We start from the raw sequence: 56,414 nt of genomic DNA, 5'->3' as shown, positions 1-56,414 counted from the left end.
CGCTGGTGACGGTGACCGGAATCAATATCGGCCGCTTGCTCGGCGGCACGCTGATCGTGGAATCGATCTTTGCGCTGCCTGGCATCGGCCGGCTGCTGGTCGGCGCGATCTATACCCGCGATCTTGTCATCCTCCAGGGTGTGGTGCTGCTGGTCGCCTGCGGCTTCGTGCTCGTGAACTTCATCGTCGATATGCTTTACGCCGTGCTCGACCCCAGGATCCGCCATGGCCACGCTTGAGCTCTCGATGCAGGACGATGCGACGTCCGCGCCCGTTCGCGGCAGGCATAAGCTCGGCCTGCTGTTTTGGCTCGCGAGCGGCTGGCTCGCGATCGTTGTTGCGCTCGCGATCCTCGCGCCGGTGCTGCCGCTGCAGAACCCTGTAGACATGGACATGCTGGAGCGCCGCGCGGCGTTCTCCGGAGAGCACTGGCTCGGCACCGACGGGCTCGGCCGCGACGAGTTCGCTCGCCTGATCTTTGGCGCGCGGGTGTCGCTGACAGTCGGGCTGATCGCGCCGATGATCAGTCTCGTTTTCGGCGGCGCGCTCGGCCTGCTCGCCGGCTATTTCCGCGGCCGGTTCGAGACGCTGGTGGTCGGCAGCATGGACGTGCTGCTGGCCTTTCCGCCGCTGATCTTCGCGCTGGCCGTGACTGCCTATCTCGGCCAATCCGTCCCCAATCTCACCTTGATCCTCGGCGTGCTCGGCATTCCCGCCTTCATGCGGGTGGCACGCGCGGCGACGCTGACGCTGGCGCGGCGCGAATTCGTGATTGCAGCAGAGGCGCTCGGCGCCAGCCATGCCCGCATCATCTTGCGCGAGCTGCTGCCGAACGTGATCCTGCCGCTGCTCGCCTTCTTCCTGCTCGGTGTCGCCGTCACCATCGTGGTCGAGGGCGCGCTGTCCTTCCTCGGTCTCGGCGTGCCGCCGCCGATGGCGAGCTGGGGCAGCATGATCGGCGAAGGACGCGACAGTCTCGACGTCGCGCCGCGGCTCGCCTTCTTGCCGGCGGCGGCGCTGTTCCTGACCGTCCTGGCCTTCAACCTCGTCGGCGATACCTTGCGGGCGCTGACCGACCCGCGTCAGGGGGCATTGTGAGCGTGCCGCTCCTGAGCATCGAGCACGTCGCGGTCGAGCTGCCGACACCGCGCGGCAATCTGCGTGCTGTGGATCACGTCGACCTGTCGCTGGCGGCCGGCCGCACGCTCGGCATCGTCGGTGAGTCTGGCTGCGGCAAGACCATGCTGTCGCGCGCGGTGCTGCAGCTGCTGCCGAAGAAGGCGAAGCTCACCGGCCGGGTGATGTTCGACCGTGAGGATCTGGTGCGGCTCGATGCGGAACGGCTGCGGCGCTTGCGTGGGCGCGATCTCGCGGTCGTGTTCCAGGATCCGATGACCTCGCTCAATCCGGTGCTCACCATTGGCACCCAGCTGATGGAGACGATCCAGGAGCATCTCGAGCTGGATGCCCCGGCGGCACGGAAGCGCAGCATCGAGCTGCTGGCCGCTGTTGGCATTCCGGCACCGGAGCAGCGGCTCGCGCAATACCCGCATCAATGCTCCGGCGGCATGCGCCAGCGCATCGCGATCGCGATCGCGCTGTCCTGCGAACCGAAGCTGCTGATCGCGGATGAGCCCACCACGGCACTCGACGTGACCATCCAGGCGCAGATTCTCGATCTCCTGGCGCGTGAGCAGCGCCGCCGTCATATGGCGATGATCATCATCACCCATGATCTCGGCGTCGTCGCCGGCCGCGCCGACGAGGTCGCCGTGATGTATGCGGGCAGGGTGGTGGAGCGCGCACCGACGTCGGCGCTGTTCAAGCGCATGCATATGCCCTACACCGAGGCGCTGCTGGGGGCGATTCCGAAGTTGGACACCGCGCCGCATACGCTGCTGCCTGCGATCTCCGGCCGTCCGCCGGACCCGATACGGCCGCTGCGTGGCTGCTCCTTTGCGCCGCGCTGCCGCTATGCCGCGGGGCGCTGTCACGAGGCCAAGCCCGAACTAAAGAGCGCGGAGATGCCGGAGCATCTCTATGCCTGCTTCCATCCGATCCGGATGGCCGAGGGGATCGGCGCATGATGCAGCTTGCCGTGCGCCCCGAGCCGCTGCTGAACGTCGACAATCTCGTCGTCGAATATGGTCTCGGCAACAAGACGGTGCATGCCGTCTCCGGTGTCAGCTTCCAGGTCGCGCGCGGCGAGACGCTGGGGCTGGTGGGTGAATCCGGCTGCGGCAAGTCGACGCTGGGGCGCGCGGTCCTGCAATTGCGTCGCGCCAGGTCCGGGCGGGTGATGTTCGACGGCCAGGATCTGACGGCGATGGAGGGCGAGGCGCTGCGCAAGATGCGCCGCCGCGTGCAGCTGATCTTCCAGGATCCGATCGCCTCGCTCAATCCGCGCCGGCGTATCGGCGACATCGTCGCCGAGCCGCTGATCATCGCCGGCGTCAAGGATGCCGCCGAGCGCAAGCGGCGCGTTCACGAGGTGCTCGTCGCGGTCGGGCTCGATCCCGATATCGTGGCGGGCCGTTTGCCGCATGAATTCTCGGGCGGGCAGTGCCAGCGCATCTGCATCGCGCGGTCGCTGGTGCTCAATCCTGAGTTCATCGTCTGCGACGAACCGGTCTCGGCGCTCGATGTCTCCATCCGCGCGCAGATTCTCAATCTGCTGGAGGAGATGAAAGCGCGCTTTGGCCTGACGCTGCTGTTCATCGCGCATGATCTCGCGGTGGTCAAAGCCGTCAGCGACCGCGTCGCGGTGATGTATCTCGGCCGGCTCTGCGAGGTCGGGCCGTCGGAGCAATTGTTCGCAAGGCCTGCGCATCCCTACACGGACCTGCTGTTGCGGGCGATCCCGGTGCCGGATCCGGACGTGCGTCCCGCCGAGAGTGTGGCGACCGGCGAGCCGCCATCGCCGATTGCGCCGCCGTCCGGCTGCCGCTTCCGCACCCGCTGTCCGCGCGCCGATCAGCAATGCAGCGCACAGATACCGGAGTTGCGCGAGGTCGCAATCGGCCAGTTCGTGGCTTGCCATCATCCGCTGGCCTAAACTAAGACGGCTTCGGGGTTTGTCTCGTCGTGTCGGCCATGGCATGGTGGCGCGACAACAAGAACATGCCGGGAGGATGTCGATGAAGAGCTTCAAGGTCGCCGATTTCAAGGCGCCGCTGCAGGAGTTCGACCAGCCCACGCCGCAGCCGTCGGGTACCCAGGTGCTGATCAAGGTCAAGGCGGCCGGCGTCTGCCACAGCGACCTCCACATCTGGGAGGGCGGCTACGATCTCGGTCACGGTCGCAAGCCGCTGTCGCTGAAGGACCGGGGCATCAGTTTGCCGCTGACGATGGGCCACGAGACGGTCGGCGAAATTTTGGCGTTCGGTCCCGACGTGAAGCCGACCGACCAGGGCGACCTCAAGCTCGGCGATGTCGGCCTGGTCTATCCGTGGATCGGTTGCGGCAAGTGCGCCACCTGCCTCGGCGGCGACGAGAACATGTGCCTGACGCCGCGCTCGCTCGGCGTCTATTGCGATGGCGGTTATGCCGATCACATGCTGGTGCCGCATCCGCGCTATCTGCTCAATCTCCGGGGGCTCGATCCCGCGACAACCGCCCCCTACGCCTGCTCGGGCGTCACCACCTACAGCGCGCTGAAGAAGGTCGAGCAGCATTTCGATACGCCGATCGTGATGTTCGGCGCCGGCGGCCTCGGCCTGATGGCGCTGTCGCTCTTGAAAGCGATGGGCGGCAAGGGCGCGATCATGATCGACATCGATGCGAAGAAGCGCGAGGCGGCGGAAAGGGCCGGTGCGCTCGCGACCGTCGATCCCAAGGCGCCGGATGCGCTGGAGCAACTCGCCAAGAAGGCGGGCGGGCCGATCCGCGCCGTGATCGACCTCGTCGGCAACGCCGCGACGACGCAACTCGGCTTCGACTGTCTGACCAAAGGCGGCAAGCTCGTCATCGTCGGCCTGTTCGGCGGCGGCGCGACCTGGGCGCTGCCGCTGATTCCGATCAAGGCCGTGACGATCCAGGGCAGCTATGTCGGCAATTTGCGCGAGACGCAGGAACTGCTCGATCTGGTGCGGACGAAGAAAGTGGCACCGATCCCGGTGACGCCGCTGCCGCTCGCCAGGGCCAACGACGCGCTGGCGCAATTGCAGCAGGGCGCGGTGGTCGGACGCACCGTGCTGACGCCGTAGTTTCAAATCGTCGTTCCGGGGCGATGCAAAGCATCGAACCCGGAACCTCGAGATTCCAGGTTCGGTCCTGCGGACCGCCCCGGAATGACATCCCTGGATCAGGAACGTCCATGTCCGCAAATAACGCCTTCCACATTGCCGTGCTGGCCGGTGACGGCATCGGTCCAGAAGTCATGGCGCCGGCGATCGAGGTGCTGCGCAGGATCGAGCAGAAATCGGATTTGAACTTCCGCTTCACGGAGGCCCCGGCCGGCGCCAACAATTATCTCGCGACCGGAAAGTCGATGCCCGACACTACGATCAAGCTGTGCGAGGAGGCGGACGCGATCCTGCTCGGTGCCTGCGGGCTGCCGTCGGTGCGCTATCCCGACAACACCGAGATTGCGCCGCAGATCGAGCTACGCTTCATCTTCGATCTCTATGCCGGCGTGCGTCCGGCGCGGCTCATTCCGGGCGTGCCGAGCCCGATCGTCGGCGCCGACCAGCGCGGCATCGATCTCGTCGTGATCAGGGAATCGACCGAAGGCCTGTTCGCCTCGATGGGCAAGGGCATCGTCACCCATGAGGACGCGCGCGAGATCATGGTGATCACGCGCAAGACGTCCGAGCGCCTGTTCGAGTTTTCGTTTCGCCTTGCCGAGCGGCGCAGGGCGCGCGGCAAGCCCGGTGCGCTCACCTGCGTCGACAAGGCGAACGTGTTCAAGGCTTTTGCCTTCTTCCGCGGCATCTTCGACGAGATTGCCAAGACGCATCCGGAGGTGAAGACCGACCGGCTCTATGTCGATGCCTGCTCGGCGATGCTGGTGAAGCGTCCCTGGGAGTTCGACGTGATGGTGATGGAGAACATGTTCGGCGACATCGTCTCCGACATCACCGCGAGCCTGATCGGCGGCCTCGGCATGGCGCCGTCGGCCGATATCGGTGACAAATACGCCGTGTTCCAGCCCTGCCACGGCACCGCCCCCGATATCATGGGGCAGGGCAAGGCCAACCCCACCGGCATGATCTTGTCGGCGGCAATGATGCTCGACTGGCTCGCCGACAAGCACGGCGTCGAGAGCGCGGCGGAAGCGGGCGAAACGATCGAGCGCGCGGTGGATCAGATCTATGCCGGCGGCATCAAGCCGATGGAGTTCGGCGGCAGCAACGGCACCGCCGATATCACGAAGGCGGTCCTGGGCGCGCTGTAGTCAAAGAAAAGGGGCCCGCGGGGCCCCTTGTCGTTCACCAGCGGTGCCAATAGCGGTGACGCCAGCCCCACGGACGCGGACCGTAGAAGCGCGGACCGCCGTAAAAACCGTAGGCGCGATAATAGTTCGGACGCCACCAGCAGCGGCCCCAGGGGTTACAGACCCAGCGCACCTGTTCGACTTCAGCGGCCGGGCCGCTGGCAATCTTGTCCGCCTGCGGAATGCCGTTCGGCATTGCCGCGAGCGCAGGGCCCGAGGCGAGCGCCGCACCGCCCAAGGCAGCCAGACCAAGAATAGCAAATTTGAGTGTCATCGCAATCTCCCTCGTTGGTGGCGGGAGAACTTTCGACAGATCAACTGGTTGCTGCTGCATCGAATTGCGCGAGGAATTTAATCTTCCTGAACGTCGGTTCAGCTTCAGCGCCCCTGGAACTTGGGCCTGCGCTTTTCCATGAAGGCCTGCCGGCCCTCGCGAAAATCCTGGGAGTCCATGCAGGCGTTGCCGATCGCCTTGATCGTGTCCATGTCGCGCTGGCTCTCGTCCTTCAGAATTTGCGCGATGGTGATCTTGGCGGCCTTGATTGCGAGCGGCGCGTTTTCGGAAATGGTCTGCGCGATTGCCATGGTCTCGCCCCAGAGTTGATCATCGGGGATCACGCGCTCGACGAGGCCGATGCGCAGCGCCTCGGAGGAATCGATGCGCATGCCCGTGTACATCAACAGGCGCGCCCAGGACGGGCCCACCAGCGACACCAGGTGCCGCAAGCCGTCGTAGCCATAGGCGATGCCGAGCCTGGCCGCGGGAATGCCGAACTCGCTGTCGTGCGAGGCGATGCGGATGTCGGCAAGCATCGCGACCTGCATGCCGCCGCCGAGGCAAAAACCCTGGATGCAGGCGATGGTCGGCTTGGGATAATCAGCGAGCAGCGCGCGCTGGGCGGCGCTGCGCTTGGCGTACTGCTCGGACGCCGCTGCGTTGTGCCGCGTCTTCTCGAACTGGCTGATGTCCGCGCCCGACACGAACGCCTTGCCGCCGGCGCCGCGGAGGATCACGACGCGCACCGTCTCGTCGTCGCGCAGGCTGGTCAGCGCCTCGCCAAATCCCTCCCACATCTCCAGCGACATCGCGTTGCGTTTGTCGGGATTGTTGAAGGTGATCACGCCGACGCCGCCGGTCGTGTGCTTGAGGATCTTGCGGCCGGCGTAAGCCGTTTCTGTCGTGTCGGTCATGTCGGACATCGCGCGCTCGCTGGTCGTTGACGAGGCAATGTGCGGCGCGGGCGCCGCCGCGGTCAACCGGGTAGGGCGAGGTGTATTGCATCCGCCTGTGCCGCGATCGCATGGCGCGGCGAGGTGTCGGCAAAAGCCGCGGGCGAGTGGCAGTAAGTGCCATGAAAAAAGGGCGGTCATGCCGCCCCGAGAAGGCCGCGCGCACCCCGCGCGGGCTCAGATACGCCAATCCGCTCGTTCAATCCGGCCGCGCCCCGCGACGCGACGGATTGAACATCGGCCGTTGAGGCCAGAGCGTCGATCGAATCAGGCTTCGTTCGCTGCGATCGATTCCATCAGCGAGACGAGCTGACGCTGCACCGTCTGGTCCTTGATCTTGCTGTAGGCGCGCAGCAGCCGGAGGCTGAAGGCGCTGTCGAGGAAGAGCAGGCTCTCCACTTCCCGCGCCTTGTTGTCGCCGTCATAGAAGAAGGTCACGGGCACGTCGAGGGCGGTGGCGATCTGCTGAAGCCGAGCCGCGCCGACGCGATTGACGCCCTTCTCGTATTTCTGGACCTGCTGGAAGCTGACGCCAAGCTTCTCGCCGAGCTCGGCCTGCGAGATCTTCATCTCGACGCGCCGCAGACGGATCCGCTTGCCAAGCTCAATGTCCGGCTTGCCGGCACTGCGCTGCTTCATTCTCTTCGCCGCTGTTTTCATACTTCTCACCGTTGTTCTTCGGTTGAAAATCCCCCGAAGAGCTGGGTCAGGGGTTCGCCCATATACGAGTCGTTGAATTCATGCGGATGCACGAACTCTTCCTTAAACCACGGGAAGCGGGCCGGATTGAAAGCCTCGATCAGCCAGTCAATCATGTGCCGCACGCGGGGAATCCGGCCGCTACCGGGATGGTAGGACAGCCAGATGTCCAGCGGTCGGTTCAGCTCGACCTCCAGTGGAATCAACTTCCCGCCAAGCGCAATGGCGTAGCTCGGAAATACGCCGATTCCGGCGCCATTCGCGACCGCCCAGTAATTGGCGCTCGAGACGTTGGTCTTCATGACCAGAAGGTCGCGCTCCGACACGCCCGGGAAGAAGCTCTCGAAAGATTCCTTCGCGGCGAGCTGGTCGGCGAATTGCAGCACCAGGCGGTGCTTGATCAATTCGGCTGCCGAGCGCGGCGCGCCATGTTTTGCGATGTATTTCTCCGAGGCCCAGAACATCAGATGCATACGGCCGAGCCGCACCAGCTTGACGTCGAGCGCCGAGGGACGCGACAGATGGATGGCGACATCGGCCTCGTGGCGGGAGACGTCGGCCGAACGCATCGCGCAATGCAGGTCGACCAGGATCTTCGGATAGGCTTGCTGGAATTCAACCAGCCGCGGTGCGAGCCAGAACGTCCCTAGTCCCTCGGTGACGGCGACGCGGACTTCGCCGGACAGGGCGTTGGCCGTCGAATCGCTGGTCCGCAGCACGTCGAAGGCCGCCGCCTCCATGCGCTCGACGGCGGAGACCACCGTCGCGCCTTCGTCGGTCAGATGGGTGCCGTGGACGTCGCGGGTGAACAGGGTGGTGCCGGTCTGACGCTCGAAATCATCGATCCGGCGACGGACGGCGTTGATCGACAGCGACAGGCGTTCGGCCGCCGAGCGGAAACTTCCACATCGGACGACTTCCAGGAATATGCGGGCCGCGTCCCAATCGGAGAGGCCGCTGATATTTGTGTTTGGGCGTTCTTCCAGCGGAACGCCCCTTTCCGCCAAGGAGTGCATACAATTCCCTTCGGTTTGCTAAACTGGCAGAATCTGGCGCAAACTACAACCACGGCGGGTTGCGGGGTGATGAGTTTTGAACGTCATCCTTACTGCGACGCGAGCGGTATTTGAGTGCTGCCGGGGTTGGGAATCGGGCAGACTGTTGCTCGTTTGAGGGGTCATCGCGTGAGTTCCGTTGCGAGCCTTGAGATGGCTGCGGGATTGTCGGAGCTGTCCGCAGTGGTCGTTCATGCGCGCGAGCCGTTGCCATCATCCCGGATGGATCAATCGCTGCACACCAGACGTTTGGTCCCGGATCGCTCCGGCGGTTGCCGCTGGCGTCGTGGCACGATGTTGGCGGGAACCGCCGTTTCACCGCAGAAGCACACTGAAATCGTGTTCAGAGGCTCAGAGGCCTCATGTTATCGTTGTCGCTCCACGGGGGCCGAAGGGGTCGTCACAACCACGTCTCGCAGGCCGATTTAACGGAAAGAACGCCGGTGTCGCATTCAGACGAACAGTTGCAGTCGGTGCTGGAAACGCTCGAGGAGTGCCGCAGGGTTCTCAATGCGAGCAACAGCCGCGAGTCGGCCGAGCTGCTGTCCATTGTCATTCTCGACGTCAGGATGAAGCTCAAAGGCATTGACGATGCCGATCTCAAGGCATTGTGCGACGAAATGCTGCGGAGCGCTGCGAGCGAACCGCATTCCCCTTCCAAGCAGACGCAGGTCCAGCCCCGGCGTCCGCTGCTCCGCGTGGTGAAGTAGCCGCGCCGCCGAGTCTCGCTTTTCGGCGAGATTTGAGCGCATCCCGATGCCGCACCTGTGATCAGAGACGGCATCGGGAGGAGCCCTGGATTCGCGCGCCTCTGTTGCGCATTCTCAGCCATCGGTTACACCAGAGCCGGTTCGGCCCTGGTCCGCGCGCGTTCCCCGCGCCTGGTGCCGGGCCTGAAATGGCTCCGACTGCATCATGCAAAATGTCTCGATTCCGGCGGCGCTGATTGCCGGCCTCGTCAGCTTCCTCTCGCCGTGCGTCCTGCCTTTGGTCCCGCCCTATCTGATCTATCTTACGGGCGCCACGATCGAGCATGTCGAAAGCGACCAGCCGGCCGCGGCGTCCAAGCGCGCGATCATGATGTCGGCGCTCTTGTTCGTGCTTGGCTTCTCGACCGTGTTCGTGGCGCTCGGTGCCAGCGCCTCGCTGATCGGAGGTCTGATCCGCGCCTGGTCGGCCGAGCTGTCGATTCTCGCAGGCATCGTCATCATCATCATGGGCCTGCACTTCCTGGGACTGACGCGGATCGGCCTGTTGATGCGCGAGGGCCGGCTGCCGATCCCCAAGCCCGTCGGGCTCTGGGGCGCCTACATCATGGGGCTCGCCTTCGCGTTCGGCTGGACGCCCTGCATCGGCCCGATCCTCGCCGCGATCCTGTCGATTGCCGCGGCCGAAGCGACGGTCACCAAGGGGGCGGGCCTGCTCGCCGTCTATTCCGCGGGCCTCGGCATTCCCTTCCTGATCGCCGCCCTGATGATCGAGCAGTTCTCCGCGCTGTTCACGCGGATGAAGGGCCAGCTCGTCAACGTCGAGCGCGCCATGGGCGTATTGATGGTGATCACCGGCATCGGTTTCCTCACCGGCGCGGTTTCGAACGTGAGCATCTGGCTGCTGGAGACGTTCCCGGCGTTGCAGACGATCGGGTAGATTGGCTGTTTTTCGGTGCAGATCAGGCAACCGCCCGACTCATCGCCGATGCCTCTTCATTTCGTTCACCGCATCTCGTCCAGCGCGCACGTCACCGTGCAGACGACGCCGCGCGGCAGGAAGTCGACAGTTGCCTCGCCGCCGAGTTGGTCGCGCGCGCTGCGCTCGACCAGGCGCGAGCCGAAGCCGCGTTGCACTGGGGCCGTCACCGGCGGTCCGCCGATCTCGGTCCAGATCAGCCGCAGCCGCGGCTTCGGCGCATCGCCGATGACCTCCCAGTCCAGGGTCACCCGGCCGGTCTCGTTGGACAGCGCGCCGTACTTCGCCGCGTTGGTGGCGATCTCGTGCACGATGATCGACAGCACCACGGCGGGCCGCGGCGACAACGGCACAGCCGGGCCGGCCATCCGGATGCGGTCGGGCTTGCCGGGCAGGAACGGCTGAATTGCGCGGGCAATAACGCCTCTCAGCTCCGAGCCCGCCCACTTCTCCTGGCTCAAGAGATTGTGCGCTTCGGCCAGCGCGCCGAGCCGTCCCTCGAACTTGGTCCGCTCGTCCCGGCTGGCGCTGCGGAAGGTCTGCACCGCGATCGCCTGCATCAGGGCCAGCGTGTTCTTGACTCGGTGGTTGAGCTCCTCAATCAGCAGATTGTGCAGCATCTCACCGCGCGCGATCGTGGTCGCCATCCTGACCGCGAAGGTCAGGCCGGTCAGCAGCAGGATGCCGCCGATCAGGCTGGTGATGGCGATGTTGCGCCAGAGCGGCGCGATCAACGAGCTCTCGGCGACGCCAGCCACGACCGTCCAACCGGTCAGGTGCGACCTGGTAAAGGCTGAGGACAGCGCGACCCCGTCGAGCGAAACGGTCGAAAGGGCTGCCTCCGACGCCCGAGACATCGCATCGTACAGCGCGCCGGAAGCCTGCTTGCCGACCGTCTCGGCAGGGTTCGGTGCGCGCGCGAATACGACGCCCTTGGTGTCGAGCAGGGCCACTGTCCAAAGCCGGTCAGGGCGCTGCTTCTCCACCAGCTCCTGAAAGATGCTGATCGGCGGGCTGAAGCAGAGATCGTAGATCACCTCGCCGTCGCGCAATACCGGGACCTCGACGGTGAGCACCTGCCGCCCATTGATCGCGCCGGTGAACAGGTCGGAATATTGCGGCGACCTGGTCGCGAATACCTTTTCGATGATCTCCAGATTGCCGCGCGGCGGCAGGCGCTCGATGTCTTCCGTCGTCGAGGAGAACAACAGCCGGCCCTTGCGGTCGGAGATCAACACGAGACCGCCCTTGCCATACTGGTCGAGGAAGCCGAGCGCGATGCGGCGGAAATTCTGGAAGTCGTCGTTGCGCAGCGAATTCGTCAGCGCCAGGACCTGCAGGCCGCCGGTCATCCGCTGCACTTCGGAGTCCAGCACAAGGCGCATGCTGCGCACGTTCTCCAGCACGCGGCTGGTCGCGTCAGTTCGATCCTGCTTGTAATTGTAGACGGCAATGCCGACCGCGAAGATGATCAGCGGCAACATCGTTCCCGCGACCAGGAGAGCGAGCCGGACTGGCAGGGTAAGCTTTGACAAACGCGGGCGTCCCGATTCCAGCGCAGCGGCGCCAGATTATGGGTTTGGCAAAGACCATAAGGGCAGCCCTTTTCCGGCGCCACGATTTTCGCATCCGCGAGCAGTCCGGGAGATTTTGCGATGCAGCCGGAGGGGGGCAGGTCATCGCGATCGCGGTCAATAGCAGACGCGTGGCGTAGACAGCCGTCAGACTGAGCCCGGCGATCCGGGGCCTCTCGATGCGATTTCATGCTCTAAGTGGGCGGCCGCCGCTGGCGGCAGCCGCCGGAGGTCACGTCGTGATCAATCGATTTCCTGAACGACCGTGCGTGAGCCCGGATCCACCAGCATCACGCGATCGCCGGAATAGACGTAGCGGTACTTCGTCAGCGACGGGCCCCAATCCGCCGGAACGGCCTCAAGCTCGACGTCGGCTGGCACCGTCGCGCCGACCACGATCTTCTCCTTCGTCGTCACCGGACGGACGCGGTGCTCGGTGATGTAGGATTTGATCTTGGTTCGGTATTGCGGCTCGATCTGAACTGTCGCCGCATGACCCGTTCCGGTGGTGGTCACCACAGTGGATTGCGCGAAAGCGCCGGTCGATATCAGGACCGCCGCAGCGGACAGCAGGAACAGCTTTTTCATCTTGTTCTCCTCAAAGGAATTAAGTGTGCCACCAACAACCTGGGGTGAGCGAGGTTCCCAGCCGAGGGAACAAATTGCCGCTTTTTCCCGTTTGTAAATCGACCGGGCCACACTGCCCGGGAAGTTGGAGGAGGAAAACATGAAGCTGAAGATTGCGACCGCAGCACTGATGGTTGCTGCTTTCTCCCTGCCAGCGTTCGCGGCCGACGAGTTCTACGTCGTCCAGGACGTCAAGACCAAGAAGTGCACTGTCGTCGATAAGAAGCCGACAGACGCCTCCATGACCGTCGTCAGCCCTTCAGGAACGGTCTACAAGACGCGCACCGAGGCTGAGAGCAGCATGAAGACCGTCAAGGTCTGCACATCCAATTAGGGAGAGTGTTGATGCCCGTATTTATTCTCTGGGCCGTGCCGGCGATCATTGTGATCGGCGGCGGCATCTATCTGATTGGCCACATGCACTAGGCCTGTCGCGGGAGGCGGGCGGACCTCTGCGTGCAGCGCACAAGCCCGCAAGCCTTCCGTCTTTACGAGAGCCGGAAGTGGCGCATGCGGCCTTGCGCCAGCAGGAACGAGTTGCAGTGCAACAGATCGCGCAGGCGTAGCTCTGTGACGAAGAGGAGCGACAACGTCCGCGAAATGACTTCCGTCCCGCCGTAGTTTTTCATACGCTCCCCGAACGCCGGCCGTAAGCCGCCGCGCTCACGCCCCGGCCACAGGGGCGGAGCATCAAAGGGAGGGGAGACGATGAAGCGAAGGTCATTTCTCGCTGGTATCGGCGCGACCGCTGCGATCGGCATGCCTTCGATCCTCAGGGCGCAAGCACCGATCACGCTGAACGGCGCGGTCCAGTTCAACGACGATCATGCCTTCAACCGGGCGCTGATCCGGTTCGAGGAGCTGGTGAAGAAGTACTACGGCAAGCCGGTCAATTTCACGCTGCACAAGAACTCCTCGCTCGGCCTCGAGAAGCAATATTTCGAGTATATGTCGCAGGGCAAGGCGGTCGACTACGGCATCGTCTCGCCGGCCCATATGTCGACCTTCGCCAAGGCGGCCCCATTCATCGATGCCCCCTTCGTGTTCAAGGGCATCGAGCACATGAACAAGGTCGTCGAGGCCAATATCCTGACGCCGATCGCCGACGAGGTCGCGGCGAAGGCCGAGGTCGTTCTGATCGGTTATGCCGGTGGTGGCATCCGCAACATCTTCGCCAACAAGCCGCTCAAGAATCTCGCCGATCTTAGGGGTCTCAAGGTTCGCGTGCAGGGCGCGCCGATCTGGTCGAAGACATTTGCGGCGGTCGGCATGAGCCCGACGGTGATCGCCTATAACGAGATCTACAACGCGATTCAGAATGGTGTGATATCGGCCGGCGAAAACGAGGCGGCCGGCGTCGAAGCGATGAAGTTCTATGAAGTGGCCCCGCATCTCAGCCTGACGCAGCACGCGGTGTCGATCCGGCCGATCTGCTTCTCGGTGAAGACGCTGAAGACCTTGCCGAAGGATCTGCAGGACGCGATCATGAAGGCCGGCAAGGAGGCAGGCGACTACGGCCGTCAGCTCGAATCGAGCGAAGAGGTCGTCAAGCTCGACACGCTCGAGAAGGCCGGCAAGCTCAAGCGCGTTCCCTTCGAGGAGCGCGACGCCATGAAGAAGCTCGCCGATCCCGTGATGGCCACCTACGCCAAGGAAATTGGTGCTGAAGCCATTTTCGAGAAGATCAACGTCGTCTGAGGTCGCTTTGTCCGCCGACAATAGTCCGGGCAGGCCCCGCTTCTTGCCCGGAAGGCGGATGAACTGCGGCAGGGAGCCCCAATGTCTGAAATGCCCGTCCCGTCCACACCGTCGCTGTGGCGTCGCGTCACGGCGGCCTATGGGAAGCTGCTCGAATTCCTGCTGGCCGCCAGCGTCGGTATTTTGGTTCTTCCGGTCACGCTGCAAATCATCTCGCGCTACACGCCCTTCATTCCCTCCTACATCTGGACGGAGGAGATGGCGCGGTTTCTCTTCATCTGGACCATCATGATCGGGGCCATCGTCGGTGTGCGGGAAGCGCAGCATTTTGAGGTCGACGTGTGGCCCAATCTGTCGCGGCGATCGGAGGCTGCGGTGCGGATCCTCGCCCGTCTCGGCGTGCTGGCATTGGCGTTGGTGTTTTTATTGGCCGGCATGGAGTTTACCCGCTTCGCCTGGAACAGAACTTCGGAACTTGCCGATCTGCCGCTTTGGTTGATTCACATTGCCTGGCCCGTGACCGGCGCGACGTGGATCGTCTTTGCAGGCGAACAGATCATTGATGAAATGCGCGTTCTGGTTGGGGCAGGGCGATGAGCGGCAATGTACTCTCTGCCGGACAGGCCGCGATGGTGCTGTTCGGGGTCTTCATCAGCCTGCTCATCGTGCGCGTGCCGGTCGCTTTCGCACTCGGTCTTGCCTGCGTGCCGATCCTGCTGATCGAGCCGCACCTGTCACTGATGACGCTCGCGCAGGAGACCTTCAACGCGTATAATTCATTCATCCTGCTCGCGGTCCCGTTTTTCCTGCTGACGGCGAATCTGATGAGCATCGGCGGCATCACCGACCGCCTGGTGGCGCTGTCGCGCTCGTTGGTCGGGCACTGGCCGGGATCCCTGGCGCAGATCAACGTCGTGCTGTCGGTGTTCTTTGCAGGAATTTCCGGCTCCTCGACCGCCGACGCGGCGAGCCAATCAAAAATCTTCATCGATGCACAGACCAAGGAGGGCTACGATCTCTCCTTTTCCATCGCCATCACCGCGGTTTCTGCGGTGCTGGCTGTCATCATCCCGCCATCGATCCTCATGATCGTCTGGGGCGGGCTGATCTCGACCTCGATCGCGGCGATGTATCTAGCCGGCATCGTGCCGGGCCTGCTGATCGCGGGCGCGCAGATGGCGACGGTGCACGTCTATGCCGTGCGCCGCGGCTACCCGACCTATCCGAAGGCGACCTGGGTCGAGATGCGATGCGCCATTTGGCGGTCGATACCAGCGCTGATGACTCCGTTCATCATCGTCGGCGGCATTCTGCTCGGGTGGTTCACTGCAACCGAGTCCGCCTGCGTCGCGGTGCTCTATTCCGTCGCCCTCTCGGCGTTCTTCTATCGCGAGACAGGCCCGCGCCAATTGTACAAGGCCCTGCTCGATACCGGACGCCTTTCCGGCGTGGCGCTGTTTTGCGTCGGCACCGCGAGCGCGTTCGGCTGGCTGCTTGCCTATTACAGGATCCCGCAAGAGCTGCTGGCCAACGTCTCGACATGGGGCATGGGCAGCGTCGCGGCCGGCTTCTTCATCGCCTTCTGCTTCCTGGTGGTGGGCTGCTTCCTCGACGCCATCCCGGCGATCATCATCGTCGGCACGGTGCTGGAGCCGCTAGCCAAATCCGTCGACCTCCATCCGGTCCAGTTCGCGATCATCTCCATCGTCTCGCTGGCCTTCGGACTGGTGACGCCGCCCTATGGTCTATGTCTGATGATCGCCTGTTCGATCGCGGGCGTGCGGCTGCGTTATGCTCTGAAGGACACGGTGATCATGCTGATTCCGATGCTGCTCGTGCTGGCGGCGCTCATCGTTTGGCCGAGCGTGTCGCTGTTCTTGCCGCGTCTGATCGTGCCGGAGATGCTCAAATGAGGCGCTGATGGCGCGATCCCGCGGCGACGGCCGCGGGATCCATTCCATCGCTTACAGATTGCTCTCGGTGATCGCGGCGTAGACCATGCTGCGCAGCTCGCGACGGATCGGATAGGCGCTCGAGGGCAATACCTGCGTCATGAAGATCGTGATCAGCTCTTCGGCGGGGTCGATCCAGAACGAGGTCGTGGCCGCGCCGCCCCAATTGTATTCGCCGGGGCTGCCGGCGATCAGCGTGTCGGCCGGGCGCATGGTCACGGCAAAGCCAAGACCGAAGCCGATACCGTTATAGGCAGCTTCCGAAAACAGCGAGCGTGACACCTCGGGCAGGAAGCGTCCGCCCGGAATGTGGTTGCTCGTCATCAGCGCCAGCGTCTTCGGCCCGATTAGCCTGACGCCACCGAGCTCGCCACCGTTGAGCAGCGCGCGGCAGAAGGTGAGATAATCGGCGACCGTCGAGCACAGCCCGCCGCCGCCGGAGATGAAGGAGGGCGGCGACAGGAAGGAGCTGGTTGCCGGATCATCCTGGAGCGTCAGGCCCTCGCGCCGCTGGCCCGCATGGAACGTCATTCCGCCGCCTGGATCGGCGGAATAGCAGGCCGCGAACCGATGCGCCTTCGAGGCTGGCACGTGGAAATCGGTGTCGGTCATGCCGAGTGGATCGAGGATGCGCGCTTTCAGGAACTGCTCGAACGGCATGCCTGAAATCTTGCCGACGAGATAGCCGAGCACGTCGGTCGCGACCGAGTAGTTCCAGGCCTCGCCCGGCGAGAACTCCAGCGGGATCTTTGCAAGGGCCTCGATCATGGTCTGGAGCGTGCCGGACTTCTCGACCTCGCCGATCTTCTCGGCGCGATAGGCGGCATCGACATTGGAGCGCTGCTGGAAGCCGTAGGTGAGGCCGGAAGTATGGCGCAGGAGGTCGACGATCAGCATCGGCCGGGACGGCGGCCGGGTCAGGAAGGCCGGGTAGGTGCCGGCGACGAACACGCCGAGATCCTTCCATTCCGGAATGTACTTGGCGACGGGCTCGTCGATCGCGACGAGACCTTGCTCGACCAGCATCATGAAGGCGATGCTGGTGAGCGGCTTCGTCATGGAATAGATGCGGTAGATGGTGTCGTCCTTGACCGGCACTTTGCGCTCGAGGTCGGCAAGGCCCTGAACCGAGCTGTGCGCGACCTTGCCGCGGCGGTAGACGAGGAGATGCGCACCCGGGAACCGGCCCGCGTCGATGTACCGGTTCTTCAGATGCGCATCGACGCGGTCGAGTGCGGTCTTGGACATGCCTACGGATTCGGGCGAGGCGGGTGTGGGCGCGAGCATCAGTTCCTCCGGGCAGTTTTTGTTGCTCCGTGATAGCCGAAATGGCGGACTCATTCCAAGCCGGTCGCGCTTAACGCCGGCCGGCCGGTTGGTGTAGGCTCCAATCTGGAACGCCGCCAAGCAGCCCCAAGAGATCCCAACGGGCCAACGAGAAAACGCAGGCAAACGCACCATGACCCAGTTCAACGAGACCGAGCTCACCGAAGCCGTCATCCGGAGCTTTGACCGGACACCCAACCCGCGCGCGAAATTCCTGCTCCAGGAATTGGTGAAGTCGCTGCACGACTACGTGAGCAAGACCGGTCTCACCTTCGAGGAGTGGGAATACGCCATCGATTTCCTGACCCGCACCGGCCAGAAATGCACCGACACCCGCCAGGAGTTCATCCTGCTGTCAGACGTGCTCGGCGTCTCCATGCTGGTCGACGCGGTCAATCACCGCGACCGCGAGGGCGCAACCCAGACCACGGTGCTCGGCCCGTTCTACGTCGGCGAGCACAAGGTGACCGCGCACGGCACCGACATCTCGCCGAACAATCAGACCGGCGAACGGATGTTCGTGCAGAGCCGCGTCACCGATCTCAAGGGCAAGCCGCTCGCGAATGTCCCCGTCGACGTCTGGCATGCCGACGATGACGGCTTCTATGATTCACAGAAGCCGAACTATAACGAGGTCGGCGCCTCAGCGCGGGCGCGCTTCATCACCGATGACGACGGCCGGTTCTTCTTCCGCACCATCCTGCCGTGCAGCTACCCGATCCCGACCGACGGTCCGGTCGGAGAGATGATCATGCAGACCAACCGCCATCCGATGCGCCCGGCGCATGTCCATTTCCTGGTCAATGCAAAGGGCTATGAGCCGCTGATCACCCACGTCTTCATGGATGGCGACAAATACCTGGATTCCGACGTGGTGTTCGGTGTGAAGGACGATCTGGTGGCCAAGGTCGAGCCGCGCAACGACCTTGAGATGCCCGACGGCACCAAGGCGAACGGGCAGTGGCACCTGATGAGCTATGAATTCCGCCTCAAGCCGGGCGGCGGTATGGCGCCGAAGCCGCTGGGGACGAAGGCGGAGGAGCCGGCCTGACGGTCAGGCGCGAGCAGCGCGCGCCGCCTCTCTCAGCGCCCAATGAAGGCCGCCAGCTCGTCAGGCGTGCCCATCGGAAAGGCTTCTTTCATGAAGTCGAGGAAGGCGGATACGCGCGCGCTCAAGAGCCGCCGCGATGGATAGAGCGTCCACAACGCGATCTCGGGTCCGTCGATGTCGCCCCAATGCACCAGCGTGCCGGCAGCCAGGTCGTGACTGACCAGTGACACGGGAAGGCGCGCGGCGCCGACGCCCGCCCGGACTGCATCGCGGACCATGACGAGCGATGACAGGCGCAGGACCGGATCAACCGTGATGCGCGATCTTCCGCCTGGCACCGTCACTTCCCAGGTTGTTAGCTGGTCGCCCGCTCCGCGCATGACAGCCGGCACAGCGATACCGTCCCTCGGCCGCTTCAAATCCGGGCTCGCCACGACCACCAGCCGGTCGCGCAGAAAGATCCGTCCCACAAGGCTCTCGTCCGGAGCCGGATTGACCCGAATGACGAGGTCATACCCTTCCTCCACCATGTCCACGGAGCGATCTTCCGTTGTGACCTCAAGACGGACCTCCGGATATCTGAGCGCGAACCCGGCCGCGAGATTCCCCATTGCAGTTTGCGAGAACAGCAAAGGCGCGCTGATCCGCAGGCGGCCCCGCGGCCTGTCCCCACCCGAAGCGATTGCCGCGGCCGTCTCGTCGAGCTCGGTAAGCAATGCTCCCGTCCGCTCGTAAAGGGCGCGTCCTTCCTGGGTGAGTTTCAGGTCGCGCGCGCCGCGCTCGAACAGGCGCAGGTCGAGCGCGGCCTCCAGCTCGGCGACCCGCCGGGACAAGGTGGCTTTCGGGCGCCCGGCGGCCCGTGCGGCGCGTCCGAACCCGCCGTGTCGGGCGACGAGGTTGAAGTCGGCGAGTGCGAGCAGGTCCATCGTTCCACCAGTGAGACGATCCGTCTACATATAGCGTCTATCGGTTCAAATGTGGACCACTAATTCCCGGGTGTCTTCTTCACCAAAACCCGGAGTGATCCCATGACCATCCTCGTTACCGGCGCAACCGGCACCATTGGCCGCCACGTCGTCGAACAACTCGTCAAGCGCGGCGCCGATGTCCGTGCTCTCGCCCGCGATCCTGCAAAGGCAAACCTCCCGGCAGGCGTCACTGTCGTGCAGGGCGACCTGCTCGATGTCGACGCGCTCCGCGGCGCGTTTAGCGGAGTCTCGACCCTGTTCCTGCTCAACGCAGTGGTGCCGGATGAATTCACGCAGGCGCTGATTGCGCTCAACGTCGCCCGCGAGGCCGGCATCGAGCGGGTCGTCTACCTCTCGGTGATCCACAGCGACCGCTACGTGAACGTGCCGCACTTTGCCGGCAAGTTCGGCGTCGAGCGGATGATCGAGCAGATGGGCTTCAACGCCGCCATCCTGCGCCCCGCTTACTTCATGAACAACGACGTCACGATCAAGGACGTGGTGACCGGATACGGCATCTATCCGATGCCCATCGGGAGCAAGGGGCTGGCCATGATCGACGCACGCGACATCGGCGAGATCGCGGCCGTCGAACTCATCCGTCGTGAGCGAGCCGCAACATCGCTGCCGCTCGCCCGCATCAACCTCGTCGGCCCCGAAACGCTAACCGGCGCGAAAGCCGCCGCGGTCTGGTCGGAGGTGCTGGGTCGCACCATCGCCTATCCCGGCGACGATACCGCCGGCTTCGAGAAGAATCTCAGGCAGTTCATGCCGAACTGGATGGCCTTCGACATGCGGCTGATGAGCGAGCGTTTCCTCATCGAGGGAATGGTGCCCGAAGCCGGCGACGTCGAGCGTCTGACCGCGCTGCTGGGCCGTCCCCTGCGCTCCTACCGCGACTTCGTCTCCGAGATCGCGGCCTCCGCCTGACGATACGGCACGCCCCAATCCTCACAAGGAATTCGATCATGATCGCTTCAACGGGCACCGTTCCGGTGAATCCGGACGGCGCAGCGAAGATACTGGTACTTGGCGCCACCGGCCGGCTGATCGTCAGCCAGGCGGTCGGGCCCTGACGGATCTTTCGGACTTCCATGGCGGCAGCATTGCGCGCGAAGACGTTGCGAAATTCGTGCTGGATCAGGTGCGCGCGGATGCATGGCTGCATCAGTCTCCGCTGATCACGTGGTGAGCCCTGCGAGGCCACGCCCCTGATCAGCGCGCGTGCAATATCGCCAGCAGCACGACGACCGCGCAGGCGAGCGCCGCCGTGGTCAATTTCCAGAACATCAGCGGACTGCGCTCGAAAAGCGGCGTGATGCGCGTGTCGAGATAGACCGGATTGGGCGTGCGAAGCTCGTAGATGAATTCGGACAGATCGTCGTGCCGCTTGTAGGGATCAGGATGTAGCGCGCGCCTGAGCGCGCCGTCGACCCAGGCCGGCACATTGCGGTCGTCGTCGGCTGGGCGATACTGAAGTCGCCGCACGTCCGCCTTGCGCCGAATTCGGGCGACCTGGGTGCCATAGGGCAGCTTTCCCGTCAGCATCTGGTAGCAGATCACAGCCAACGAAAACATGTCGGAGCGCGGCGAGCCGCCTTCGCCGAGAAAGTACTCCGGCGCCGTATACTGGACCGTTCCCAGGATGTCGTCGGCCTCGTCTCGCGGCGCCGCTTCCGCGACGCCCGCCACCCTGACCGATCCGAAGTCGATGATCTTGGCGGTGCCGGTCTTGTCGATCAGGATGTTGTCCGGCCTGAGGTCCTGATGCAGCATCTCCATGCGGTGGAAGGCGCGTAAGCCCGCGGCGACCTGCTCGATGAGGGCGCGGACGGTTTCGAGATCGGGGCGTGGATTGTCGGTCATCCACTGCTTCAAGGTCTGGCCTTCGACGAATTCGGTCGCGATGTAGAGATAGCTGCGCCGTCTCGAGTGTGACCGCGGCTTCAGCACGTGCGGGCTGTCGATCCGGCGCGCGATCCATTCCTCCATCAGGAAGCGCTTGAGATAGGCGGCGTTATCGCGCAGGTCGACCGACGGCAGCTTGAGCGCGACCGGTTCCTCGGTCTCGGTGTCGACGGCAAGGTAGATATGACTGCGGCTGCTGCCGTGGATCTCGCGCACGATCCGGTAGCCGTCGAAGATCGCGCGCGGTTCCGGCAGCGGAGGCAGCGGCAATTGGGACGTCTGATTGAAGATGCCGGCCGGCTCGCGCTGCGGCACTGCATCGATGCGCAGGATCTGGACCGTGATGTTGTCGTCGCTGCCGCGCCGGTAGGCTTCCTCGACGATGGCCTTGGCCGCCGCGTCGAGCTCGCCTGCGTGCTCGTTCAGCGCGCTCGTGACGAAGCGCGCGTCGACGAATTCGTAGGCGCCGTCGGTCGCCAGCAGAAAGGTGTCGCCCGCCTCGATCTCGAAGGCCTGATAGTCGATCTCGAGCTGCGGATTGATGCCGAGTGCGCGGCCGAGATAAGTCTGCTCCGACGACACGATGATCCGGTGATCGTCGGTCAGTTGCTCGAGCGCCTTACCGGCGACGCGGTAGACGCGGCAGTCGCCGACATGGAAGATATGCGCGGTGGTCGCCTTGATGACCATGGCGGTGAGGGTGCAGACATAGCCCTTGTCGCGATCATAGGCGTATTGGCTCTTGCGCGTCTGCGCGTGCAGCCAGGAATTGGTCGCATCCAGCACGCGGCGGGCGGACGTCTTCACGGTCCAGGATTCCGACGTGCAGTAATAGTCCATCAGGAAGCTCTTGACCGCCGACTCGCTGGCGATCTGGCTCACCGTGCTGCTCGAAATGCCGTCGGCGAGGACGGCGGCGATGCCCTTCAGGCTAAGCAGCGGCTCCTCTGGAATGAGGACGCCATGAAAATCTTGGTTGACGGGCTTGCGACCCTTGTCGGAGTGCTGGCCGACCGAAATCAGGAGTCCGGGGGTCATGGTCGTCACCAGGAAAGAAGAACCTCACCCTGCGCGGGCGAGGCTCCTCTGTCGAGACGTATTCGATTAGGCCGCAACGCGGGGCTTCGTAGCCTTGCCAAGCTCGCGCTTCGGCAGGGTCATAACGTGCGTGGCGTAGAGGGTCATGCCGGTGAAGGCGAGGCCGCCGACGAGGTTGCCGAGCACCGTCGGGATCTCGTTCCAGATCAGATAGTCCATGATCGAGAATTTCGCATGCAGCATAAGGCCCGACGGGAACAGAAACATGTTCACGACGGAATGCTCGAACACCATGTAGAAGAACACCAGGATCGGCATCCACATCGCGATGACCTTGCCGGGGACCGAGGTCGAAATCATGGCGCCGACCACGCCGGTCGAGACCATCCAGTTGCAGAGCATGCCGCGCAGGAACAGCGTTGCCATGCCGGCCGCGCCGTGCGCCGCATATCCCAGGGTTCGGCCTTCACCGATGTTGCCGATGGCTGCGCCCACCTTGTCGGGCGCCTGGGTAAAGCCGAATGTCGTCACGAAGGCCATCATGAAGGCGACGGTGAAAGCGCCGGCGAAATTGCCGATGAACACCAGGCCCCAGTTGCGCAGCACGCCGCCGAGGGTGACGCCCGGGCGCTTGTCGATCAGCGCGAGCGGCGAGAGCACGAACACGCCGGTCAGGAGGTCGAAGCCCAGTAGATAGAGCATGACGAAGCCGACGGGGAACAGAAGCGCGCCGACCAGCGGCTGGCCGGTGTTGACGTTGATCGTGACGGCGAACCAGGCTGCCAACGCCAGGATCGCGCCGGCCATGTAGGCGCGGATGATGGTATCCCGGGTGGACATGAAGATCTTGGACTCGCCCGCATCCACCATCTTGGTGACGAATTCCGAAGGCGCGAGATACGACATCAATGGTTCCTTTTGCTTCGTAAGTGAGATCGACACACCCTCATTGAGAGTGCGCTGAACGTCTTGGCGCCGTGCGGGCTGGCCTGCCGCGCACGAGGGCTATGGAGTTGGAAGCCTTGGGAATCGCGTCACGACGAGCGAGAGGACCGCGAAGCAGTTGAGCTTCCGGAATGCAGCCGTCAGAGGCTGCAACCATGCGGCAAGCCGCAGTCTTCGTTGACGCCCAAGGAGATGCAAGTTGCGTGCCGCTCGTGCGCGGAAGAAAACTGAAGCGATATCAGCAGGATGTGTCTCTGCTCAAGCGGCCCCCGAAGCGCCTGTCGGCCTCCTGCTTGGTCTTCTGCACAAGGTTTGTGCGTCGCACAAAGATTGAGCAGATCGCAAGTTTCACATGCGAAGCGCTGATGCGGCAGCCTGCCGCAATTCCAGTAACATGTTGATTGTTCTTACGTATTGTGGCCGTCGGGCTTGGCACGAAGCTTGAATAGTTCGGTGCCGACGCCATTGAAGCCGTCCCGCGAGACTTCTCATCCGACTTGCCGACGCCACCAGACGGGGGTTTCCCCGGTCGTGCGTTCGCATGCGCCAAAGACGGCGCCGCCGGACGGACGGGCTGATCGTGTGCACTGAAGCCATCAATTCTGCAACGACGCAAAGGACGACACTGCCTATGACCAAGCGCACCCGCCGGCCCTCGGATAACGGGCTTAGCCGCCGCCAATTGATGAAGGCGACCGGCGCTACCGCCGCACTTCTCGCCGCCGCAAAACTGAATTTCCCCGCTGGCGCCTTCGCGCAGGAGGCAGGCCCCGAGGTCAAGGGCGCCAAGCTCGGCTTCATCGCGCTCAGCGATGCCGGCCCGCTGTTCGTGGCCAAGGACAAGGGCCTGTTCGCAAAATACGGCATGCCCGACACCGACGTGCAGAAGCAGGCCTCCTGGGGCACCACGCGCGACAACCTCGTGCTCGGCTCCGAAGGCAATGGCATCGACGGCGCACATATCCTCACCCCGATGCCGTATCTGATCTCGGCCGGCAAGGTGACGCAGAACAACCAGCCGACGCCGATGTACATCCTGGCCCGGCTCAATCTCGACAGCCAGTGCATCTCCGTTGCGAACGAATATGCTGACCTCAAGCTCGGCGTCGATGCGACGCCCTTCAAGGCTGCGCTGGACAAGAAGAAGGCGTCCGGCAAGGCGGTGAAGGCGGCAATGACCTTTCCCGGTGGTACGCATGATCTCTGGATCCGCTACTGGCTCGCCGCCGGCGGCATCGACCCCGATAAGGACATCGAGACCATCGTCGTGCCGCCGCCGCAGATGGTGGCCAACATGAAGGTCGGCACCATGGACTGCTTCTGCGTCGGCGAGCCCTGGAATCTGCAGCTGATCCATCAGAATATCGGCTACACCGCGCTGACGACCGGCGAGCTCTGGAATAAGCATCCGGAGAAATCCTTCGGCATGCGCGCCGCCTTCGTCGACAAGTACCCAAAGGCCGCCAAGGCGCTATTGATGGCGGTGATGGAAGCCCAGCAATGGGCCGACAAGGCCGAGAACAAGGCCGAGCTTGCCGCCATCATGGGCAAGCGGCAGTGGATGAACTGCCCGGTCGAGGACGTGCTCGATCGTACCGCAGGCAAGTTCGACTACGGCATCCCCGGCAAGGTGGTGGAGAAGTCTCCGCACATCATGAAGTATTGGCGCGACTTCGCCTCGTACCCCTTCCAGAGCCACGATCTGTGGTTCCTCACCGAGGACATCCGCTGGGGCAAGTACGAGGCGAATTTCGACACCAAGGCGCTCATCGCCAAGGTCAATCGCGAGGACATGTGGCGCGATGCGGCCAAGACGCTCGGTGTCGCGGCCTCCGAGATCCCGGCCTCCACCTCGCGCGGTAAGGAGACCTTCTTCGACGGCAAGGTGTTCGATCCGGAAAATCCGGCTGCTTATCTGAAGTCGCTCGCGATCAAGCGTGTCGAAGTCTGATCGGGGGCCAGCGGCCGCCTTTGCGCGGCCGCATCGTCTTTTGAAGCCGGAGAGATTGCAATGAATATGTCCGCCGCCAAGATCGAGATTGAAACGGCGACGCCTGCGGCCAGCGCCGCGCCGGTCGTCGCGATGACGCCAAAGCGTCCCCCGCGCACTGAAGCTTACGCACGCATGGCACGGGAGACGGCCGCGCGCGTGATCCCGCCGCTGGTCGTGATCGCGCTGCTGACGCTGGTCTGGGAGCTGGTCTGCCGCCGCGCCGGCTCGGCGCTGCCGCCGCCATCAAAAGTGTTCAAGGACACCAAGGAGCTGATCCTCGATCCGTTCTTCGACCATGGCGGTATCGACAAGGGCCTGTTCTGGCATCTCTCCGCCAGTCTCCAGCGCGTCGCCTTCGGCTATTCGCTCTCGGCGATTGCCGGCATCGCGTTGGGCGTGCTGGTCGGACAGTCGGTCTGGGCGATGCGCGGGCTCGATCCGCTGTTCCAGGTGCTGCGCACCATCCCGCCGCTCGCCTGGCTGCCGCTCTCGCTCGCCGCCTTTCGCGATGGCCAACCCTCGGCGATCTTCGTCATCTTCATCACCTCGATCTGGCCGATCATCATCAACACCGCGGTCGGCATCCGCAACATCCCGCAGGACTACCGCAACGTCGCGGCCGTGGTGCAGCTCAATCCGCTCGAGTTCTTCTCCAAGATCATGATTCCGGCGGCCGCGCCCTACATTTTCACCGGCCTGCGCATCGGCATCGGCCTGTCGTGGCTCGCCATCGTCGCCGCCGAAATGCTGATCGGCGGCGTCGGCATCGGTTTCTTCATCTGGGACGCCTGGAACTCCTCGCACATCAGCGAGATCATCCTGGCGCTGTTTTATGTGGGCATCGTCGGCTTCGTGCTGGACCGCCTGATCGCGGGCCTCGGCAAGTTCGTCACCCGCGGCACCGCGCAGAATTGAGAGGAGGGCACATGACCGCCTATTTGAAGCTCGACCACATCGACAAGGTCTTCACTCGCGGCGCGGCCACCACGGAGGTGCTCAAGGAAATCAACCTGACGATCGAGAAGGGCGAATATGTCTCGATCATCGGCCATTCCGGCTGCGGCAAGTCGACCCTGCTCAACATCATCGCAGGCCTGACCGGCGCGACCACCGGCGGCGTGCTGCTGGAGAACCGCGAGGTCAACTCGCCGGGGCCCGATCGCGCCGTCGTGTTCCAGAACCACAGCCTGCTGCCGTGGCTGACCGTCTATGAGAACGTCAGGCTCGGCGTCGACAAGGTCTTTTCCAGGACCAAATCCCGCGCCGAACGCGACGCCTGGGTGATGCACAATCTCAACCTGGTGCAGATGGCCCACGCCAGGGACAAGCGTCCTTCCGAAATCTCCGGCGGCATGAAGCAGCGCGTCGGCATTGCGCGGGCGCTGGCGATGGAGCCGAAGGTGCTGCTGCTCGACGAGCCCTTCGGCGCGCTCGACGCGCTGACCCGAGCGCATCTCCAGGACTCCGTGATGGCGCTGCATCAGAAGCTCGGCAACACCATCCTGATGATCACCCACGATGTCGACGAGGCGGTGCTGTTGTCCGACCGCATCGTCATGATGACAAACGGGCCGAGCGCGCGCATCGGCGAGGTGCTGGAGGTGCCGCTGACGCGGCCGCGCAAGCGGCTCGAGCTTGCGACCAGCGCCACCTACTTGAAGTGCCGGCAGCGCGTGCTCGAATTCCTCTACGAGCGTCATCGCTTCGTCGAGGCCGCCTAACCGAAGCGTTAACGGGCGATATGCGCGCGCCTAATTAATCGACATGCCGCTCAATCCTTGTGCGTCGCACAAGGATTGAGCGAATCGCAAATTTAGCGTGCGGAAAGGCCCTGCAAAAAATTCGGGCAATACGAATAACGTGCTGAAATCCCTATATTTCCAGCGTGCGCGCAACTGGCACGGAAATTGAAATGTAATTGCGCGACGCCAACGACGACGTCCCTCAACATCATCAATCAGCATCGTGAACTCGCCACCGGGGTGACGCCTCGGAGCGTGCCTCCGTGGCCGGAGGCTGAGCCTGCAACGACGCAGCGGTGAGCCTAGAAGGGATACTCAATGACGAAGAATCCAACCTGGATTTCAGACTGGCGCCCCGAAGATGAGGCGTTCTGGAATACGACTGGCAAGACCATCGCGCGACGCAACCTGATCTGGTCGATCGTGGCCGAGCATATCGGCTTCTCGGTCTGGCTGATCTGGAGCATCGTCGCCACCAAGCTGCCGCAGGCGGGCTTCCACTACACCACCGACCAGCTGTTCCAGCTCGTCGCCGTGCCGGGCCTGATCGGCGCCCTGATGCGCTTCCCCTACACATTTGCCGTGACGACCTTCGGCGGCCGCAACTGGACCGTCTTCAGTGCAGCGATCCTGTTCATTCCGACGCTGTCGCTTGCCTATTTCGTGAGCCAACCCGACACGCCGTTCTGGCTGATGCTGCTGGTTGCCTCGGCCGCGGGCCTCGGGGGAGGCAATTTCGCCTCCAGCATGACCAACATCTCCTTCTTCTTTCCCGACCGGATGAAGGGATGGGCGCTCGGCCTCAACGCCGCCGGCGGCAATATCGGCGTCTCCAGCGTGCAGCTCTTGACCCCGATCCTGATGACGCTCGCGGTTATCAACCTGTTCCAGGCCACGCCCGTCGATGGCGTCTTCCTCCAGAACGCCGGCTTGATGTGGGTGCTGCCGATCGCGATCGCGGTGTTCGGCGCCGTGTTCTTCATGAACAACCTGACCTCGGCGAAATCATCGGTGAAGAATCAGCTCGCGATCGTCAAGCGCAAGCACACCTGGATCATGGCCTATCTTTATATCGGTACATTCGGCTCCTTCATCGGCTACTCCGCCGCGTTCCCGCTGCTGATCAAGACGCAGTTTCCAGCCGTGACGATCTCGATCGCCTTCCTGGGGCCACTGGTCGGCTCGCTCTCGCGCCCGCTCGGCGGCTGGCTTGCCGACAAGATCGGCGGCTCAATCATCACCTTCTGGAACTTCATCATGATGGCGGGCGCCACGGTTGGCGTGCTCTACTTCGTGGGACAGAAGGATTTCATCGGCTTCCTGTCGATGTTCCTGATCCTGTTCGTGACGACGGGCATCGGCAACGGCTCGACCTATCGCATGATCCCCTCGATCTTTCGCGAGGAGAATCTGTTCAAAGTGCGCGGCAAGGGCGATACGGCGCGCGCACTCGCGCTGAAGACGGCGAGCATCGAGAGCGGCGCGGCGGTCGGCTTCATCGGTGCGATCGGCGCGGTCGGCGGCTACCTGATCCCGACCGGCTTCGGCAAGTCGATCGCCCTGACCGGCGGGCCGCAGCTCGCGCTTGCGATCTATCTCGCCTTCTACGCCTCCTGCCTCGCTCTGACCTGGTGGTTCTACCTGCGTCGCAGCCCGCAGGGTGAAGGCGCGTCGAGCCTTGCGGAAGCAAGAGTGTGACACTCGATACGAAGCTCGCTTCTCCCCGTACGCGGGGAGAAGCTCCACCGCAGGCTATGGAATAGGGAATTGCCATGAGTGAACCGCTCGTCATTGTCGGTAACGGTATGGCGGCTGCGCGACTGGTCGATGAGCTCGCCAAGACCGCGCTCGGCCGCTACGCGGTCGCCGTCATCGGCGAAGAGCCGCGGCTCGCTTACAACCGCGTGCTGCTCTCATCCGTGCTGGCTGGCGAGACCGGCTCGCACGAGATCGAGCTCCGGCCGGCCGACTGGTGGCGCCATCGCGGCGTCACGGTGCGCTACGGTTATCGGGTCACCGAGATTGATACCGGCCGCCGCGAGCTCAAGATCGCCGGCGAGGAGAGCATGGAATATTCCAAGCTGGTGCTCGCCACCGGCTCGACGCCGCTGCGGCTTAACGTGCCGGGCGCCGATTTAGCCGGAGTGCACACTTTCCGCGATACGCGCGACGTCGATCTGTTGCTGACGCTAGCTGCGGCGAAGAAGCGCGTCGTCGTGGTCGGCGGCGGCCTGCTCGGTCTCGAAGCGGCGTATGGCCTTGCCAAGGCCGGCGCGCCGGTGACGCTGCTGCATCTGATGGACCGGCTGATGGAGCGCCAGCTCGACGGGCCGGCCGCCGATCTGCTCAAGACGCTGGTCGAGCGCAAGGGCATCCGGATCCTGCTCAATGCCTCGACCGCCCGCATTCATGGAGAGGGCCGTGTCGAGGTCGTCGAGCTTGCCGATGGCAGCCGTATCGAGGCCGACGCCGTAATCTTCGCCGCCGGGATCAAGCCGAACGTCGCACTGGCCGAGGACGCCGGCATCGCGGTCAACCGCGGCATCGTCGTCAACGACGTGATGCAGACGGCTTCGCCCGACATCTTCGCGCTCGGCGAATGCGCCGAGCATCGCGGCATCTGCTATGGCCTGGTCGAGCCGGCTTACGAGCAGGCGCGGGTGCTGGCGCGGCATCTGGCCGGCCGTCCGGCCGCCTACCAGGGCAGCGTGGTCTCGACCAATCTGAAAGTCTCCGGTGTCGGCGTGTTCTCGGCCGGCGACTTCATGGGCGGGGAGGGCAGCGAGAACCTCGTGCTCACCGACCGCAGGCGCGGCACCTACAAGAAGCTCGTCATTGCCGATGGCCGGCTCGCCGGCGCCGTACTGATCGGCGATACCGTCGATGCGCTCTGGTATCTCGAACTGATCCGCAATCGCGACAAGGTGGCGGCGATCCGCACCGACATGATGTTCGGCCGCGCGCTGGCGCGTCCCTCCAAGGCGGCTTGACAAGGCAGCTTGATAAGGCAGTTCGATATGACGGCGATCGATCCCGCGCTCCGCACGACCAAGACGACCTGTCCCTATTGCGGCGTCGGCTGCGGCGTGTTGGCGACGCCCGACGGCAAGGGCGGCGCGGCGATCGCGGGCGACCCCGAGCATCCCGCCAATTTCGGCCGGCTGTGCTCTAAGGGCTCAGCGCTGGGCGAGACCGTCGGCCTCGAAAGCCGACTGCTCTATCCGATGATCCGCTGCAAGGGCGTGCTCGAGCGCGTCGCCTGGAGCGATGCGCTCGATCACGTCGCCCACCGCATGCAGCACATCGTGGCGCGCGACGGCGCCAACGCGGTGGCGTTCTATCTCTCCGGCCAATTGCTTACCGAGGACTATTACGTCGCCAACAAGCTGATGAAGGGCTTTGTGGGCACCGCCAATGTCGACACCAATTCGCGGCTGTGCATGTCGTCCTCGGTCGCCGGTCATCGCCGCGCCTTCGGCGCCGACACTGTGCCCGGCTGCTACGAGGATCTCGACCAGGCTGACCTGCTGGTGTTCGTCGGATCGAATGCGGCCTGGTGCCATCCCGTGCTGTTCCAGCGCATGCTGAAGAACCGGCAGGAGCATGGTGCGCGGATGATCGTGATCGATCCGCGCCGCACCGACACCGCTGATGACGTCGATCTGTTCCTCGGCCTCAAGCCCGGAACCGACACCGCGCTGTTTTCCGGCTTGTTTGTCCATCTCGCTGACAACAGCGCGCTGGATCAGAACTACATCGCGAACAACACCTCAGGCTTCGACGATGCGCTGGCTCGCGCGCGCAACATTGCTGGCAGCGTCACTGCGACGGCGCTGGCCACGGGCCTCTCCGAACAGGATGTTGCGGCCTTCTTTCAGATGTTCCGCGACACGCCGCGCGTCGTCACGCTCTATTCGCAAGGCGTCAACCAGTCGGCGCAGGGCACCGATAAGGTCAACGCGATCCTGAACTGCCATCTTGCGACGGGACGCATTGGCAAGCCGGGCGCCTCGCCGTTCTCGCTCACCGGCCAGCCCAACGCCATGGGCGGCCGCGAGGTCGGCGGCCTCGCCAATATGCTCGCCGCGCATATGGGCTTCACGCCGCCCGACATCGATCGTGTCAGGCGGTTCTGGAAGGCGCCGCGCATCGCCACGCATGAGGGATTGAAGGCGGTGCAATTGTTCGAGGCGATCGACCGCGGCGAGGTCAAGGCACTCTGGGTGATGGGCACCAACCCGGCAGTGTCGCTTCCCGACGCCGACTTCGTGCGCGAGGCGCTGAAGAAGCTCGAGCTGTTCGTGGTCTCCGAGAACGTGCTTTCCAACGACACCGTCGAAGCGGGCCCGCATGTGCTGCTGCCGGCACTCGCCTGGGGCGAGAAGTCGGGCACGGTGACCAACTCCGAACGCCGCATCTCGCGCCAGCGCTCGTTCCTGCCGGCGCCGGGCGAGGCACGCCCCGATTGGTGGATCCTGAGCGAGACCGCAAAACGTCTCGGCTTCGGCGACAGCTTCAACTACAAATCGGCCGCCGAGATTTTTCGCGAGCACGCGGCGCTCTCGGCCTTCGAGAACGACGGCAGCCGTGATTTCGACATCGGCGCGCTGACCTCGCTGTCGGACGAAGCTTTCGATGCACTCAAGCCGGTGCAGTGGCCGGCGCGCCAAGGCGAGGCGCCCGGCGCGCGCTTCTTCGCGAATGGCGGCTTCTTCACCAATGACGGCAAGGGCCGCTTCGTCGCGCCGGAAGTGCCGGCGTTGCGCAGCGAGACCGGCGCCTCGCGTCCCCTGAGGCTCAACACCGGACGCATCCGCGACCAGTGGCACACCATGACGCGCACGGGCCTCAGCCAGCGGCTCGGCGCGCATCTGCCCGAGCCGTTTGTCGAGATCCACCCGGACGACGCCAGCAAATACGGCATCGTCGATGACGGCTATGCCCGCGTCAGCACTGATTACGGCCAGTGCATCCTGAAGGTCGCTGTCACAGAACGCCAGCAGCGCGGCACGCTGTTCGTTCCGATCCACTGGAGCGCGATGAATGCCTCGCATGGCCGCGTCGGGGCGTTGGTGCAGTCGTTCACGGATCCGTTCTCCGGACAGCCCGAGTCCAAGGCGACCCCAGTCGCGATCGCGCCTTACGAATACGTCTTTCGCGGCTTTGCGCTGTCGCGACAGCAGCTCGATCTGCCGCCGAACCTGTTGTGGACCCGCGTCACGGTCCCCGGCGGGTTCGGCTATCTGTTCGCCGACAATGCGGATCTATCGCGCTGGCCGGCCTGGCTCGACGGCGTCGCCGGCGAGGACGTTGCCGAATACCGCGATTTCGGCGGCGGCATCTATCGCGCAGCCTCGTTCGCGGGCGATCGCATCGAGGCCTGCCTGTTCGTCGGCCCCGGGCATGACGCCGGCGATTGGGAAGTGGTCAGAAATGTCTTTGCCTCCGATCACGTCACCGACGAGCAGCGCCGCATGCTGCTGGCAGGCAAGTCGACGGAGGGCGCGGCCTCGACCGGGCCGATCGTCTGCGCCTGCTTCGGCGTCGGCCGCGGCACGATCTGCGACACCATCGCCGCCGGGGCGCGCACCGCGGCCGAGATCGGCGCCAAGCTCAAGGCCGGCACCAATTGCGGCTCCTGCATCCCCGAGCTGAAGCGGTTGATTGCAACGACGGAAGTGCCGGCGAAGCAGGGTAAGCTTGCGGGGGCGGCGGGGTAGCAGCGCGCTACTTCCATCTCATCGCGCGCGGAACGGAACTGTCGCCATCGTCTTCTGTAACAACATCTCCCTGTGGTAATGGTCCTGCATTCGCCGGGTCGACATAGGCAGTGGAGATAGGATTGCAGATGAAATCAAACCCGTTCGGCACGACCGGCGCCAACGTCTCCGTCATCGGACAGGGCACCTGGTATCTCGACCATGGCGACCGCAAGCGCGCCGTTGCCGCGCTTCAGCGCGGGCTCGATCTCGGCATGACCCACATCGACACCGCCGAGATGTATGGCGATGCCGAGCTCGTCATTGCGGACGCGATTGCGGGCCGTCGCGATGAAGTGTTCCTCGTCTCAAAAGTGCTGCCGAGCAACGCCTCGCGCCGCGGCACGATCACGGCGTGTGAGCGTTCGCTGAAACGCCTGAAGACCGATCGGCTCGACTGCTATCTGTTACACTGGCGCGGCTCCTATTCGCTCGAGGACACCGTCGCCGCGTTCGAAGAGCTGGTGAAGACCGGCAAGATCAAGTCCTGGGGCGTCTCCAATTTCGACGCTGAGGATCTTGAGGAAATACTCGAGGTTGCGGGCGAGGGGCGGATCGCATGCAATCAGGTGCTCTATCATCTCAAGGAACGCGCGATCGAGCATGCCGTGATTCCCTGGTGTGAGCGGCATGATGTCGCCGTGGTCGCCTATTCGCCGTTTGGTCATGACGATTTCCCGGACGCGCGCAGCAAGGGTGGTGCCGTGCTCGGGCGCATTGCGGAGGCGCGTGGCGTGACGCCGCGTCAGGTCGCACTGAGCTTCCTCACCCGTGCAACTACGGTGTTCGCGATTCCGAAGGCCTCGTCCGCGGAACATGCCGGCGAAAATGCGGCCGCTGGCGATCTCGTGCTGACGAAAGACGAGATTGCGGCGCTCGATGCGGCGTTTCCGCGCGGGCCGAAGCCGCGCAGCCTGCCCATGTTGTAATGCACAAACGCGCATTATTAATGGAGTATTGACGCGCGCGGACGTCAGCGCATATCGGCATCCTGTTTTCGGAAGTTGCGAGCGCGGCGCATTTGTCGTTTTTTACGAGCGTTCTCGATTCGCATTTTCCCGGGTTCCAGCCGTGACACCGCCGCCCGCCGCAGCCGCAAGGCTCGACAATATTCCCATGCCCGTGCCGGAGAAGAAGCAGGAAGTTCGCCGCGCGCCCGCGCGCGTCGATCATCCCTTCAAAGGCATTGCGCTGGTGTTGCTGTCGACGGTGTTTCTCGGCACATCCGACGCCACCGCGAAATATCTCTCGACCAGCCTGCCGTCGATCGAGATCACCTGGATCCGCTTCGTCACCTTCGCGCTGATGTTCACGCCGGTGATGCTGCCGGGCTCGCCGCTGCATGCGATGCGCACCGAGCGCCTTGGCTTGCAATTGATGCGCGGCGCCGCGCTGCTCGGCTCCTCCCTGTTCTTCATCACCGGTCTCCGCTTCCTCCCCATTGCGGAAGCCTCCGCCACCGGCTTCGTCTCGCCGCTGTTCGTCACCGCGCTATCGATCATCTTCCTGAGCGAGAAGGTCGGACTGCGCCGCTGGATCGCCACGGCGATCGGCCTGACCGGCGTGATGATCATCCTGCGCCCGGGCTCCAGCGCATTTCATGCCGCGGCGTTCTTCCCGATCATCTCGGCGTTCTGCTGGGCTGCCGCGCTGATCCTGACGCGCATGATGAGCGGTCGCGAGGCGGTTCTCACCACCATGGCTTATTCGGCGCTGACGGGCGTTGCGATCCTTTCCGTGATGGTGCCGTTCGTCTGGGTCACGCCGAGCTGGACCGCGATCGGGCTTGGCATCGTGATCGGAGTTGCCTCTACCGTCGGCCAATGGATCATCGTGCTGGCCTATCGCTATGGCGATGCCTCGGTGCTGGCGCCGTTCTCCTACACCCAGCTGCTCTGGGTCAGCATTCTGGGCTTCTTCATCTTCGGTGAGGTGCCTGACCTCTGGACCATCGTCGGCGCGGCCTTCATCGTCGCGAGCGGCCTCTACATCGCCCATCGCGAGCGGGTGCGCCGCGCCCAGCTTCTGGTGCTGGAAGAGCGCTCCCCGAACCCCTGACACAAGATCGCGTGTCGCGCCTCGTGCTATCAACGGCTCCAACACCACGGGAGGAGCCGGATGCGCGCTGCGATTTTCAGGAACGGTGAGATCGTCGTCGACCGGATGGCGGAGCCGACGCCGGGTCCCGGCCAGGTTCTGGTCAAGACGCTCGCCTGCGGCATTTGCGGGTCCGATCTGCACGCACGCCAGCACGCCCACCGCATGGTGGAGATGGCGCGGAAGACCGGCCGCAAGCCGATGGACCTCAGCCGCGACGTCGTGTTCGGTCATGAGTTCTGCTGCGAGATCGTCGATTACGGACCGGGCACCGAACGCAAGCTTAGGCCGGGGACGCGGGTCTGCTCGCTGCCGGCCCTGGTGACGCCGCAGGGCATTGAAGGCATCGGCTATTCCAACGACAATATCGGCGGCTATGCCGAGGCGATGCTGCTGAGCGAGCCGCTGCTGCTCGAAGTGCCCAACGGCCTTGCGCCGGAACATGCCGCGCTGACCGAGCCGCTCGCCGTCGGCGTTCACGCCGTCGCAAAAGCCAATATCCGTGGTGGCGAGGTGCCGCTGGTGATCGGCTGCGGCCCGGTCGGGCTTGCGGTGATCGCTGCGCTCAAGCTCAAGGGGCTGCATCCGATCGTCGCCGCCGACTATTCGCCGGCGCGATGCGCGCTTGCGGCCAGGCTTGGCGCCGATATCGTCGTCGATCCCCGGGTGTCGCAGCCTTATGCGACCTGGGCCGAGCACGCCCAGATGTCGGAGGCCGAGAAGGCAGCGCGACCGCCATTCCAGGCCATGCTGCCGGCGCTGAAGCCTGCGATCATTTTCGAATGTGTCGGCGTGCCCGGCCTGTTACAGCAGGTGTTCGAAGGCGCGCCGCGCGATGCGCGCGTTGTCGTGGTCGGCGTCTGCATGGAAACCGACAAAAGCGAGCCGATGCTGGGCATCATGAAGGAGCTCAACGTCCAGTACGTGCTCGGCTACACCCCGGACGAGTTCGCAGCGTCGCTGCGTCTCATCGCGGAAGGGCAGGTGGATGCGGCGGCGATGGTGACCGCTGAGGTCGGTATTGACGGCGTCGCAAAAGCGTTCGCCGATCTCGCCAATCCCGAGGCGCACACCAAGATCATCGTGCAGCCGTGGCGGTGAATCCTACACCGGCAGCGCGATCGAATACTTCACCTGGCTCAGCGCAAAGCTCGATTCGATCGAAGCGATGCCGTCGAGCCGGGTCAGCTTGGTCTTCAGGAACGTCTCGTAGGAGGCGAGGTCGGCGGCCACCACGCGCAGCAGATAATCGCGATTGCCGGTCATCAGATAGCATTCCAGCACCTCGTCCCATTTCGAGATCGCGCGGGCGAAGCGGTTGAGGTCTTCCTCCTTCTGCCGCGCCAGCTTGATCGAGATGAAGACGCTGACGTGTAGCCCCAGCGCCTTCTGGTCGACGGTCGCAACGTAGCGCGAGATGACGCCGCGTTCCTCCAGAAGCTTGACGCGGCGGTGGCAGGGCGAGACCGAGAGCCCGACCTTGTCGGCAAGCTCCTGCATGGTCATGCGGCTGTCGGTCTGGAGCAGCGCGAGGATTTTCCGATCGATGGTGTCGAGCTCGGGCATTGGGATCAACCCTGTGTATTTGGCCTTCCGTTGGTAAAGTATCCCAAGACAAGCGGGTATGGCGCGAAAAATTGAGAAGTCTGGCGCGGCCGGCCGGCGTATCATCGGCCCGACCTGTTTCCGGGAGCATTGCCATGCCCGTTGATTCCGCCCGCCTCGACATCCTGACCGCCCTTAGCCGCAAGGCGCTGTGGCTCTCGTCCTGGACCATCCACCACGCCAACCACATCCGCCCGAGCGCGGACGGCCTCAAGGTCGGCGGCCACCAGGCCTCATCCGCCTCGCTCGCCACCATCATGTCGGCCCTTTATTTTAGCGTTCTGAGACCCGAGGATCGCGTTGCAGTGAAGCCGCATGCGAGCCCGGTGTTCCATGCCATCCAATATCTGTTCGGACGGCAGACCCGCGAGAAGCTGGAGAATTTTCGCGGCTTCAAGGGCGCGCAGTCCTATCCCTCACGCACCAAGGATGTCGACGACGTCGATTTCTCCACCGGCTCGGTCGGCCTCGGCGTCGCGCAGACGCTGTTCGCCTCGCTGGTGCAGGATTACGTCAAGGCGCATGGCTGGATGAAGGATCGCAGCGAAGGGCGGATGATTGCGCTGGTCGGCGATGCCGAGATGGACGAGGGCAACATCTTCGAAGCCCTTGCAGAAGGCTGGAAGCACGGCCTGCGCAACACCTGGTGGGTGGTCGACTATAACAGGCAGTCGCTCGATGCCGTCGTGCGCGAAGGGCTCTGGGAAAAGTTCGAGACAATGTTCCGCAATTTCGGCTGGGACGTGGTGATCGTCAAATATGGCCGGCTGATGCGCGAGGCCTTTGCCGAGCCGGGTGGCGAGGCGTTGAAGCGCTGGATCGACAATTGTCCGAACGCGCTTTATGCGGCGCTGTGTTTTCAGGGCGGCGCGGCGTTCCGCAAGCATCTGCACGATGAGATCGGCGACCAGGGCCCGATCACCAAGCTGATCGACAAGCGCAGCGACGACGAGCTCTTGGCGCTGATGTCGAATCTCGGCGGCCACGACATGGCGAGCATGCTGGAGGCGTTCGAGTCCATCGACCACGATCACCCGGTCTGCTTCATCGCCTACACCATCAAGGGCGTCGGCCTGCCGTTCCAGGGTCACAAGGACAACCACGCGGGGCTGATGACGGTCGCGCAGATGGAGAAGTTTCGCGACAGCCAGAACATCCGGCCCGGGCATGAATGGGACAAGTTCGAGGGGCTCGCGCAAGACCCGGCCGAACTCGAAGCTTTTCTGGCGCGGGTGCCGTTCAACCAGGATGGCCGTCGCTTGAACGCGCCCGCGGTCGAGGTGCCTCAGCAGCTCGCGTTCAAGCCGTCGCCGCAGATGTCGACGCAGCAGGGCTTTGGTCTCGTGCTGAACGAGATCGCGCGCAGCGACAGCGAGCTCGCGAAGCGCATCGTCACGACCTCGCCCGACGTGACCGTCTCGACCAATCTCGGCCCCTGGGTCAATCGCCGCGGCCTGTTCGCGCGGGCCGAGAAGGCGGACTTATTCCGCAGCGAGAAAATTCCTTCGACCTATAATTGGGATGCTTCCCCGAAGGGGCAGCATCTCGAGCTCGGCATCGCCGAGATGAACCTGTTCATCATGCTCTCGGCGCTCGGCCTGTCGCATCAGATCAACGGCGAGCGGCTGCTGCCGGTCGGCACGCTCTACGATCCTTTCATCGAGCGCGGGCTCGATGCGCTGAATTATGCCTGCTATCAGGATGCGCGCTTCATGGTGGCGGCAACGCCATCGGGCATCACGCTCGCGCCTGAAGGCGGCGCGCACCAGTCGATCGCAACGCCGTTGATCGGCATGGCGCAGGATGGGCTCGCCTCATTCGAGCCGGCCTTCGTCGACGAGCTCGCGGTCATCATGGCTTTCGGCTTCGAGCACATGCAGCGCGAGGCCGGCGAGGGCGGCTCGGTCTATTTGCGGCTGTCGACGCGCAGCATCGAGCAGGCGCAGCGCATCATGACTCCGGAGCTGAGGCAGGGCATCACCGATGGCGCCTATTGGCTGCGCAAGCCGGGGCCGAATGCCGAAGTCGTGATCGCCTATACCGGCGCAGTCGCGCCGGAAGCGATCGAGGCGACCGGCTTCATCGGCGAGAGCCGCCGCGACGTAGGCCTGCTCGCGATCACCTCGGCCGACCGTCTCCACGCTGGCTGGACCGCCGCGCGAAGATTGCGGCGCGACCGCCGCGGCGTGCAGCATCTCAGCCACATCGAGAAACTGCTGGCGCCGTTGCCGCGCGACTGCGGCATCGTGACCGTGATCGACGGCCATCCCGCCGCGCTCGGCTGGCTCGGCAGCGTCCGCGGCCACCGCGTCGAGGCACTCGGCGTCGATCAGTTCGGTCAGACCGGCACGATCGCCGAGCTCTACCGCCACCACGGCATCGATGCCAACGCCATCATCGATGCGGCCGAAAGCCTCACCACCGGCGCGCCGGTGCTGCACCGGAAGATGGCGGTGTAGTGAGGTAACGACGTCGTCATTCCGGGGCGATGCGCAGCATCGAACCCGGAATCTCGAGATTCCGGGTTCGGCTCTTCGAGCCGCCCCGGAATGACGATCGAGAGAACCTTGCCACGTTCCCACCGCCGGCTCATATACCTCAGTCCGCCGCAACGCTGGTCCCGCATATGGCGGGTTCAATTGCCGGCGCTTTCGTGCAAGGATGCCTGCCGAAACGCCCCCTCCAAGCCCCCAAGAAGAGGTTAACGATGGTCAATCGCATGCAATTCTACATCGACGGCGCCTGGGTCGATCCCGCCGTCAAGAAATCCACCGCCGTGGTCAATCCGGCGACGGAAGAGGCGATGTACGAGGTTGCGCTGGGCTCCAAGGCCGACGTCGACAAGGCCGTTGCCGCCGCCAAGCGCGCCTTTGCAACGTTCTCCCAGACCAGCCGCGAGGAGCGCGTCGCGCTGCTCACGAAAATCATTGAGATCTACAAGGGCCGCCTCAAGGAGATCGGCGCCGCCGTCTCCGACGAGATGGGGGCACCGCTGCCGATGGCAGAGAAGCTCCAGGCCGGCGCCGGCCTCGGCCATCTCATGACCACGCTCGACGTGCTCAAGAACTACCATTTCGAGGAGCCGGTCGGCACCGCCATGGTGCTGCGCGAGCCGATCGGCGTCGTCGGCATGATCACGCCCTGGAACTGGCCGCTGAACCAGATCGCCTGCAAGGTTGCGCCTGCGCTCGCCGCCGGCTGCACCATGATCCTGAAGCCGTCGGAGTTCACACCGACCTCGGCGCTGATCTTCGCGGAGATCCTGCATGAAGCGGGCGTGCCGAAGGGTGTGTTCAATCTCATCAACGGCCTCGGCCCCGAGGTCGGCGCCGCCATGAGCGAGCACCCCGATATCGACATGATCTCGTTCACCGGCTCGACCCGCGCCGGCATCGACGTGGCGAAACGCGCAGCTCCGACCGTCAAGCGCGTCAGCCAGGAGCTCGGCGGCAAGTCGCCGAACGTCATCCTCGAAGGCGCCGACCTGCAGAAGGCGGTGACCGGCGGCGTGATGCATATGTTCAACAACTCCGGCCAGTCCTGCAACGCGCCCTCGCGCATGATCGTGCCGCTGTCGAAGATGAAGGAAGTCGCCGCGATCGCGAAGGCCGTCGCCGACAAGACCAAGGCGGGCGATCCCCGCGCCGAAGGCACCACCATCGGCCCGGTCGTCAACCGCGGCCAGTGGGACAAGATCCAGGCGCTGATCAAGAAGGGCATCGACGAGGGCGCGACGCTCGTTGCCGGCGGCCCGGGCCTGCCCGAAGGCGTCAACAAGGGCTTTTATGTCCGCCCGACCATCTTCGCCGACGTCACCAGCGACATGACGATCGCCCGTGAGGAAATCTTCGGACCGGTGCTGACCATCATCGGCGCCAAGGACGAGGCCGATGCGGTGAAGATCGCCAACGACACGCCATATGGTCTTGCCGGCTACGTCTCGGGCGCGACTGTCGAGGACGCCAAGCGGGTGGCGCGTCAGATCCGCGCCGGCAACGTCAACCTTCAGGGCGTGCCCAACGACCGCACCGCGCCGTTCGGCGGCTACAAGCAGTCCGGCAACGGCCGCGAGTGGGGCAAGTACGGCCTGGAAGACTTCCTCGAAGTGAAGGCCGTCGCCGGCTTCAACGCGGCGTAAGCTTTATCGTCTGAACCAAATTTGACGCCGGAGCGGGAAACCGCTCCGGCTTTTTTTAGTCATTGCGAGCGAAGCGAAGCAATCCAGAGTCCCTCCACGGAGAAAGTCTGGATTTGCTTCGTCGCAAGTGCTCCTCGCAACGACGGAGGAGAGAGTAGGACCTATCCCCCCACCGCGCCCTGCGTGTTCACAAACAGCGCGTAGATCGACTGGCTCGCCGCCATGAACAGGCGGTTGCGCTTGACGCCGCCAAAGCAGAGATTGGCGCAGCGCTCGGGCAGCGCGATGCGGCCGATCATGACGCCGTCGGGCGCGAACACGACCACGCCGTCGAGCTCGGGATCGCCCATGCCCCAACCGCACCAGAGATTGCCGTCGATGTCGCAGCGCATGCCGTCCGGCGTGCCGGGACCTGCATCGATGTGGACGCGCTTATTGGCGATCGTGGTGCCGTCCGCCGCGACGTCATAGGCGAGGATCTTTCGGTTCGGTTGCCCACGCGATTCCACGACGTACAGAATCTTCTCGTCAGGCGAGAAGCACAGCCCGTTCGGTCCGAGCACGCCTTCTGCGACGATGGTCGCCTTGCCGGTCGCAGGATCGAGCCGGTAGACGTTCGGTTCGATCTCGGGCTCGGCCTTGTAGCCCTCGTAATTGCCGAGCAGGCCGAAGGTCGGATCGGTGAACCAGATCGAGCCGTCGGACTTCACCACGATGTCGTTCGGCGAGTTCAGCCGCTTGCCATTGAACGAATCCATCAGCACGGTGATGGTGCCGTCATATTCGGTGCGGGTTACACGGCGGCCGCCATGCTCGCAGGTGACGAGCCGGCCCTGGCGATCCCTGGTGTTGCCATTGGCGAAATTCGAGGGTTTCCGGAACACGCTGACGGTGCCGGTTTCCTCCTCCCATTTGATGATACGCTGGTTCGGGATGTCGCTGCACAAGAGGTAGCGCCCGTCGCCGAACCACACCGGCCCCTCGGCCCAGCGCAGGCCGGTCGCCAGCCGCTCCACCGCCGAAAGTTTTAGCCAGTATTTTTCGAAGCGGGGATCGAGTGCACGTATTGCCGGATCGGGGTAATAGGTCGCCGGCCGCCAGCCTTGCGTGTGGGACGATGCATCGTTCATGTGCAGGTCTCGTTGTTGCGTTCCCTCTGTGCAAGTCTGCTAGCATCAGATATCTACGGCCGCAAATCGGTCGCTACATACGAGGAACGACATGCCGCGCATTTTGATGACGGGAGCTTCGGGCGGGATTGGTACGCGGCTGCGGAAATTGCTGCCGCCGATCTACCCGGACCTGCTGCTCAGTGACATTCGCAAGCCTGCCGATCTCGGCCCGAACGAGCAGTTCAAGGCCGCCGACCTCTCCGACATTTCGCAGGTCGAGGCGATCTGCGATGGCATCGACGGCATCATCCATTTCGGCGGCTATTCGGTCGAAGGCCCCTGGGACGACATCCTCCAGGCCAACATCATCGGTTGCTACAATCTGTTCGAGGCCGCGTACCGCAAGGGCGTCAAGCGTGTGGTGTTTGCCTCGTCGAACCATGCCGTAGGCTTCTATCCGCGCCACCACAAGATCGGCACCGACGTCACCCCGCGCCCCGACGGCCGCTATGGCGTCAGCAAGGTGTTCGGCGAGGCCGTCGGCGCGCTCTACGCCGACAAGCACGGGCTGAAGGTGACTTGCCTGCGCATCGGCAATTTCGGTGACATGCCGCTCGACCATCGCCGGCTCGCGATCTGGCTCAAGCCCGACGACCTCGTGCAACTCTGCCAGATCGGGCTCGAGCATCCCGACATCCATTTCGAGATCTTCTACGGCGTGTCCCTGAACGAGCGCGCCTGGTGGGACAACCACCGCGCCTACGAGTTCGGCTATCGGCCCACCGGGCGCTCTGAGGATCATGTGGCGCACGCAATGGCCGAGCAGGCCAAGCTCAAGCCGGATCCGATCGGTGATCACTATCAAGGCGGCGCCTTCTGCAGCAACGAGTTTGACGGCGACGCGAGCCGGATCATCGACTGGAATAAGCGCTAAACGGGTTTCCCATGCCTGACATTTGCTGCAGTCGGACCAAGCGCCCGGCTGCGCTCAAGGCGGGCAATTGTAGCCGATCAACGCATGTCCGCGAGCGCCGCGCGCAAATCGTTCGTGACGTGCTCGAACAAGGCGGAGCCCGTGTGATCGCATGAGCTGGCGCACGTCATTTTGCAACCCGCGCCTCCTGTTTCTTGGTCACATGCCAGAGCACCACATGGTAGTGCGGCACATCCACGCCGGGGTGACCCGCGTTGAAGTAGAGGCTGACATGATCAACCGGTGCCGCGGACCCCGCCCCGTCCAATGACTTGTGATCTTCGATGTCCTTGTTCGGGACCATGTACACGGTCGCCACCAAGCGATCCCTGCGATCGAAGCACAGGAACGGCCCCAGCGGTCAAGTGTCGGGCTTGACGAAGATGATGCCGAGGCCCGGAAAGAACTTCGGGAAGTTCACGAGATCGCTGACCCGCTTGTATCCGTTTCTTTCGGCGACCTTCCGCTGATTTGGCGGCCGACGAACGACTTCGTGCTTCTCCTCGTGCTTCCTATCCGCCTTGCTGCTTCGGTGAGGGGCTGTCCTGGTTTGCTCGGTCGTGTCGGCCGGCGGCGCGGTGGTCGGTGCGAACGACTGCGGCGCTGGCGGAAAGAAGGGAGCAAATTGCGCTGCAGGATGCCTCACGTCGGCGATCAAGGCGAGCAACGCAGCCAAGGCTGTGCTCACAAGCGCGTTGCGCATCGACACCTCCCGAAATTTGCCTGCCAAATTTTGCTCACTTATCCGGATTGCGTTCTCGCCAGCGCAGGAAGTCCCGGAACAATTCTTCGCGGTCTGGCGGATTGGCGGTTGGCTTTCCCTCAAGGAACCGGCCGAACGCCTTGCGAAGCGCGGCCTCGCCGCCGGATTGCTGCTGGAGCCAGCGCTCTGCCGGTCGGAATCGTTGCCATCCCGGGAGCAGCGCGGCCAGGTTCACCTCGCGCCATTTGGGGTGATGTGCGTCGCCGAGAAATTCAGGAAACCGCGTGAACAGTGTTTGGACGAACAATTCCAGCAGCCGAAACCGTTCGCTGCGAGGCGGCCAGTTGTAGGCGAAGAGAGCGGATTTGATCGCGATCGTGTCCACAGCTGCATTGACCCCGATGATATCTGGGTAATCCTCGTGGCGAAGCGTCGATGGCAGGTAGTTTTGCTGCAGCAGTTCGTTGGAATAGGGGATGGGCAGGAAGTGAATGCCCTTGGCCTGCCCGGCACGTGCGAGGAAGCTGACTGGTTTTCCTGAGACCAGTAGGGCGGCCGAGATGTCTCCCTTCCGCATCCCCTCCAGCGCGGCGTCCGGCCCCAGGCTGGATTCGCTGATCTTGACGCCCAGACGGTTCAGCACCTCGCGGCCAAGCACGGCACCGGCACTGCCGTCCTCGCCAAGATTGACCCTCTTCCCCGCAAGATCCGTCAGGCTTGCGATCTCCGGCCGTGCGAGGAGATGGAACTCTTCGACATGGAGCGAGGCAATGTAGGCAAGCTTATCGGAGATGTCTCCGAACGTCTTTGCCTCCCGGAGCCGGTCGACCAGGATAACAGGTGCGATCGCCACGTCGGCACCTGCCAGAGTGAGCACGTCGAGGATGCTGCGGGTGCCGCCGTTTCCCACGATTGGCAGGACCCGCAAAGCGACTTCGCCATGCGGACCCGTCTCCTGGCCACTCGCCAGTGTGGTCGCAATGTCCTGAGCTATTGCGAATTCAGTGCATTGCGGCGTACCGGTTACGAAGCCCACCGTAAATGGGTCCGCAGGTCGTCTCGTTTCTTTCCTGGGGGCGCTTTCTTTTGGCGGAGACGCTTTCCCGGATTCACTCGGAGAGGCGAAAGGTTGCCGTTGTGCGAAGGACTCCTGGACCTGTCCGCCGAGCCAGGCCGCCGCAATCAATGCGAAGAACAAACCGGCCCGCATCGCTCCGCAGACCCTCATGTTCAAACCTGTGCGGTAGCCAGCCCTCCCTTGGGCTGACATGTTCCGATCGATCGTCACCCGGCTACGCGCGCGAATGAATCCCGCTCGAGCGTTCCAACGCGCCCCGGCTAGCGGCGTTCCTTCTTGGACGTATACGGGTCGTTCGTGGCAGGTACTTGCTCACCTAGAGTCCGGCCCCATCATCGGCGATGCGCTTGAGGTAATCTTTCTTGCTGACCTGCATGTGATCCACGCAGAGTTGCGCCAGCGCCCAACTGTCGCGGCCCTTGAGCAGCTCGATCATCAGCTCGTGCTGGCGCCGCGATTGTGCGAGACCCTCGCGATCGGCGAGGTTCTTCGCGCGCATCGGCAGCGTCAGGTTCATGTAGTCCTGGAGCGAGCGCACCAGATAGGGATTGCCGCAGGCCGAGAACAGCGCAAGGTGGAAGGCGTCGTTGGCCTCGTGAATGCCGCGCAGATCCTGCGCGTCGGCCCTTGCGCAGTATTGCCGTTGCAGCGCGGAGAGTTCGTCGATCAGGCCTTGCGGCGCGGGCAGGGGGATCATCAGCGCAGCCTGCCGCGTCAGCATCTCCCGCACCTCGTAGATCTGATGGACTTCCTCGGCCGAGTAGAACCGTACGGTGGCGCCGACATTCTTCTCACGGCGGATGATGCCGCGCCGCTCCGCATCCAGCAGCGCTTGGCGCACGAAGTGCCGCGAGGTGCCGTAGCGCGACATCAGCGCGTCCTCGGTAAGGCGCGCGCCCGGTGCGAGGAGGCCGAAGATGATGTCCTCTTCCAGGCGCGCGACGACGTCGTCCGGATCGTCGCGCCGGACCGGCATTGCTTCAGCAGTGCGAATGTCGGACATGCCCTTAGCCTCCCGGCGGTCGGCCGGTTGGTCCTGTGGAGCAGGAGGGGCTTGGATTGTCAATAATTTGTGCCGCAAGAGCCGCCAAAAGCCAGAAAGTGCGACAATATTGGCCAATCTTATTGACAATCCTGGGCGAGGCTGTACCACGGTGGCAACTCGGAAGGAGTGGCATGATGACGAGTGGCCTGCGCAAGGGTTTGACGAGCTATGGCGATGCCGGCTTCTCGCTGTTCCTGCGCAAGGCGTTCATCAAGGCCATGGGCTATTCCGACGATGCGCTGGAGCGCCCGATCGTCGGCATCACCAACACCTATAGCGACTACAATCCCTGCCACGGCAACGTCCCGCAGATTATCGAAGCCGCCAAGCGCGGCGTGATGCTGTCCGGCGCGATGCCGTTCGTATTCCCGACCATCTCGATCGCCGAGAGCTTTGCCCATCCGACCTCGATGTACTTGCGCAATCTCATGGCGATGGACACCGAGGAGATGATCCGCGCCCAGCCAATGGATGCGGTGATCGTGATCGGCGGCTGCGACAAGACTCTTCCTGCGCAGGTGATGGCGGCGATCAGCGCCGATCTGCCGACGGTGGTCATTCCGGTCGGGCCCATGGTGGTCGGCCATCACAAGGGGGAAGTGCTGGGCGCCTGCACCGATTGCCGCAGGTTGTGGGCAAAATACCGCGCCGGCGACATGGACGATGCCGAGATCGAAGCCGTGAACGGCCGTCTCGCGCCGTCCGTCGGCACCTGCATGGTGATGGGCACGGCCTCGACCATGGCCTGCATGATCGAAGCCATGGGCCTGTCGCTGCCGATGAGCGCGACAATCCCGGCGCCGCACGCCGAGCGTTTCCGTCTTGCGGAGGCCAGCGGCAAAGTCGCCGCCGAGATGGCAAAGACGAAGAGGCCGAAGCCGAGCGAGTTGCTGACGCCGGCCTCGTTCAGGAACGCGCAGGTCGTGCTTCAAGCGATTGGCGGCTCGACCAACGGCCTGATCCATCTGACCGCGATGGCGCACCGATCGCCGTACCGGCTCGATCTCGGAGTGTTCGACCAGATCGGCCGCGAGGTGCCGGTGCTGGTCGATCTCAAGCCGTCCGGCGAACATTACATGGAGCATTTCCATCACGCCGGTGGCGTGCCGAAACTGCTGGCGCAACTCGGTGATCTCGTCGATCTCGATGCCGGGACGATCAGCGGCCAGACGCTACGCGAGGTCGTGGCGAATGCGGAACACGTGCCGGGCCAGGACGCGATTCGTTCGCGCGACAATCCGATCAAGAAGGAGGGCGGTCTTGCCGTCCTGCACGGCAATCTCGCGCCGCGCGGTGCGGTCATCAAGCAATCGGCCGCCAGTCCAAAGCTGTTGCAGCACACCGGGCGCGCGGTGGTGTTCGAATCCGTCGAGGACATGACCCTGCGGGTCGACGATCCCGATCTCGACGTCACGGCCGACGACGTGCTGGTGCTGCGTAATGCCGGCCCGAAGGGCGCGCCGGGCATGCCCGAGGCGGGCTATTTGCCGATTCCGAAGAAGCTCGCGCGGAACGGCACCAAGGACATGGTGCGCATTTCGGACGCACGCATGAGCGGCACCGCGTTCGGCACCATCGTGCTGCACATCACGCCGGAATCTTCTGTCGGCGGGCCACTCGCGCTGGTGCAGAACGGCGACATGATCCGCCTCGATGTGGCCAAGCGCAGCATTGAGCTGTTGGTCGATGCGGCCGAACTCGAGCGGCGCCGCGCCGCGTTGAAGCCGGCCGCAGCGCCAGAGGAGGCCCGGCGCGGCTACGCTTGGTTGTTCAACGAGACCATCATGCAGGCCGACGAGGGCTGCGACTTCGATTTCATGCAGAGGACTGGACCAAGGACCGAGAAGGAGTGAGGGACCAGGCCTAAGGCAGCTACTTGCCCTTGCTGGTGAACTTCTTCACGGCGGCGCGGAACTCCGCCGTGTTCATCGCCATGATGATCTTGTGCTCCTCGGCATCCAACTGCTGCTTCACCGGCGTGGTCGCGGCCTGGTAGACGAGCGATTTGGTGCCGGTGATCGCCGCCGGCGGGTTTTGCGCGAGACGCTCGGCGAGTTTTTGCGTGGCTGCTTTCAGATCAGCGGCGGGAACGATCCTGGCAACCAGGCCCCACTCGTAAGCCTGCTGCGCGGTAAAATTATCCTCGGACAGGAAGATTTGTAGCGCGCGGCGGGAGCCGACCGTGCCGACGATGCCGACCGTGGAGCCGCCGTCCGGCGACACGCCGATCTTGGCATAGGCCGGCGTGAACTTGGCGTCGTCGGCGGCAATGCAGAGATCGGTGACGAAGGCGAGCCCCATGCCCGCGCCGGCGGCGGAGCCGTGGACGCTGGACAGCGAGATCTTTGGCATGCGGCGGATGATCTCGATAAAGGCATGATAGTGCTTCAAGAGCTCGCCGACCACGGGCGTCACCGTGCCTGCTTCGGCGGCTGCCCCGATCGTCTGAAGATCGCCGCCGGCCGAGAAGGCGCGGCCTTCGCCTTCGAGGACAACGACCTTGATGTCGTCCGCGCCTTCGATATAGGCCGCGAGCTGCTCGAGCTTCTGCGCGATCGCCAGGTTGATAGAGTTGAATGCGGCAGGGCGGTTAAGCGTGATGGTCGCGATCGGGCCCTCGATCCGCAGCAGGGCGGGATCATCGGGCTGGGAGATGGGAGCTGGCATCTGAGAAAATCCCCGGCAAGAGGTTCGTTGCTGCAACTAAATCGCAGAAGGCGAGGGGTGACAATCCCCGCCCGCCGCTCTTGCGCTGGGCGGAACGATAGGCTCAAATGGGCCCGCCTTCGCCAAGGGACGGACACGAGCGCCGGCTCCTCGTCAGGCCAGCAAACCAAAATCAGCGAGAGAGGAGACGACATGGGTCACGCTCGTGTCTTGCGGAAGTGGGCTGTCCAATGACGGATGGTCCGGTGATCATCGTCGGGGCCGGCCATGGCGGCTACCAGGTCGCGGCATCGCTGCGCCAGGCGGGCTTTTCGCAGCGCATCTGCCTGATCAATGACGAGGCGCATCTGCCCTATCAGCGGCCGCCGCTGTCAAAAGCCTACATCAAGGGCTCGGCCGGGCCGGAGAGCCTGATGTTCCGGCCGGAGAAGTTTTACCAGGACCAGAAGATCGAGCTGATCGCCGGCCGCGCCGTCTCGATCGACCGCGCTGGCCGCAAGCTGCATCTGGCCTCGGGCGAGACGCTGCCTTACGGTCACCTCGTGCTGGCCACGGGCGCGCGCAACCGCCTGCTCGACCTGCCCAACGCCAATCTGCCCGACGTGAAATACTTGCGTATCCTCGACGACAGCGAGGCACTGCGCCAGGTCATCCCGTCGAAGACACGCGTCGTGGTCATCGGCGCCGGCTTCATCGGCCTCGAATTCGCGTCCACCGCGCGGATCAAGGGCCTCGAGGTCGACGTGCTCGAGCTCGCCCCGCGCGTGATGGCGCGCGCGGTGACGGCCGAGGTCTCCGAATATTTTCAGGCGCGGCACCGCGGGGCCGGCATCCGCATCCATCTCGGCGTGCAGGCCACTTCCATCGAAGCCGAGGGCGGCAAGGTCACCGGCGTCTCCTTGAGCGACGGACGGCATCTGCCCGCCGATCTCGTCGTGGTCGGTGTCGGTGTGCTGCCGAACATCGAGCTTGCGGCTGAAGCGGGGCTTCCCGTTGCCGCCGGCATCGTTGTCGACGAATATCTTGCGACGGCTGATCCCGATATTTCGGCGATCGGCGACTGCGCGCTGTTCGCAAGCCCGCGCTTCGGCGGTTCGCTGCGGCTGGAATCGGTGCAGAACGCCACCGATCACGCCCGCTGCCTCGCGGCGCGGCTGACCGGCGACAGCAAGCCCTATGACAGCCATCCCTGGTTCTGGAGCGACCAGGGCGAGGACAAGCTCCAGATCACCGGCCTCACCACCGGTTACGATCGCGTCGTGCTGCGCGGCAACCCCGCGAGCAAGGCGTTTTCGGCGTTCTGCTACAAGGGCGAGACGCTGCTGGGCATCGAGTCGATCAACCGCGCCGGCGACCACATGTTCGGGCGCCGATTGCAGGCTATGCACCGCTCGATCTCACCGGAGCAGGCCGCGGACCAGAGTTTCGACCTGAAGAGCGCACTGGCGTGATCAGCTTGCGTCGATCACGGCAGCCACTTCCTTTGCCGTCGGCATCGACGGCCCCGCGCCCATCCGCTGCACGCTGATCGAAGCGGCGGCGTTGGCAAACGTGAGCGCGCCGCGCAGTGTCGCGCCGTCAGCCAGTTGCGCCGCGAGCGCGCCGACGAAGCAATCGCCGGCGCCGGTGGTGTCGACCGCCTTCACCGTGCGCCCCTGCACCGAAATCTCCTCGCGCCCCGCCAGCGCGAGCACGCCGCGCCTGCCGAGCGTGACGCAGATGGTCTGGTCCCGCCGCGCCTGAAGTTGTCGCGCGACGTCGATGATCCGCGCGGCCTCGTCGCCGTCGGAGAGCTCGGTGCCGGCGAGCAAGCCGAGCTCGGTCTCGTTCAGCACGAGGATGTCGACCAGCGCGAGCAGCTCGCCAGGCATGCTTTGCGCCGGCGCCGGGTTGAGCAGCGTCGTGGCTACGGCGGCGCGTGCCCGCTGGAAGAACGCGGCAATCGCCGGCAGCGGAATTTCGAACTGGCTGACCGCGACGTCGCCCTCCAGCAGCGGCACAACGCTGACGTCATCAGCGTCGACCAATGCATTGGCGCCGGGGATGACGACGATGGTATTGTCAGCCTCCGCCACCGTGATGATGGCCGTGCCGGTGTGCGCGTCAGCCGTCTGCTGCACGTAGCCGAGATCGATGCCCTGACTGCGAAGGAAAACCTTCAGCTCGGTCCCAAACGAATCCTTCCCCAGCCGCCCGATCAGCGTGGTCCTGGCGCCAAGCCGCGACGCGGCGACCGCCTGGTTCGCGCCCTTGCCACCTGGAAAATACAGCACCTGCTTGCCAGCAACGGTCTCGCCGACGCGTGGATGGCGGTCGGCTGTTGCCACCACATCCATGTTGATGCTGCCGGCGACGAAGACGCGACCCATGACACACCTTTTGCGAGCGCTAGACCCTGACCTCGAATTCGTGCCTGACCTTGGCGATGTCGACCAGCGTCGGCAGGCCGGCCTCGTTGCCGAGGCGCTGGATCTTGAAGGTCGAGGCGGCGCGGGCGAAATCAAAATGCTCGCGCCAGCTTTTGCCGGGATGGGCGAGGTAGGAATAGACATAGGCGCCGTGGAAGACGTCGCCGGCGCCGTTGGTGTCGATCACGCGCTCGCGCGGGATCGGCATCGCCGGCATCACCTGCACCGTCCCGGTCTCGTCGTACCAGAAAAGGCCCTTCTCGCCCATGGTGACGCCGCCGATCTTGCAGCCGCGGCTCTTGAGGTAATCGAGCATCTTCTCCGGCGTCAGGTCCATCTGCTCGCACAGCCGCTCGGCGACGATGGCGACGTCGATATATTCCAGCAGCTCATGCGTGTTGGTGCGCAGGCCGCCGCCGTCGAGCGAGGTCAGGATGCCGGCCTCGCGGCAGACTTTTGCATAGTGGATCGCGGCGTCCGGCTGATGGCCGTCGACATGCAGCGCGCGGCAGCCGCCGAGATTGAGCATCGGGAACGGATGGATGTGCTCGTCGTCGCGGCAGCGGACGATGGCACGCTTGCCGTCCTTGGGCATGATGAAGGAGAGCGAGGACTGGTTCACCTTCCGCCCGTGCAGCGAGATTGCGTATTTCGCGCACATGTCCTGGAACATGCGCCCCAGCCAGTCATTGGCGACTGTTGCGATCAGATCGGGCACGATGCCGAGCTTGGCGCAGCAGAACGCCGCCGTCACCGCGTTGCCGCCGAACGAAACCGCGTAATCCGAAGCTACGTGCTTCTCGTCGCCGGTCGGCAGGTGGTCGGTGATGAAGACGACGTCGATATAGGTCTGTCCGATGAAGAGAGCCTGCATTGCTTGTCCGTGATGCGCTTGTGGTCCGGCCGGCGCGTTTACTCTAGCACCGGTTCCGCTCCGGAGGGACGCTGAAATTATTCGCAAATCTGCCGCCCGGAGCGCTTGAGGTCAGCATGGTGCCGGAATACGACCATGACAGGCCGATGCCAAGCCCGGACAAACGCCGTCTTTCGGCCCAGGGGTTCCGGGTCAATTACGAGTCGATAAAAGGGGGGAAGATGATCATCGGGCTCGATCACGTCGTCGTCCTGGTCAGGGATATCGCTGCGGCAAAAGCGGCCTATCAGACGCTGCTCGCCCGCGCGCCGGCCTGGCAGAACTCCGGCGAGGGCGCCGACCGGGTCCTGTTCACTTTGGACAACATGACGACCGAATTGATGGCGCCGAGCGGCTTCAGTGTCGCCGCCGACCGCATGCGCGCGCTGCTCGACGATCAGGAGGGCGTGCTCGCCAGCCTGTGCTTTCGCGTCGCAGACATGAGCAAGACGCACCGCCGCCTGGAACGCGTGGCCTTGAGGCCGGAGCCGGTCGCGGAGGTCCAAAGCAGCGATGCCGCATCCGATGCCGTGCTGCAGTGGAAGCGCACGCGTGCCGCTACGGAGCTCACGCGCGGCGTGCGCATGTTCTTCCTCGAGCTCGCCGACGAGCGCCCCAGATCCGTTGCGACCGACGTCGCGCCGATCGAGGCGCTTGATCACGTCGTGATCACCACCGAGGATTCCGAGCGCGCCGCCGCACTTTATGGCGCGCGGCTCGGGCTCGATCTGGCGCTCGACCGCTCCCATCAGGATTGGGGCCAGCTGATGTTCTTCCGCTGCGGCGATCTCATCGTCGAGGTGGTGCGCCGCCCGGTGGCGGGCGGCGATGCCGCGCATGACCGGCTCTGGGGCCTCAGCTGGCGGGTGGCCGACATCGACGCCACCCGCGCCCGCCTGATCGCTGCCGGTCTCGACGTTTCCGAGGTCCGCAACGGCCGCAAGCCGGGCACGCGGGTGATGACGGTGCGGAACGGCACCTGCGGCATCCAGACCGTGCTGCTGGAGCGTTCGCCGAAGCCGGTGGATTGAGGGACGTCTTTCCTCCGAGCGAAGCGAAGAAATGCAGAAGCCCTCCGCGGCGGCCGTCTGATTGCTTCGTCGCAAGGGCGCCTCGCAATGACGACTTCCTCGTGGTACACGCTGATCTGAGACCACCCAGCGAGCAACCGGTTTGGCGAAGGCAAAGCGAACTCTGAAATGGCAGCGCGATCCCGAGGGGATGCGGCTGCGTATTCTCGAGGCCGCCAAGCAGGAGTTTGCGGCCCACGGGCTCGCCGGCGCGCGCGTCGACCGCATCGCCGCCAAGGCTGGCGCCAACAAGCGTATGCTCTACTACCATGTCGGCAACAAGGACGAGCTCTATCTCGCCGTGCTTGAAGGTGCCTATGACAAAATCCGCAGCGAGGAGCGCGGGCTCGATCTCGAGCATCTCGACCCGCCCGAGGCGATCCGGCGGCTGATCGAATTCACCTGGAATTACTTCCTGCGCAATCCCGAATTCCTGTCGCTGCTCCAGACCGAGAATCTCGCGCGCGCAAAGCACCTGAAGCGCTCGACCAAGGTCAAGTCGATGCACTCGCCCTTCGTCGAGATGATCCGCACCGTGGTGCGCCGCGGCGTCGACAGCGGCGACTTCCAGGTTGCGGTCGATCCGGTGCAGCTCTACATCTCGATCGCGGGACTCTGCTTCTTCTATCTCTCGAATTCGGCGACGCTCAGCGTGATCTTCGGCCGCGATCTGTTGGACAAGAAGGCCAAGGACGAACGGCTGGCGCACATGGTTGGACTCGTGCTGGCTGCGCTGACGGGTCAGTCCGTGGCGCTGTTCGAGATCGCGAAGCCGCCAAAGTCGCCCACCGCGGTGGCGCAAACGGTTTAGTGGCCGTCGGCGCCGCTCGACTGGGATTCTTTTGCTTTTCCAATCTTGGCTGTCATCGCCCACTACACCGAGATTTCGCCGCAGTCCCTCCACGCGGCCCTTCACACGACCCCCTTCACATTCAGCGACCGGAACCTGGCGCAAAACGTCACAGGGAAAGCTCTGGACAGTATTTATCCAACGGGTTAATTTCTCCGCCAACGACAAGATTGCCGGGAGTGAGACGTGGCTGAGTTGAAGCCGCAGAGTGCGGTGTCCAAGATGCTGAATGCGGCCTGGATTCGGCCGTTTTTGTTCCTGGTCTTCATCGTCGTGGCCTGGGATCTGGCGATCCGGCTGTTCAAAATTCCCGCCTACCAGATCCCGTCGCCCGCCGACGTCGTGGCGGTGCTGCGCACCGAATGGCCGGAACTGCTGCGCCAGTCGTGGCCGACCACCTATGCGACCGTGTGTGGCTTCGTGCTGTCGGCGCTGTTCGGCATTCCCGTCGCAATGCTGATTGCCGGCTCCAAGACAGTGGAGAGCTACGTCTATCCGCTGTTGGTGTTCTCGCAATCCGTGCCGAAGATTGCGATCGCGCCGCTGTTTGTGGTCTGGTTCGGTTTCGGCATCATCCCGAAGGTGATCTCGGCGTTCCTGCTGGGCTTCTTCCCCGTCGTTGTCTCGGCCGTGCAGGGCTTTAAATCGGTCGATCCTGATATGGTCGATCTCGCCCGCGCTATGCAGGGCAGCCGCTTCCAGGTGTTCCGTGCGGTGAACCTGCCGCATGCGCTGCCCGCGATCTTCTCCGGTCTCAAAGTCTCGGTGACGCTCGCCGTGGTCGGCGCCGTCGTCGGCGAGTTTGTCGGCTCCAATTCCGGCATCGGCTACGTCATGCAGCGCTCGATCGGCACCTTCGACCTGCCGACGATGTTCGCTGCCCTTGTGATCCTGGCACTACTCGGTGTGGTCCTGTTCTGGATCGTGGACCGGATCGAGAAGCTGGTCATCCCCTGGCACGTCAGCCAGCGTGAGGACGTGCTTTTCGCCTCTTAAGTAATTTTCGGCTCTGAAGTGAAGCAACGAACGGCCACCAACGGCCGACGCAACAACGACATGGGAGAGTAACGATGAAGCGGTGGATAGGGGGCGTCTCGGCAGCGCTGATGGTGTTCGCGGCACTGCCGGCACAGGCGGCCGATAAGGTCGTGCTGATGCTGAACTGGTACGTCTATGGCGAGCACGCGCCGTTCTATTACGGCAAGGCCAAGGGCATCTATGCGGCCGAAGGCATCGACCTCGAGATCCAGGAAGGCCGCGGCTCGGCTGCGACCACGCAGGCCGTCGCGGCGAAGACCGCCGATTTCGGCTATGTCGACGTTCCCACCATGATGCGCGCCGCGATCAAGGGCGCGCCGGTGGTTGCGACCGGCGTGCTGCTCCAGACCAGCCCGATGTCCGCCATGGGCTTCGTCGACAAGAACATCAAGAAGCCCGAAGACATCAAGGGCAAGACGGTGGCGATCACGCCGGCCGATTCCATGACCCAGATCTGGCCGCTGTTCCTGAAGAAGACCGGCCTGAAGGAGAGCGACTTCAAAACCGTTGCCGGCGACGGCCAGACCAAGCTCAACGCCGTCATCAACGGCCAGGCGGATCTCTTGCTCGGCTACGTCATGGACCAGTCGATGAAGATCAAGGACGCCACCGGCAAGGACGTCTATCCGATCAAGTTCGCCGACTACGGCATCAACATGGTTTCATCAGGCATCATCGCCAACACTGACTATGTGAAGGCGAATGCCGATCTGGTTCGCCGCTTCATGTCGGCGACTACCAAGGCGGTCGAGGCCGCCGAGAAGGAGCCGAAGGCCGCGGCGCAATCGATCCTCGATGCTAATCCCAAGGGCGGCAAGATCGATACGCTGACACAGGGCTTCGAGCTGACCATCCCGCTCTACCGGACCGCGGACACCAAGAGCAAGCGGCCATTCCAGGTCACCGACCAGAACATGACCGAGACCGTCAATCTTCTCGTCGAATATGGCGGCCTCGATGCCAAGGCCAAGGAGAACCCGAAGGCGTTTTACACCAACGACTATTTGCCGAAGAGCGGATCGTGAAACCTGCGACAGCAATGAACGCAACCCTGCAGCCGGCCGCGCATCTGAGACTGGTGAGTGACCGGGCTGCCGGCGATGCGTCGGGCATCAAACTGTCCGGCGTGTCCAAGACCTACCGGACGCGCGACGGCGATGTGCCGTCGCTGCGGCCGCTCGATTTCAACATTAATGATGGCGAGTTCTTCGTCGTGGTGGGCCCAAGCGGCTGCGGCAAGTCCACGCTGCTCAAGCTGATCTCGGGATTGCTGCCGCCGACCACGGGCGAGATCCTGGTCGAGGGCGAGAGGGTGACGACGCCGCACGGCAATGTCGGCATCGTCTTCCAGAACGCGTTGCTCCTGCCCTGGCGCAACATCCTCAACAATGTCATGCTGCCGATCGACATGAAGCGGCTGGCGCGGGATAAATATCTCGCTCGCGCCAAGGATCTGTTGAAGCTGGTCGGGCTCGAAGGCTTCGAGAAGAAGCTGCCATGGCAGCTCTCCGGCGGCATGCAGCAGCGCGCCTCGATCTGCCGAGCGCTGGTGCACGATCCCAAGATCATGCTGATGGACGAGCCGTTCGGCGCGCTCGATGCGCTGACACGCGAACGCATGAATGTCGAATTGATGCGGATCCAGCGCGAGACCAGGAAAACGGTGCTGCTGATCACGCATTCGATTCCGGAAGCCGTCTTCCTCGCCGACCGCGTACTGGTCATGACCGAGCGCCCCGGTGCGATCGCCGCGATCTATGATGTGCCGCTGCCGCGTCCGCGCTCGCTCGACGTGATGGCCGATCCCGTGTTCACCGAGCTCGTGCAACGCATCCGCAAGCATTTCTTCTCCCAAGGTGCACTGGACTAAGAGCAATGCGATTGAGCCGGGCTGTGATCACGAAGACGGTGCGCTCCCTCCCCCGCCTGCGGGCAGGGCTATCGCATATGGCGAAGCATACTGAGGAGGAAGGCATCATCCCAGCCCGCGCGCTTGATTTTGCGTCGAATCGAGGCGGTGTCGGGATGAGAT

The 56,414-nt window shown here is 64.0% G+C and carries 53 protein-coding genes and 1 pseudogene (1 of these 54 running past the window's edge); 34 read left to right on the top strand and 20 right to left on the bottom strand.

Annotation, left to right across the window (positions count from 1 at the left end; translation table 11 throughout):
- The 6 genes from IVB12_RS25150 to IVB12_RS25125 form a co-directional block, all read left to right on the top strand.
- Positions 1-239 carry the 3' end of an ABC transporter permease gene (locus IVB12_RS25150; protein WP_247279274.1) on the top strand. It extends 712 nt beyond the left edge of the window, so 239 of the gene's 951 nt are visible here — the last part of the coding sequence; its start codon lies off the left edge, out of view; its stop codon occupies positions 237-239.
- Positions 226-1,098: an ABC transporter permease gene (locus IVB12_RS25145; protein WP_247303059.1), complete on the top strand. Its 873-nt coding sequence runs from the start codon at positions 226-228 to the stop codon at positions 1,096-1,098. The genes IVB12_RS25150 and IVB12_RS25145 overlap by 14 nt, the downstream gene beginning before the upstream one ends.
- Positions 1,095-2,087, top strand: a complete 993-nt coding sequence (locus tag IVB12_RS25140) for an ABC transporter ATP-binding protein (RefSeq protein WP_247303057.1) — start codon at positions 1,095-1,097, stop codon at positions 2,085-2,087. Before IVB12_RS25145 ends, IVB12_RS25140 begins: the two co-directional genes overlap by 4 nt.
- Positions 2,084-3,055, top strand: a complete 972-nt coding sequence (locus tag IVB12_RS25135) for an oligopeptide/dipeptide ABC transporter ATP-binding protein (protein ID WP_247303056.1) — start codon at positions 2,084-2,086, stop codon at positions 3,053-3,055. Before IVB12_RS25140 ends, IVB12_RS25135 begins: the two co-directional genes overlap by 4 nt.
- Positions 3,056-3,137: 82 nt before the next feature.
- Positions 3,138-4,205: an alcohol dehydrogenase gene (locus tag IVB12_RS25130; protein ID WP_247303054.1), complete on the top strand. Its 1,068-nt coding sequence runs from the start codon at positions 3,138-3,140 to the stop codon at positions 4,203-4,205.
- Positions 4,206-4,315: 110 nt separating this feature from the next.
- Positions 4,316-5,395 carry an isocitrate/isopropylmalate dehydrogenase family protein gene (locus IVB12_RS25125; protein WP_247303052.1) on the top strand — a complete coding sequence of 360 codons (1,080 nt, stop codon included), beginning with the start codon at positions 4,316-4,318 and terminating at the stop codon, positions 5,393-5,395.
- Between the two features lie 34 nt (positions 5,396-5,429).
- Here the strand turns inward: IVB12_RS25125 and IVB12_RS25120 are convergent, their stop codons facing one another.
- The 4 genes from IVB12_RS25120 to IVB12_RS25105 all read right to left on the bottom strand — a co-directional run bounded on the left by IVB12_RS25120 (position 5,430) and on the right by IVB12_RS25105 (position 8,379).
- The gene (locus IVB12_RS25120) at positions 5,430-5,708 is read right to left on the bottom strand and encodes a hypothetical protein (protein ID WP_247303050.1); all 279 of its coding nucleotides are present in this window, start codon (positions 5,706-5,708) and stop codon (positions 5,430-5,432) included.
- 104 nt (positions 5,709-5,812) lie between these two features.
- Positions 5,813-6,634, bottom strand: coding sequence for an enoyl-CoA hydratase (locus IVB12_RS25115; RefSeq protein WP_247303047.1), 822 nt, complete (start codon positions 6,632-6,634; stop codon positions 5,813-5,815).
- 297 nt (positions 6,635-6,931) lie between these two features.
- Positions 6,932-7,303, bottom strand: coding sequence for a helix-turn-helix transcriptional regulator (locus IVB12_RS25110; protein WP_014497036.1), 372 nt, complete (start codon positions 7,301-7,303; stop codon positions 6,932-6,934).
- A gap of 26 nt (positions 7,304-7,329) precedes the next feature.
- The gene (locus IVB12_RS25105) at positions 7,330-8,379 is read right to left on the bottom strand and encodes a LysR family transcriptional regulator (RefSeq protein WP_247303045.1); all 1,050 of its coding nucleotides are present in this window, start codon (positions 8,377-8,379) and stop codon (positions 7,330-7,332) included.
- Positions 8,380-8,780: 401 nt separating this feature from the next.
- Between IVB12_RS25105 and IVB12_RS25100 the strand changes: the two genes are divergently transcribed.
- Positions 8,781-9,128, top strand: a complete 348-nt coding sequence (locus IVB12_RS25100) for a hypothetical protein (protein WP_247303043.1) — start codon at positions 8,781-8,783, stop codon at positions 9,126-9,128.
- A 205-nt stretch (positions 9,129-9,333) separates the two neighbouring features.
- Entirely contained in the window at positions 9,334-10,065 is a 732-nt protein-coding gene (locus tag IVB12_RS25095; RefSeq protein WP_247303040.1) for a cytochrome c biogenesis protein CcdA, read from the top strand.
- A 65-nt stretch (positions 10,066-10,130) separates the two neighbouring features.
- Here the strand turns inward: IVB12_RS25095 and IVB12_RS25090 are convergent, their stop codons facing one another.
- Together IVB12_RS25090 and IVB12_RS25085 are read right to left on the bottom strand one after the other, a co-directional pair.
- A complete protein-coding gene (locus IVB12_RS25090; RefSeq protein ID WP_247303393.1) occupies positions 10,131-11,588 on the bottom strand; it encodes a sensor histidine kinase in 1,458 nt (485 codons plus the stop codon).
- 333 nt (positions 11,589-11,921) lie between these two features.
- Entirely contained in the window at positions 11,922-12,266 is a 345-nt protein-coding gene (locus tag IVB12_RS25085) for a DUF1236 domain-containing protein (protein ID WP_247303038.1), read from the bottom strand.
- Positions 12,267-12,405: 139 nt separating this feature from the next.
- On the opposite strand from IVB12_RS25085, the gene IVB12_RS25080 reads away from it, so the two are divergent.
- Positions 12,406-12,639, top strand: coding sequence for a hypothetical protein (locus tag IVB12_RS25080; protein WP_247303037.1), 234 nt, complete (start codon positions 12,406-12,408; stop codon positions 12,637-12,639).
- A gap of 154 nt (positions 12,640-12,793) precedes the next feature.
- Here IVB12_RS25080 and IVB12_RS25075 read toward each other — a convergent pair whose 3' ends face one another.
- The gene (locus IVB12_RS25075) at positions 12,794-12,934 is read right to left on the bottom strand and encodes a hypothetical protein (RefSeq protein ID WP_247303035.1); all 141 of its coding nucleotides are present in this window, start codon (positions 12,932-12,934) and stop codon (positions 12,794-12,796) included.
- Positions 12,935-13,013: 79 nt separating this feature from the next.
- On the opposite strand from IVB12_RS25075, the gene IVB12_RS25070 reads away from it, so the two are divergent.
- The 3 genes from IVB12_RS25070 (at position 13,014) to IVB12_RS25060 (ending at position 15,916) form a co-directional block, all read left to right on the top strand.
- On the top strand, positions 13,014-14,003 hold the full coding sequence (locus IVB12_RS25070) for a TRAP transporter substrate-binding protein (RefSeq protein WP_247303033.1): 990 nt from the start codon (positions 13,014-13,016) through the stop codon (positions 14,001-14,003).
- Between the two features lie 81 nt (positions 14,004-14,084).
- Complete coding sequence (locus IVB12_RS25065) at positions 14,085-14,600, top strand: TRAP transporter small permease (protein WP_247303032.1); 516 nt, start codon at positions 14,085-14,087, stop codon at positions 14,598-14,600.
- The gene (locus tag IVB12_RS25060) at positions 14,597-15,916 is read left to right on the top strand and encodes a TRAP transporter large permease (RefSeq protein ID WP_247303030.1); all 1,320 of its coding nucleotides are present in this window, start codon (positions 14,597-14,599) and stop codon (positions 15,914-15,916) included. The genes IVB12_RS25065 and IVB12_RS25060 overlap by 4 nt, the downstream gene beginning before the upstream one ends.
- Before the next feature lie 51 nt (positions 15,917-15,967).
- Here the strand turns inward: IVB12_RS25060 and IVB12_RS25055 are convergent, their stop codons facing one another.
- Positions 15,968-17,242 (bottom strand): serine hydrolase domain-containing protein, encoded by a 1,275-nt coding sequence (locus tag IVB12_RS25055; protein ID WP_247303028.1) that lies wholly within the window; start codon positions 17,240-17,242, stop codon positions 15,968-15,970.
- Between the two features lie 172 nt (positions 17,243-17,414).
- On the opposite strand from IVB12_RS25055, the gene IVB12_RS25050 reads away from it, so the two are divergent.
- Positions 17,415-18,332, top strand: coding sequence for an intradiol ring-cleavage dioxygenase (locus tag IVB12_RS25050; RefSeq protein ID WP_247303026.1), 918 nt, complete (start codon positions 17,415-17,417; stop codon positions 18,330-18,332).
- A 32-nt stretch (positions 18,333-18,364) separates the two neighbouring features.
- On the opposite strand, the gene IVB12_RS25045 is transcribed toward IVB12_RS25050, so the two are convergent.
- Positions 18,365-19,258, bottom strand: a complete 894-nt coding sequence (locus IVB12_RS25045; RefSeq protein WP_247303024.1) for a LysR family transcriptional regulator — start codon at positions 19,256-19,258, stop codon at positions 18,365-18,367.
- A gap of 102 nt (positions 19,259-19,360) precedes the next feature.
- On the opposite strand from IVB12_RS25045, the gene IVB12_RS25040 reads away from it, so the two are divergent.
- Positions 19,361-20,230: an NmrA/HSCARG family protein gene (locus tag IVB12_RS25040; protein WP_247303021.1), complete on the top strand. Its 870-nt coding sequence runs from the start codon at positions 19,361-19,363 to the stop codon at positions 20,228-20,230.
- Between the two features lie 109 nt (positions 20,231-20,339).
- Positions 20,340-20,492 (top strand): annotated as a pseudogene (locus IVB12_RS25035) (flavin reductase); the annotation flags it as partial.
- A gap of 23 nt (positions 20,493-20,515) precedes the next feature.
- Here the strand turns inward: IVB12_RS25035 and IVB12_RS25030 are convergent.
- Both IVB12_RS25030 and IVB12_RS25025 read right to left on the bottom strand, forming a co-directional pair.
- Entirely contained in the window at positions 20,516-22,246 is a 1,731-nt protein-coding gene (locus tag IVB12_RS25030) for a bifunctional protein-serine/threonine kinase/phosphatase (protein WP_247303019.1), read from the bottom strand.
- Positions 22,247-22,312: 66 nt separating this feature from the next.
- Positions 22,313-23,152, bottom strand: a complete 840-nt coding sequence (locus IVB12_RS25025; protein WP_247303017.1) for a formate/nitrite transporter family protein — start codon at positions 23,150-23,152, stop codon at positions 22,313-22,315.
- Positions 23,153-23,822: 670 nt separating this feature from the next.
- Between IVB12_RS25025 and IVB12_RS25020 the strand changes: the two genes are divergently transcribed.
- From IVB12_RS25020 to IVB12_RS24980, 9 genes are all read left to right on the top strand, one after another.
- Positions 23,823-25,142, top strand: a complete 1,320-nt coding sequence (locus tag IVB12_RS25020; RefSeq protein ID WP_247303015.1) for a CmpA/NrtA family ABC transporter substrate-binding protein — start codon at positions 23,823-23,825, stop codon at positions 25,140-25,142.
- A 60-nt stretch (positions 25,143-25,202) separates the two neighbouring features.
- Positions 25,203-26,099 (top strand): nitrate ABC transporter permease, encoded by an 897-nt coding sequence (gene ntrB, locus IVB12_RS25015; protein WP_247303013.1) that lies wholly within the window; start codon positions 25,203-25,205, stop codon positions 26,097-26,099.
- 11 nt (positions 26,100-26,110) lie between these two features.
- A complete protein-coding gene (locus tag IVB12_RS25010) occupies positions 26,111-26,905 on the top strand; it encodes an ABC transporter ATP-binding protein (RefSeq protein WP_247303011.1) in 795 nt (264 codons plus the stop codon).
- A gap of 339 nt (positions 26,906-27,244) precedes the next feature.
- Positions 27,245-28,624, top strand: coding sequence for an MFS transporter (locus tag IVB12_RS25005; protein ID WP_247303009.1), 1,380 nt, complete (start codon positions 27,245-27,247; stop codon positions 28,622-28,624).
- Positions 28,625-28,698: 74 nt separating this feature from the next.
- Positions 28,699-29,916, top strand: coding sequence for an FAD-dependent oxidoreductase (locus IVB12_RS25000; protein ID WP_247303007.1), 1,218 nt, complete (start codon positions 28,699-28,701; stop codon positions 29,914-29,916).
- A gap of 27 nt (positions 29,917-29,943) precedes the next feature.
- Positions 29,944-32,646 (top strand): nitrate reductase, encoded by a 2,703-nt coding sequence (locus IVB12_RS24995; protein WP_247303005.1) that lies wholly within the window; start codon positions 29,944-29,946, stop codon positions 32,644-32,646.
- A gap of 128 nt (positions 32,647-32,774) precedes the next feature.
- Positions 32,775-33,614, top strand: a complete 840-nt coding sequence (locus IVB12_RS24990) for an aldo/keto reductase (RefSeq protein ID WP_247303392.1) — start codon at positions 32,775-32,777, stop codon at positions 33,612-33,614.
- 187 nt (positions 33,615-33,801) lie between these two features.
- Positions 33,802-34,743, top strand: a complete 942-nt coding sequence (locus tag IVB12_RS24985) for a DMT family transporter (protein ID WP_247303391.1) — start codon at positions 33,802-33,804, stop codon at positions 34,741-34,743.
- 60 nt (positions 34,744-34,803) lie between these two features.
- The gene (locus tag IVB12_RS24980) at positions 34,804-35,883 is read left to right on the top strand and encodes a zinc-binding dehydrogenase (protein WP_247303003.1); all 1,080 of its coding nucleotides are present in this window, start codon (positions 34,804-34,806) and stop codon (positions 35,881-35,883) included.
- A 3-nt stretch (positions 35,884-35,886) separates the two neighbouring features.
- On the opposite strand, the gene IVB12_RS24975 is transcribed toward IVB12_RS24980, so the two are convergent.
- Positions 35,887-36,348, bottom strand: a complete 462-nt coding sequence (locus IVB12_RS24975; protein ID WP_247279301.1) for an Lrp/AsnC family transcriptional regulator — start codon at positions 36,346-36,348, stop codon at positions 35,887-35,889.
- Between the two features lie 134 nt (positions 36,349-36,482).
- On the opposite strand from IVB12_RS24975, the gene IVB12_RS24970 reads away from it, so the two are divergent.
- Positions 36,483-38,846, top strand: a complete 2,364-nt coding sequence (locus tag IVB12_RS24970; protein WP_247303001.1) for a transketolase — start codon at positions 36,483-36,485, stop codon at positions 38,844-38,846.
- Positions 38,847-39,094: 248 nt separating this feature from the next.
- The gene (locus IVB12_RS24965) at positions 39,095-40,525 is read left to right on the top strand and encodes an aldehyde dehydrogenase family protein (protein ID WP_247302999.1); all 1,431 of its coding nucleotides are present in this window, start codon (positions 39,095-39,097) and stop codon (positions 40,523-40,525) included.
- A gap of 161 nt (positions 40,526-40,686) precedes the next feature.
- Here IVB12_RS24965 and IVB12_RS24960 read toward each other — a convergent pair whose 3' ends face one another.
- The gene (locus tag IVB12_RS24960; RefSeq protein WP_247302997.1) at positions 40,687-41,655 is read right to left on the bottom strand and encodes an SMP-30/gluconolactonase/LRE family protein; all 969 of its coding nucleotides are present in this window, start codon (positions 41,653-41,655) and stop codon (positions 40,687-40,689) included.
- Between the two features lie 91 nt (positions 41,656-41,746).
- Between IVB12_RS24960 and IVB12_RS24955 the strand changes: the two genes are divergently transcribed.
- Complete coding sequence (locus IVB12_RS24955; RefSeq protein WP_247302995.1) at positions 41,747-42,571, top strand: NAD(P)-dependent oxidoreductase; 825 nt, start codon at positions 41,747-41,749, stop codon at positions 42,569-42,571.
- 166 nt (positions 42,572-42,737) lie between these two features.
- Here the strand turns inward: IVB12_RS24955 and IVB12_RS24950 are convergent, their stop codons facing one another.
- From IVB12_RS24950 to IVB12_RS24935, 4 genes are all read right to left on the bottom strand, one after another.
- Complete coding sequence (locus IVB12_RS24950; RefSeq protein WP_247302993.1) at positions 42,738-42,929, bottom strand: hypothetical protein; 192 nt, start codon at positions 42,927-42,929, stop codon at positions 42,738-42,740.
- A gap of 42 nt (positions 42,930-42,971) precedes the next feature.
- Positions 42,972-43,313 (bottom strand): hypothetical protein, encoded by a 342-nt coding sequence (locus IVB12_RS24945; protein WP_247302991.1) that lies wholly within the window; start codon positions 43,311-43,313, stop codon positions 42,972-42,974.
- 34 nt (positions 43,314-43,347) lie between these two features.
- Positions 43,348-44,349 carry a TAXI family TRAP transporter solute-binding subunit gene (locus tag IVB12_RS24940; RefSeq protein WP_247302989.1) on the bottom strand — a complete coding sequence of 334 codons (1,002 nt, stop codon included), beginning with the start codon at positions 44,347-44,349 and terminating at the stop codon, positions 43,348-43,350.
- A 358-nt stretch (positions 44,350-44,707) separates the two neighbouring features.
- Positions 44,708-45,394 (bottom strand): GntR family transcriptional regulator, encoded by a 687-nt coding sequence (locus IVB12_RS24935; RefSeq protein ID WP_247302987.1) that lies wholly within the window; start codon positions 45,392-45,394, stop codon positions 44,708-44,710.
- Positions 45,395-45,570: 176 nt separating this feature from the next.
- Here IVB12_RS24935 and IVB12_RS24930 point away from each other — a divergent pair, with 176 nt between their 5' ends.
- Positions 45,571-47,289 (top strand): IlvD/Edd family dehydratase, encoded by a 1,719-nt coding sequence (locus IVB12_RS24930; protein WP_247302985.1) that lies wholly within the window; start codon positions 45,571-45,573, stop codon positions 47,287-47,289.
- A gap of 19 nt (positions 47,290-47,308) precedes the next feature.
- On the opposite strand, the gene IVB12_RS24925 is transcribed toward IVB12_RS24930, so the two are convergent.
- Positions 47,309-48,103, bottom strand: coding sequence for an enoyl-CoA hydratase/isomerase family protein (locus tag IVB12_RS24925; protein ID WP_247302983.1), 795 nt, complete (start codon positions 48,101-48,103; stop codon positions 47,309-47,311).
- A 230-nt stretch (positions 48,104-48,333) separates the two neighbouring features.
- Between IVB12_RS24925 and IVB12_RS24920 the strand changes: the two genes are divergently transcribed.
- Entirely contained in the window at positions 48,334-49,554 is a 1,221-nt protein-coding gene (locus tag IVB12_RS24920; protein ID WP_247302981.1) for an FAD-dependent oxidoreductase, read from the top strand.
- Here IVB12_RS24920 and rbsK read toward each other — a convergent pair whose 3' ends face one another.
- Both rbsK and IVB12_RS24910 read right to left on the bottom strand, forming a co-directional pair.
- Positions 49,555-50,472 (bottom strand): ribokinase, encoded by a 918-nt coding sequence (gene rbsK, locus IVB12_RS24915; protein ID WP_247302979.1) that lies wholly within the window; start codon positions 50,470-50,472, stop codon positions 49,555-49,557. It lies immediately after the preceding gene.
- 19 nt (positions 50,473-50,491) lie between these two features.
- Positions 50,492-51,385, bottom strand: a complete 894-nt coding sequence (locus IVB12_RS24910) for a sugar kinase (RefSeq protein ID WP_247302977.1) — start codon at positions 51,383-51,385, stop codon at positions 50,492-50,494.
- A gap of 221 nt (positions 51,386-51,606) precedes the next feature.
- Between IVB12_RS24910 and IVB12_RS24905 the strand changes: the two genes are divergently transcribed.
- The 5 genes from IVB12_RS24905 (at position 51,607) to IVB12_RS24885 (ending at position 56,252) form a co-directional block, all read left to right on the top strand.
- Positions 51,607-52,455, top strand: a complete 849-nt coding sequence (locus IVB12_RS24905; RefSeq protein WP_247302976.1) for a VOC family protein — start codon at positions 51,607-51,609, stop codon at positions 52,453-52,455.
- A gap of 142 nt (positions 52,456-52,597) precedes the next feature.
- Positions 52,598-53,305 (top strand): TetR/AcrR family transcriptional regulator, encoded by a 708-nt coding sequence (locus IVB12_RS24900; RefSeq protein ID WP_247302974.1) that lies wholly within the window; start codon positions 52,598-52,600, stop codon positions 53,303-53,305.
- 225 nt (positions 53,306-53,530) lie between these two features.
- Positions 53,531-54,340 (top strand): ABC transporter permease, encoded by an 810-nt coding sequence (locus IVB12_RS24895; RefSeq protein WP_247302972.1) that lies wholly within the window; start codon positions 53,531-53,533, stop codon positions 54,338-54,340.
- A gap of 74 nt (positions 54,341-54,414) precedes the next feature.
- A complete protein-coding gene (locus IVB12_RS24890; protein ID WP_247302970.1) occupies positions 54,415-55,407 on the top strand; it encodes an ABC transporter substrate-binding protein in 993 nt (330 codons plus the stop codon).
- Positions 55,408-55,421: 14 nt separating this feature from the next.
- Positions 55,422-56,252 carry an ABC transporter ATP-binding protein gene (locus IVB12_RS24885; RefSeq protein ID WP_247302968.1) on the top strand — a complete coding sequence of 277 codons (831 nt, stop codon included), beginning with the start codon at positions 55,422-55,424 and terminating at the stop codon, positions 56,250-56,252.
- The last annotated feature ends 162 nt before the right edge of the window (positions 56,253-56,414 follow it).

This window comes from Bradyrhizobium sp. 179 (assembly GCF_023073535.1).
GTDB lineage: Bacteria > Pseudomonadota > Alphaproteobacteria > Rhizobiales > Xanthobacteraceae > Bradyrhizobium.
This window is presented reverse-complemented; position numbering and strand designations above follow the sequence as displayed.

Bases quoted from the DNA above. Each gene is read 5' to 3' on its own strand.
- IVB12_RS25145 (WP_247303059.1), top strand. From the start codon at position 226: ATGGCCACGCTTGAGCTCTCGATGCAGGACGATGCGACGTCCGCGCCC.
- IVB12_RS25135 (WP_247303056.1), top strand. From the start codon at position 2,084: ATGATGCAGCTTGCCGTGCGCCCCGAGCCGCTGCTGAACGTCGACAAT.
- IVB12_RS25130 (WP_247303054.1), top strand. From the start codon at position 3,138: ATGAAGAGCTTCAAGGTCGCCGATTTCAAGGCGCCGCTGCAGGAGTTC.
- IVB12_RS25125 (WP_247303052.1), top strand. From the start codon at position 4,316: ATGTCCGCAAATAACGCCTTCCACATTGCCGTGCTGGCCGGTGACGGC.
- IVB12_RS25120 (WP_247303050.1), bottom strand. From the start codon at position 5,708: ATGACACTCAAATTTGCTATTCTTGGTCTGGCTGCCTTGGGCGGTGCG.
- IVB12_RS25115 (WP_247303047.1), bottom strand. From the start codon at position 6,634: ATGTCCGACATGACCGACACGACAGAAACGGCTTACGCCGGCCGCAAG.
- IVB12_RS25110 (WP_014497036.1), bottom strand. From the start codon at position 7,303: ATGAAGCAGCGCAGTGCCGGCAAGCCGGACATTGAGCTTGGCAAGCGG.
- IVB12_RS25105 (WP_247303045.1), bottom strand. From the start codon at position 8,379: ATGCACTCCTTGGCGGAAAGGGGCGTTCCGCTGGAAGAACGCCCAAAC.
- IVB12_RS25100 (WP_247303043.1), top strand. From the start codon at position 8,781: ATGTTATCGTTGTCGCTCCACGGGGGCCGAAGGGGTCGTCACAACCAC.
- IVB12_RS25095 (WP_247303040.1), top strand. From the start codon at position 9,334: ATGCAAAATGTCTCGATTCCGGCGGCGCTGATTGCCGGCCTCGTCAGC.
- IVB12_RS25090 (WP_247303393.1), bottom strand. From the start codon at position 11,588: ATGTTGCCGCTGATCATCTTCGCGGTCGGCATTGCCGTCTACAATTAC.
- IVB12_RS25085 (WP_247303038.1), bottom strand. From the start codon at position 12,266: ATGAAAAAGCTGTTCCTGCTGTCCGCTGCGGCGGTCCTGATATCGACC.
- IVB12_RS25080 (WP_247303037.1), top strand. From the start codon at position 12,406: ATGAAGCTGAAGATTGCGACCGCAGCACTGATGGTTGCTGCTTTCTCC.
- IVB12_RS25075 (WP_247303035.1), bottom strand. From the start codon at position 12,934: ATGAAAAACTACGGCGGGACGGAAGTCATTTCGCGGACGTTGTCGCTC.
- IVB12_RS25070 (WP_247303033.1), top strand. From the start codon at position 13,014: ATGAAGCGAAGGTCATTTCTCGCTGGTATCGGCGCGACCGCTGCGATC.
- IVB12_RS25065 (WP_247303032.1), top strand. From the start codon at position 14,085: ATGTCTGAAATGCCCGTCCCGTCCACACCGTCGCTGTGGCGTCGCGTC.
- IVB12_RS25060 (WP_247303030.1), top strand. From the start codon at position 14,597: ATGAGCGGCAATGTACTCTCTGCCGGACAGGCCGCGATGGTGCTGTTC.
- IVB12_RS25055 (WP_247303028.1), bottom strand. From the start codon at position 17,242: ATGCTCGCGCCCACACCCGCCTCGCCCGAATCCGTAGGCATGTCCAAG.
- IVB12_RS25050 (WP_247303026.1), top strand. From the start codon at position 17,415: ATGACCCAGTTCAACGAGACCGAGCTCACCGAAGCCGTCATCCGGAGC.
- IVB12_RS25045 (WP_247303024.1), bottom strand. From the start codon at position 19,258: ATGGACCTGCTCGCACTCGCCGACTTCAACCTCGTCGCCCGACACGGC.
- IVB12_RS25040 (WP_247303021.1), top strand. From the start codon at position 19,361: ATGACCATCCTCGTTACCGGCGCAACCGGCACCATTGGCCGCCACGTC.
- IVB12_RS25030 (WP_247303019.1), bottom strand. From the start codon at position 22,246: ATGACCCCCGGACTCCTGATTTCGGTCGGCCAGCACTCCGACAAGGGT.
- IVB12_RS25025 (WP_247303017.1), bottom strand. From the start codon at position 23,152: ATGTCGTATCTCGCGCCTTCGGAATTCGTCACCAAGATGGTGGATGCG.
- IVB12_RS25020 (WP_247303015.1), top strand. From the start codon at position 23,823: ATGACCAAGCGCACCCGCCGGCCCTCGGATAACGGGCTTAGCCGCCGC.
- ntrB (WP_247303013.1), top strand. From the start codon at position 25,203: ATGAATATGTCCGCCGCCAAGATCGAGATTGAAACGGCGACGCCTGCG.
- IVB12_RS25010 (WP_247303011.1), top strand. From the start codon at position 26,111: ATGACCGCCTATTTGAAGCTCGACCACATCGACAAGGTCTTCACTCGC.
- IVB12_RS25005 (WP_247303009.1), top strand. From the start codon at position 27,245: ATGACGAAGAATCCAACCTGGATTTCAGACTGGCGCCCCGAAGATGAG.
- IVB12_RS25000 (WP_247303007.1), top strand. From the start codon at position 28,699: ATGAGTGAACCGCTCGTCATTGTCGGTAACGGTATGGCGGCTGCGCGA.
- IVB12_RS24995 (WP_247303005.1), top strand. From the start codon at position 29,944: ATGACGGCGATCGATCCCGCGCTCCGCACGACCAAGACGACCTGTCCC.
- IVB12_RS24990 (WP_247303392.1), top strand. From the start codon at position 32,775: ATGAAATCAAACCCGTTCGGCACGACCGGCGCCAACGTCTCCGTCATC.
- IVB12_RS24985 (WP_247303391.1), top strand. From the start codon at position 33,802: ATGCCCGTGCCGGAGAAGAAGCAGGAAGTTCGCCGCGCGCCCGCGCGC.
- IVB12_RS24980 (WP_247303003.1), top strand. From the start codon at position 34,804: ATGCGCGCTGCGATTTTCAGGAACGGTGAGATCGTCGTCGACCGGATG.
- IVB12_RS24975 (WP_247279301.1), bottom strand. From the start codon at position 36,348: ATGCCCGAGCTCGACACCATCGATCGGAAAATCCTCGCGCTGCTCCAG.
- IVB12_RS24970 (WP_247303001.1), top strand. From the start codon at position 36,483: ATGCCCGTTGATTCCGCCCGCCTCGACATCCTGACCGCCCTTAGCCGC.
- IVB12_RS24965 (WP_247302999.1), top strand. From the start codon at position 39,095: ATGGTCAATCGCATGCAATTCTACATCGACGGCGCCTGGGTCGATCCC.
- IVB12_RS24960 (WP_247302997.1), bottom strand. From the start codon at position 41,655: ATGAACGATGCATCGTCCCACACGCAAGGCTGGCGGCCGGCGACCTAT.
- IVB12_RS24955 (WP_247302995.1), top strand. From the start codon at position 41,747: ATGCCGCGCATTTTGATGACGGGAGCTTCGGGCGGGATTGGTACGCGG.
- IVB12_RS24945 (WP_247302991.1), bottom strand. From the start codon at position 43,313: ATGCGCAACGCGCTTGTGAGCACAGCCTTGGCTGCGTTGCTCGCCTTG.
- IVB12_RS24935 (WP_247302987.1), bottom strand. From the start codon at position 45,394: ATGTCCGACATTCGCACTGCTGAAGCAATGCCGGTCCGGCGCGACGAT.
- IVB12_RS24930 (WP_247302985.1), top strand. From the start codon at position 45,571: ATGACGAGTGGCCTGCGCAAGGGTTTGACGAGCTATGGCGATGCCGGC.
- IVB12_RS24925 (WP_247302983.1), bottom strand. From the start codon at position 48,103: ATGCCAGCTCCCATCTCCCAGCCCGATGATCCCGCCCTGCTGCGGATC.
- IVB12_RS24920 (WP_247302981.1), top strand. From the start codon at position 48,334: ATGACGGATGGTCCGGTGATCATCGTCGGGGCCGGCCATGGCGGCTAC.
- rbsK (WP_247302979.1), bottom strand. From the start codon at position 50,472: ATGGGTCGCGTCTTCGTCGCCGGCAGCATCAACATGGATGTGGTGGCA.
- IVB12_RS24910 (WP_247302977.1), bottom strand. From the start codon at position 51,385: ATGCAGGCTCTCTTCATCGGACAGACCTATATCGACGTCGTCTTCATC.
- IVB12_RS24905 (WP_247302976.1), top strand. From the start codon at position 51,607: ATGATCATCGGGCTCGATCACGTCGTCGTCCTGGTCAGGGATATCGCT.
- IVB12_RS24890 (WP_247302970.1), top strand. From the start codon at position 54,415: ATGAAGCGGTGGATAGGGGGCGTCTCGGCAGCGCTGATGGTGTTCGCG.
- IVB12_RS24885 (WP_247302968.1), top strand. From the start codon at position 55,422: ATGAACGCAACCCTGCAGCCGGCCGCGCATCTGAGACTGGTGAGTGAC.